Consider the following 52,932-nt stretch of genomic DNA (forward strand, 5'->3'; position numbering starts at 1 on the left):
AGCATTTTCGGTGGTTGGACTGATGGCGCGCTACCGGATCGATGAGCACCTGACTGCTTCTGTCAACGTCAAGAACCTGTTCGACGAGCATTACTACAACAACGTCGGCTTCTACAACGGCGTGTACCACGGTGAGCCACGTACGATGATGGTCAGCCTGGATTGGAGGCTCTGAGGCGATGACCAGGTTGCGCTGTACACTCGGCCAGTCGGCGGCCATGTGATAGCCCGCAGCGCCCATCACCCGCGCACTTGGCGAACGGGCGATGGGCGCTTGCTCAGACCAAGCCTTTACTCAGCGGCCTGTTCCACTGCCGGCTCGTCTGCAGCCTCGCCCTGTGCTGCAGGCGCAGCGGTCTGTGCCTTGGCTTGCGCCCGCTTGCGGCGTTCCTGATTACGCTGCTGGGCCGCCTGACGCTTGGCATGGATCGCCTGGGCGGCGGTCACCACGCCTGCCGGCTCACCGTTAAGGTCCAGGCGCGGGGCGTTTTCCACCATGCTGGTCCAGTAGCGGTTGCCCCGGCACCAGGTGGAAATGCCCAGCTTCAGTTGCTCACGGGTAATGCCCAGCAGCTCCAGGTGTTGCTCGGCATCCTTGAAGATGCCCTCCTTGAGCGGCACTTTCGGCGCAGGGTTGACAGGGAAGGCCAACGGGAAGTGCTTCTGCAGCGGCCAGATGGCGGCCACTGCCGGGTCCAGTTCACGCGGCTTGGTCTTCTGCGGGGGCTTGCGCTTGGCCGGCGCTGGGGCGCTTGCCTGTTGCTGCTCTTTTTCAGCCCGCAGGCGATCCCGTAGCGCTGCCAGTTGTTCAAAGCTCATCGTTCAATTCACTGCTTCAAGGTTGATTGCGTGGTGCAAGGATATGCGATGCAGCCCCGGTGAGCAGCCCAAAAGGCACAAATCGTCGCTTTTTTTACAGAAACCCACGACGGTCTTGCTCCAGGGCAGCGGTATTTGCGTCACACAATGGCGCGAATCCTTGCCCCAGGGGCACGGTGCAAGCTTTCCCGACAGGCCGCTGCCCCTCTGTCATCCAGCCCTAGACCTTGAACTTGGCGACCATCGCGTTCAGGTCCACAGCCAGGCGTGACAACTCCTGGGCGGCGGCGCTGGTCTGGTTCGCGCCGGCCGAGGTCTGCATCGCCAGGTCCCTGATGTTCACCAGGTTTCGATCCACTTCGCGGGCCACCTGGGCCTGCTCTTCGGAGGCGCTGGCGATCACCAGGTTGCGTTGGTTGATGGACGAAATGGCTTCGGCAATCGTGTTCAGTGCCTGGCCTGCGGATTGGGCGATTTCCAGGGTGCCTGACGCCCGCCCTTTGCTGGCGTGCATGGCCCCGACTGCAGACTCGGTGCCCGACTGAATGCCTGTGATCATGCCTTCGATCTCGGCTGTCGATTGCTGGGTTCGGTGCGCCAGCGCCCTGACTTCGTCGGCGACCACGGCAAAACCACGGCCGGCTTCACCGGCGCGCGCAGCCTCGATGGCAGCGTTGAGCGCAAGCAGGTTGGTCTGGCCTGCGATCGAGCCGATGACATCCAGTACCCGGCTGATCTCGTTGGCGCTGGTGGCCAGCTGTTCGATTTCCTGGGAAGTGGTCGTGACATCGCCGACGAGCTGACCAATGGATTGCAGCGCATCATTGACCCGCTGCTGGCCCTCACGGGTGGTCTGGTCTGCACCTTTGGAGGCATCGGCGGTGTTGACGGCATTGCTGGCCACTTCCTCAACCGCTGCGGTCATTTGGTTCACGGCCGTGGCGGCTTGGTCGATTTCGGCGCTTTGCTGATGCAGGCCGCGGCTGGTGTCTTCGGTGACCGTGAACAGCTCTTCGGATGCCGAGGCGAGCTGGTCGGAGGCGGCTGCGATGCCGGCAATCGTCTCGCGCAAGCTGTCTTTCATTCTGGACAAGGCGTGCAGCAACAGCGCGGGTTCGTCGCTACCCGTCACCGTGATGACCTGGTTGAGCTCACCTGAGGCCACCCGCTCGGCAACGGCCACCGCTTCGCTCAAAGGCCGCACGATACTGCGGGTCAGCATAATGGCCAGCGCAATCATCAGTACGATGATGCCCACGATAGTCGCCGTGATAATCGAGAAGGACTGATCATAGGCGTCCGTACTGATCTGGGAGGCGTTGGTTGCGCCGTTGGAATTGTACTGGGTCAGCTCGATCAGCGACTTCATCATTGCGTCGGCATAGTTGGCCAGTTCACCGTTGACCAGGCGGGTCGCTTCTGCAATGTCGTTCCTGCGTACAGCGTCAAGAATTGCGTCCTGCAACCTATGGTAGGTCTCGCTTCTGGCCAGAAATGCGTCGTACAGGGCCCGGTCTCGTTCTTCTGTCGCTGTTGCCTTGTACGTTTTGATTTGTTCCTGGTAGTGCTTGGAGATGTCCGCGATCTTGTCCAGTGTCGCGGCCCTGGCGCTGGGGCTTTCTTCCAGAACGCTGCGCAAGGTCAGTGCTCGGGCGCGGCCCAGGTTCATGCTGACCTCGTCCAGCAGCATGATTGACGGTAACCATTCGGTGCGCACTTCGTCAGTGGCCTTGTCCATCGTGTGCATGCGGTACAACGATGCCAGCCCCAGGATCAGTACGAGGAGGGCGACCAGCGTAAAGATGACAGCCGCGCGTGTGCCAATTTTCAAGTTCCGAAAATACATGTGTAGCTCCTTGGTGTAGCAATGCTTGCTAGGCTAAGCAAGTCCAGCAGGGTGACCGTGGTAATAAGGCTGCAGCCCTCTCGTTGAAACAGCTATCGGCACCTTGAGCAATAAACTTTAAGAATAAACATAAGCAGTTTACGAACGGCGTAGTTCGCCGTTGGATCGCTCAATTGCCATGGTTTTCAGCACACCGCGAGCCTGTTCTTATGGTCATTGTGCAGGGTTATTTAGGTAACAATTTATTTCGTATTGATCTGGATCAAGAAAATGCTGATTGGATCGGCCGCAGGTCTTTGAATCGTTCGTCAACATACGCCTGTTTGAAGGCGCGCGAGTATCGAATGTCAGCTGTGAGCCTTGGAAACAGGCAGCCCCGCCCCTCGTAAGGGCCGAGGCCGCTGGGGCTATTGCAGTGTGTCAGGCTTAAACGCCGCCGGCAGTTGTGCCAGCGTGGTTTCGATTCGCGCTATCGATACCGCCAATGCGCTGGCCTCATCGTACTTGCCTTCGCCTTTGAGCTTGTCTCGCTCGCGGCGCAGGTTCAACAGGGTTTTTTGAAGTCTCAACGCCGGCTCATTGTAGTCGTCCATAGAGTTCTCTTAACGATAGCGTCCTTGCTGTTGTAGGAAAGGCTGACCGTAACAGGTCAGTTCCACCTCATAAACTGATCTTTCATACAGCGAGAACGAAGTCTAAGGAAACCTCCTACATCGCGGGATACATATTCCTACAAAGAGGCTGCGAGGCAGCAACTTCTGCAGCTTCTGCTAGGCTCGAGGGTTTCCGGCCAAGGAGAGGCCTGTGCATTTCATCGTGATCGAGCGGCATCGCAGTGCCTACCGACGCCCTCTGCGTTTCGCTCAAGGCACGCTGCTGGAAGTGGGGCCGCGTTTTGAGAGTGAGCCGGGCATGCAGGACTGGTACCTGTGCAGTTGCACGGGCCAGGAGCCAGGCTGGGTGCCGGAGCAGCTTATCGAGCGCCTGGACTTCAATCAGGGTAGGGCGTTGGATCACTATTGCGCCCACGAGCTGGATGTGGAACCAGGCCAGTTGGTTGAGCGGTTGCGCCTGCTCAACGGCTGGCTATGGTGTCGTCGTCATGGTGATGGGGAGCTGGGGTGGTTACCTGTCGGCAAGCTCCAGCAACTGATGTGAAGGTAAACGACCCCGCGCTACGGTGGACGGCTACGTGGGGCGCCCATTCCTGATCTGATCTGCTTTTTTTCTACAAACCTGAATCTGTAACCATATCAGTGAAGAACGGAAAATAACGTCATTCCGTATCACACTGTCGAGGTTTCAATGAGCAAGCTGGCGCTGTTCCTGGGTGGTTTCCTGCTGTTGACCATCATGATCGGGCTGCTGGGGACCATTCCTCCCAGTTGATCGCATGACCATTTCCCTTTTCAGCCCGCCGGGTTTCCAGTGCCCAGGCGGGCTTGTCGTTTGCGCCGCATTCCAGCGCTATCCCCAGTCAGTCTTCAGGCTCGGCGTTAGCACAGCCGCCGATCTGTCCGGCGCATCTGTTCAATGGTCGAAGTGGGATAAGTCGTTCTCCAGGCTGGGAAATCTGTCCACAGAAAAAGTGGGTAGGTCTGTGGATAACGTGCTGTAACCCAAGCCCCCGGCGGGCTCCGTTAAATTGAGCAGAAATTGAGCAACATTTCGTCTGGCTTTTGGACTGCCTAATCGAGCGGAGCCGTCACACATTCTCTTTGCCCAAACCGCCTTATCAACTGGCTTGATGGACCGGCGATGATCTCGAGTTGCCGGGTGAAGCTGCTTGACTTCAGTGAGCGCGCAGCAGAAGCCTCAGATGGCTCGACGCTGCGGCTCAGCTTGCTCCACGCGATTGCGTCCCTTCGCCTTGGCCAGGTAAAGCGCCTTGTCGGCGCTGGCCAGTAGTGTGGTCAGGTCTGGCGTCGGCATGCCTTCGTCGCAGCCTGCCAGACCGATACTGACGGTGATCTGCAAGCGCTGGCCGGCTTGCTCCACCTGAAGGTCCTGAACGGCACGGCGCAGGCGCTCGGCCGTAAATTGCGCCCTGTCCGGTGCAAGCCCTGGCACGATGATCACGAACTCCTCGCCACCCATGCGCGCGAATACTTCGCCGCTGTGCAACTGTTCCTGCAACGCATCGGCGAACTGGCGCAGCACCTGGTCGCCAACGGCGTGCCCGTGGGCATCGTTGATGGACTTGAAGTGATCGATATCCAGCATCATCAGCGTCAGTGGCAGGAATTGCTGATGCTGACGACTCTCCAGCAGCGCGTTTGCACGTCGAGTAAAAGCGCTGCGGCTCAAAGTGCCCGTAAGGTGGTCGGTGGTGGCCTGGTGCGCCAAACGCGCAAGCAGGCTGCGATTGGCCTGGGTCACGCAGGCCACTACCAGCGGCCCCAGTACCAGCATGGCGATGCCCAGGCGCGCCGACATCAGCGCCGTTACACCCGACTCGCTCTGCGGCACGCTGAAGTGCATGAGGCTCTGGGCAACGGCAACGATCAACGTGCTACCGGCTGTCAGCGTCAACAACGAAACCAGGAAGGGCGAGTACGTCCAAGCACACCACAAAAGGGCTGCGATCGGAAACGCGATGGCGCCGGGGCCGCCGAACGCGATGCTGAACGCCAGCGACACCAGCATGACCATCAGGGGCGCAAGGCGAATCCTTTGGCTCCCACCACGCAGCAAGGTACGCGCGGCCGGTGCGGTGAGCATCACCGGCAGCACCAGTACTGCGGTGGAAAACTGCTCGCTGAACCACGCCAGCCACGTGCTGCGCAGGGACTGTTCGAACCAGGGGGCAGCCATCACCGAGGCCAGGCTCGCAGCCACCGAGGCCCCGGCTGCACATGCGCCAAACACACTCAGCACCCCGTGGGGCGTGCGCATGCGCCGATGCAGGCGCGGCAAGCGCGATAGCAATTGCCAAACGGTGACCACGACGCCCATGTTGCACAGGTTGAACCACAGCGCCGGCCCCAGGGCACTCGCACAGAGCAGGTCCGCGCCAACCATGGCCAACCACATCAACACGAAGCCAGCCACAGTTGCCTGGCGTGGATAGCGCAGCAACACGCCTGCCAGTACGGCATTGACTGGCCAGAACAAGGACAGGGATTCGATCGGGCGAGCCAGAATGCCGCCAAAGGTAAGCGCGAAGGTCAGGCTGAACAGTGCGGCGTAAGGCAACAAGCGCGATTGGGCTGGAAAAACCATGGGCTCGACCGGCAAGCGGAAACGATATCCAGGACGACCGCTGAACGCACCTGGGGCAATTGCGCATCAGTGTGTTGTTCCGGCTAGTTGATGTCAATCTGCCCAGCTCGAAGCTTTTGCGTATGCCGCCTACTTCACAGCCCGAAGAACCACGGCACCATGACCACCGTGACCCCCATTACCAATAGCGTGAACGGCACCCCTATCTTCACGAAGTCCGCAAATCGGTATTGTCCAGGGCCCAGCACCAGCGTGTTCACCGGCGAAGACACCGGCGTCATGAAGGCCGCCGAGGCTGCCAGCGCCACCGTCATCGCAAAGGGGTAGGGCGACATGCCCAGCTGCGTTGCGGTCGAGATGGCAACCGGTGCCATCAGCACTGCGGTTGCAGTGTTGGAGATAAACAGCCCGATCACTGCCGTGACCGCGAACAGGCAGGCCAGCATGGCGCTGGGCCCGGCGTCGCCCAGCACGTTCACCAGCGCCCCGACGGCCAAGTCTATGCCACCGGTTTTCTGCAAGGCTTGGGCAAATGGCAACATGCCTACGATCAGTATCAGGCTTTGCCAATGGATCGAACGGTAGGCGCTGTTCATGTCGATACAACGGCCTGCGCCCATCAACAGGCAACCAATGAACGCTGCCATGACATTGGGCACCGCGCCGCTGACCATCAGGCCAACCATCACCGCGAGGCTCAACAACGCCTGGGGCGCGCGCCGGCGAGCAGGTGCCACCAGGTCGATCTCGGCCGGCAAGCTCAACACCAGAAAATCGCGCGGTTTGCCTTGTAGCTGGCGTACCGCCTTCCACGGCCCGACCACCAGCAGGGTGTCGCCCAGGCGCAGCTTTTCTTCGACCAACTGGTCTTGCACGGCCGCCTGCTCCCGGCGCAAGCCCACCACGTTGAGGTCGTAGCGCGAGCGAAAGCCCTGCTCGAGGATGCTCTTGCCGATCAGTTGCGAGCCCGGTGGCAGGGACACCTCGGCCATGCCTACCTCCTGCGATTGGTCGATGAAGTAGGCGGCCTTGAAGTGCAAGGGTTCCAGTTGCATGGTCTGGCACAGGCTGCGCAAATCGTCGCGGCTGGCAAACAGATCCAGCAGCAGTACATCACCCTGGTGCAGCACGGTATTGGAATCAGGCGAAATGACGCGTGTGGTGAACTTGTGTTGACGTTCGATGCCGATGACATTGGCCCCGTGGCGGGTACGCAGCTCCAGCTCGCCCAGGGTATGGCCGATCAGCGGTGATTGGGGGCGAATGCGCAAGCGACGCTCACGACCATTGAGTTTGTAGTCCAGAACCAGGTCCAGCAGGGTCCGCCGGGTTTCGACACGTCCATCCTTGCGCACCTCGCCATTGAGCCAGTGTCGGGTCAGAAGCATGTAGCCCACACCCAGCACCAGTACCACCAAGCCAAAGGGCGTGAAGCTGAAGAACGAGAAGCCTTGTTCACCATGGCGTACCAGTTCGCTGTGCACCACCACGTTGGGCGGGGTCGCCACCAGGCTGAGCATGCCACTGATCAGGCCGGCAAAACTCAGCGGCATCATCAGGCGGCTGGGCGAGAGTTTCAAACGCGCGGCAATACTCAACACGACCGGTATGAAGATGGCCACTACTCCCGTGGAGCTCATGACCGAGCCCAGGCCGGCCACCGCGACCATCAGCAGTACCAACAGTCGGGCCTCGCTGTTGCCCGCCCGTTCGCTCATCCACTCACCGATGCGATAGGCGATACCGGTGCGCACCAGCCCTTCACCGATGACGAACAGCGCAGCGATCAGCACGACGTTCGGGTCGCTGAAACCTGCGAGCGCCTGTTCGATCGTCAGCACGCCCGACAACGGCAATGCCACGATCACCAGCAGCGCCACGACATCCATGCGTGGACGGTTGATGATGAACAGCACGACGACAATGGCAAGCAGGGCCAGCACCCATGTCAGCTCTAGATTCATCGGGAAAGGTGTTCCTTCACACAGGGCACATGAGCGATAGCCGGTAGTGTGCCACCTGAGCGTGAACGAGGTGTTGATGTATTGCAGTGTTTATCGGGGAGGGACGACGCGGGTGCTCGGGCGGGTGTCAGGTACCTGACACCCGCCCGAGCAATGGATCATTTGGTGCGGATGGCCAGGACCACGCCATTGGTCGTTTGTACGAGGACGTAACGATCGCCCATGCTTACCCAATGGCTTTCCTTCTCCGGTGCCGGCAGGCCTTTGGCTTTCCAGTCCTTGATGGCCTCATTGTCGCGCTTGTATTGATCCGGGGCTTTGTCGCCTTCTTTCAGTTCACGGTTGTGGGTGGCCGAATTCTGCACGCTATCGTCGGTAGACGTCGCTGCAGTGGCGACCATGGGCAGGCAGGGCAGGGCAGCGAGGAGCAGGTAGTGCAGTTTCATGGCGGTTTCCTTGTTGCGTGGTGTTTGTGCTAAGACAGCGAAAGTCGCGCCACAATTCACTCTCGTGCATGCCAGTGCTAGAGTCGCCTCCTTCTTAAATGATTTCGAGGATGGACCATGCGTGTGATTCTGCCCGTGGCCGCAGCCGTGCTGCTGGTCGGTTGTGCTTCTGCGACCATGGATGCGGCCCGTAGCGGCCAACCCACTACGCACATGAATTCGCGCAAGGCGCCTGAACGCGTTGCCCAGTGCATCCAGTACGGGTGGCAGGAAGAGCGTGTGTTCGGCCAGGACGCCAGCGGCTACCTGGAGCCGCGCAAGCAAGGTGGCTTTACCGTCTATACCCGCGAGGCCGAAACGTTCGTCGATGTCTACCCGCAGGACGGCGGTGCGCGTGTCGATTACTACACCCAGAACGACAACGGCGTCTCGTTGCAGCGCCGGGCGGCGGCTGCAACCTGTCTTTGACGGGCAAGGGGCGAGCCAGGGCTTTACACTTTTTAGCATCCGAACGCTGTCAGGTGTGTGGCATCGGCCGCTAGCATGCCCCATTACCCATCAAGGATGTCGCCGTGAACCCTTCATCACAGCTGAACCAAGCCAATTGGGACGAGCGCGCACCGCTGCACGCAGCCTCGCAGGACTACCAGTTCGATCAGTACGTCCAACGCCCTGCGCACCTTTCACAGACTGTTCAGTTCGACCTGCCGATGCTGGGCAATATCGAGGGGCAAAGGGCGGTGCACCTGCAATGTCACATCGGCACCGACACGCTTTCGCTTGCCCGGCTGGGCGCCGATGTGTGCGGCCTGGACTTCTCCCCGGCCTCCCTGGCGCAGGCCCGGCGCCTGGCAACCCTGTGCGCTACGCCCATCGACTACCATCAGGCCGATGTGTACGCCGCAGCCCAGGTGTTACCGGCAGGCACGTTCGATCTGGTCTATACCGGCATCGGCGCCCTGTGTTGGCTGCCGCGCATTGCGCCGTGGGCACACACCGTGGCAGCCCTGCTCAAACCCGGTGGCCGGCTTTTCTTGCGCGAGGGGCACCCCATGCTGTGGGCGGTCAATGAAGGCCATCAGGACCGCCTGCAGCTCGACTATCCGTATTTCGAATGCGAGCAGCCAACCGTATGGCAGAGCGACGAGACCTATGTGGCCACCTCGCAGCGATTGGCCAACACCCAGACCCACGAGTGGAACCACGGGTTGGGCGAGCTGATCACCGCGTTGATGGCCAACGGGTTGCAGCTGACAGCGCTGGTAGAACACCAAAGCGTGCCGTGGGAGGCACTGCCGGGGCAAATGGACAAGGGCCCGGACGGGGAGTGGCGGTTGCGCGAGCAACCCGCTCGCCTGCCGCTGAGTTATACCCTGACAGCCGTCAAAACCTGATCAGGACAGGTAGCCACCGTCGACGTTGAGCGCCGCCCCGGTTGTATAACTGGAGGCGTCGCTTGCCAGGTACAGCACAGCCCCGGCCATTTCCTTGGGGTCTGCCACGCGCTTGAGCGGGATCTGCTGTAGCGCGGTATTGAGGATAGCCTCGTTCTTGACCAATGCCGATGCAAACTTGGTGTCGGTCAGGCCCGGCAACAAGGCGTTGCAGCGAATCCCGAACTGCGCACACTCCTTGGCAAACACCTTGGTCATGTTGATCACTGCCGCCTTGGTCACCGAGTAGATGCCCTGGAACAGGCCAGGCGATACGCCATTGATCGACGCCACGTTGATGATGCTGCCGGCGCCATGTTCGCGCATCAGCTTGCCTGCTTCCACCGACATGAAGAAATAGCCGCGAATGTTCACATCCACGGTTTTCTGGAACGCCGCTGGATCTGTGTCCAGCACATTGCAAAACTGTGGGTTGGTCGCGGCATTGTTCACCAGGATGTCCAGGCGCCCGAACTGCTCGCGTATGCCGGCGAATACCTGCTGGATCTGCTCCAGCTCGCCGATGTGGCACGCCACTGCCGTGGCCTTGCCGCCGCCCGCGATGATGGCATCGGCCACGTGTTGGCAGCCCTCGAGTTTGCGACTGGAGACGATCACATGTGCGCCTTGCTGCGCCAGCACGTGTGCAATCGCCTCGCCAATGCCTCGGCTGGCCCCGGAAACAAAGGCGATCTTGCCCTGAAGGTCGAACAGGTGGGTATGCGGCATGCTGCTGGTCCCTTGTGGTCGTAAGGTGCGTTGGTTATCAGAGGCTCGACTTGGCAATGACCTGCAAGGTCATCTGCTCCAGCAGCCGGTTCATGTGAATGAACTGGGCGAAGCGCTTGTCCTGGGTCTGGCCGTGAAAATAACGGAAGTAGATCTGCTGGACGATGCCGGCCAGACGGAACAGGCCGTAACAGTAGTAGAAATCGAAGTTGTCCAGGTCGATGCCTGCACGCTCGGCGTAATAGTCCACGAACTGGCGCCGGGTAAGCATGCCCGCAGCGTTGCTCGGCTGGCGGCGCATCAGTTGTACTGGCGCCGGGTCGTCTGCCTGAATCCAGTACGCCAGGCTGTTGCCCAGGTCCATCAAAGGATCGCCCAGCGTGGCCATTTCCCAGTCCAGCACGCCAATGATGCACATCGGGTTGTCGGCATCCAGGATGACATTGTCGAACCGATAGTCGTTATGCACGATGGCAGGTGTGGCGTGATCGGCAGGCATCTTCTCACGCAACCAGGTCTTGACCTGCTCCCAGCGCGGGGCGTCGGGGGTCATGGCCTTGTCGTAACGGCTGGCCCATCCTTCTATCTGGCGCTGCACGTAACCGTCGGGCTTACCCAGGTCGCTCAAGCCGCAGGCGTTGTAGTCCACACGGTGCAAGTCCACCAAGCGGTCGATGAAGCTTTTGCACAAGGCCGTTGTGCGTGCAGCGTCAAGGTTCAGTGCCGCGGGAATGTCCGAGCGCAGGATGATCCCTTTGACGCGCTCCATGACGTAGAACTCACTGCCGATCAGGCGGGTATCGGTGCAGTACGCATAAGCCTTGGGACAGTAGGGGAACCCATTGTTGAGCTGGTTGAGAATGCGAAACTCACGGCCCATGTCGTGCGCCGACTTGGCTTTCTGCCCGAACGGCGGTCGGCGCAAGACCAATTCTCGATCGGCGTATTTGACCAGGTAAGTGAGGTTGGACGCGCCACCCGGGAACTGGCTGACGGCGGGCGCGCCGGCCAGGCCGTCAATGTGCGCCTTGAGATAGCCGTCGATGGCTGCCAGGTCAAGCTCTTCGCCGGAACGTACTTGCGTAGACTCGTCGGTGAGCGTCATGGGTTTTCCTTATTCTCGATCACGCGGACTATTTTGCAATCTAATGCTTGCGCTTGGTTGGGACAAGCGTCCCAGGTCGCCATTGGCCGGGGTGTTGCTGGTCGATCAATGCCCTTGATGCTTGCCGTGCCGACAAACGCCGGACCAAAAAAAACCGAAGCCTTGTGGGCTTCGGTTCAGGGTCATCCAGGGATGCTGCTCAGGACGGGAACAGTTCGCTGAGCTTCATCGACAGCATCATGTCGCCTTCCACGCGCAGCTTGCCACCCATGAAGGCCTGCATGCCGTCGGTTTCGCCGCTGACGATGCCCTTGAGTGTTTCGCTGTCCATCACCAACGTGCAGTTGGCGTCCGGGTTCTCGCCTTCCTGCAGTTGGCAGGTGCCGTCCTTGACGATCAGGGCGTAGTGCTTGTCTTCATCGGTAATGTTGAAGCCGAATACCAGGTCCAGGCCTTGGGCAGCGGATGGGTTGAATTTCTCTTGCATCTTTTTGACGGCATCAGCTACGGAGGTCATGGCGCATTCCTTATAGAGTGATTTTCACGTCCCCGCAGGGACACAACAGGCCGGGCTCACCGATAGGTGATGAGCGCCGGCGTCCTCAACAGTTGCACATGGGCTTGACTGTTGAAAGAAGCCAATGCCACGTCGCGGCCTTTGAACTTCAATTGGCTCAGCGACGTGTTGATTATTTGCCAGTTCAAGGCAAATGCCTGATCCGGGGTTATGCCTGAAACCAGGTGCAGCAAGGCGGCAATGGTGCCACCGGAGGTGAAAATGGCAATGTTGTCGCCATTGCCTGCGTTGTCCAGCACGCGGTTCAGCCCTTCGCGTACGCGGGCAGTGAACGCTTCCCAGGTTTCCAGTTCGTCGCTGCCATGGGTGCCTGCGTGCCAGCGCTGCACCATGAGTGCGAACAGGCGCTGAAATTCGCTGCGGTGATGCGTGACGTTGCTCAGGATTTCTGGCGCGTTGGGCTCGTCTATCGACAAGCCAGGCAACAGCGCGCGAATCACCCCATCGGCGTCGAACTCATTGAATGCAGCGTCGGTCTCAACAGCCGGCACGGCGTTGCCACTGGCCTGCATCGCTTGAAGGGCCAGGCGGGCAGTGTCTTGCTGGCGGCGCAGATCGCCCGCCACACACCGCTCCAGCCGTATCCCTAGCTGGGCAAGGTGCTCACCTAGCGCCTGGCTCTGGCGCACGCCAACGGGCGACAGCACGTCGTAGTCCTGTGCGCCGAAGGAGGCTTGGCCATGTCGAATCAGGTAGAGGTTGCCCACGAACGCTTCCGCTGTTGAAGGTTGCTGCCGAGGTTAGGGTGCGGTGCACAGCGCTGTCAACGAAAAAACATACAAGCGTTTGAAAAGGTCGTTTGAAAGGTGTTGCCAGCGTTTACATCCCCTGGCAGCGCCTGGGGTGCACCGGTATGCTTGTACCATTCACGCGCCTTCTGGCGCAGCTATCGAAGGAGTCACCGTGGAGTTTCTTGCCGAGTACGCAAGCTTTCTCGCCAAAACCGCCACCCTGGTCATCGCTGTTCTCATCGTGCTGTCGGCCATTGCCGGCTTGCGCGGTAAAGGGCGGCGCAAACCGGGTGGGCAATTGCAGGTTACCCGCTTGAACGCGTTCTACAAGGACCTGCGCGAGCGGCTGGAATCAGGCCTGTTCGACAAGGCTCAGCTCAAGGCGTTACGCAAGCAGCAGGCCAAGGCCGAGAAGAAAACCCGCAAGGTCAAGGCGGACGAAAAAGCCAGGGTCTTCGTGCTCGATTTCGATGGCGACATCAAGGCATCTGCAACCGAAAGCCTGCGCAACGAAATCACCGCACTGCTCACCCTCGCCACCCCTCAAGACGAGGTGGTACTGCGTCTGGAAAGCGGGGGCGGGCTGGTGCACAGCTATGGCCTGGCTGCCTCCCAGCTGGCCCGCATTCGCCAGGCCGGCATCCCCTTGACGGTATGCATCGACAAGGTGGCTGCAAGCGGCGGCTACATGATGGCCTGCATCGGCGAGAAGATCATCAGCGCACCCTTTGCGGTGCTCGGCTCCATCGGCGTCGTGGCACAGTTGCCCAACATCAATCGCCTGTTGAAGAAGCACGACATCGATGTCGAGATGCTGACTGCCGGTGAGTACAAGCGCACCCTTACCGTGCTGGGTGAAAACACCGAAAAGGGCAGGGAAAAGTTCCAGGAAGACCTGGATGTCACGCATCAACTGTTCAAGGACTTCGTCGCCCGCTACCGCCCCCAGCTGCACATCGATGAAGTGGCCACCGGTGAAGTGTGGCTGGGCATTGCAGCCCTGAACCGCAAGCTGGTGGACACGTTGCAGACCAGCGATGAATACCTCAGCGAACGCGCGCGCAGTGCCAACCTGTTCCACCTGCACTTCGCAGAGCGCAAGAGCCTGCAGGAGCGCATTGGCATGGCGGCCAGCGGCACCGTGGAGAATACGCTGGTAGGGTTGTGGAGCAAACTTGGCCGTCTGCGCTAACACCTTGAACCTGCTGAAATTTTTTTTCGTTCAGGGGGTTGCACGGTTACGTGAATGTAGACATAATGGCGCCCATCGAAACGCAGCACGCTTTAAAGGCGCAGTGTTTCGGGGAGATAGCGAGGTGTAAGCCGCTAGATCCTGACTTTGAGGCCGAGTAGCAAAGTGGTTATGCTCCGGATTGCAAATCCGTCTACGCCGGTTCGATTCCGACCTCGGCCTCCACCATTCGAAAGCCCCGCAGATTAACGTCTGCGGGGTTTTTATTTGCGCGCAGAAAACCCGGATCGTTTCCGCATCTTTAGGCATCGTTTCCGCATCAGCCCTTTATTTCGTCGGGCTGACCACCTCGCCGACACGGCGATATACCCGCTTGGTGATTTCCTCCTTGGAGTGTCCAAGTAGCCGGCTGGCGTGGCTGATGTCCTCAATTTCCGACGCCGCCTTCGGCCGGATATCACGGAACTGGAACTGCCGAACTTTGGTAGCCAAGTCAGAATTGCCATCAGCGGTCAGCTTCCTGGCGGCCTTGTCCCGCGCTTCGCTGAAGCGGTTCCTTAGCATCTCCCAGCTCATACGCAGGCCTGAGTCGTTGGTGATGAGGCGTGAGTTGCGTACACCCTGCAGCTTTCTCCGCTCCAGGAGCGTCTCGATGAACAGACCAAGGCCAGTGAGTTCGCCGTTGACATGCCGCCGGATGCGCAACTTCTTGTCGGTCTTATTCTGGTCGACCCACAGGTAGTCCTCGTCCAGGTCTACAGTGCTGAACTTCAGCGTGTCCGCAGGGCGCTGGCCGGCCAGGTAGGCTAGGTCCATGGCATCCTTCAGGCCCTGGTCGCCTTCGGCATACACCGCATCCCAGATTTCGTCGGCCGCGTAGAAGTCGCGTACCTTCTCCCTGTTGCGCCGAACCGCCAGGCACGGGTTGCGCTCGGCAAAGCCCCACTCCATGGCCATGGTGAAAACGTGCGACAGCAAGGCTATCTCCCGATTAGCCCGGGTCTTGGCGCTGCGGGCGTCCCGGTACTGGGCAATGACCGGCGGGCTGATGGCTTCGATAGGTGCATCAGCAAACGCCTTGCGCAGGCGCTCCAGTTCGTACTTGTTGTCCTTCTGCGTTCGTGGCGACTTGCCCGGGATGATGTCCCGCTCGTACCGGTCAAACAGTTCGCCCATCGTCGCCATCACTTTTGGCTTGGCCTTGTGCTCCAGGCGCGCCCATTCCAGCTTGGCCTCAGCGAGGTCAGTCCCCAGCGGCACTTCCTGCCGCTTCCCGTCACCATCCCTCCCGTCGTAGTAGTAGCCCACCCACAATTTCCCGCTTTTCAGCTTGCGGACCCGCCGCAGCATCCTTGGCGGCAGGTCCTTGTTCGATGCCTTCCTGTTGCGCATCCTTTACCCCACGCGCGATAAGTCCAATGTCCAGGTTTCGGTTGTTGCATTCGCCATGTTTGGCTTTACGCCGGCCATTTTCAGGCGGGCATATACCCGTCCCACAACCGGCCGCCGGGCACGGGTGAGCGTGTACTGCCAGCCGTTGTTGGCCAGCCAGGCGATTTGTTTGCTCGGGATCTGGTAACCGGTAATGCGGATTACCTCTTCCTCGTCGAGAAACTCGCTTGTATGTTCCATGGGATGGTCTCCACGCCGCCGGCGGCGGCAGGTTGGTGGTTAGTCGAGCTGGTAGTAGACGTGACAGTCGACGCCTTGATCTTTGAGCGACTGGTGCATGGCTCGCACGCCCGCACTGCGCTGGTTGCCTTGGCCGGGCCAAGGTGTGTCGAGGTGGATGCCCTGGCGGTGCCAGGTGGTGCGCTGCTGGATATAGCCGGGAAGGCTCGGTACCTGATTGGCGCGAAGACCGGGAATGGGAATGACGACGCGGTCGAGATTGGCGTTACCGCCGTCGTCAGCACAGGCGGCAGCTGCCTTTTTGCCGGCCTCGATGGCAATGCGCACCTTATCAGGCAGGCTGGCGAGTTCTTGTTTCGTCATGGCAATAGCTCTCCATGCCCGCGCATGTCGGCGGGCTTGAGTAGTTGGGGGAGGGGTTACGACTGGGCGTTGCGAGAGAGCGCGTGCGCCAGGTGCAGGGCGTAGGTCGAGACGGCGCGTCAGTAGGCGGCCATCGGCCCCTTGCGGCGAAGCCAAGAGTTATCTGCCTCGGCGTCAGCCTGGGCGCGCAGTTCGCGAAGCACTGCTTCGATCCGCGCCCTGTCCTCGGCCGGTAGCTTCAACAGGGCCCGGCCCGCTGGCAGTTTCAGGAGCGGATTGATGTAGCCCATGTGGCCTCCTTCTTAATGTCGATCAGCAGCTCCTTCGGTACCTGGACGGTGTCGCCAAGCCTTGCACTGACGATCGCGCGCATCGCCGCGACCAAGTGGGTCAAGCCATCCGCGTCACCCGCAAAGTCATCCAGTCCGATGACGGCGAAGAACGAGTCTGAGTAAAGGCCGAAACCGATGCGGTATTTCGCTACCAGCGGCCCTCCCAGTGTCCAGGCTTCCCATGGGTTGTAGCGCTCGCAGCGCTCAGTCGCCTCCCCCCGGTAGATGGCGAACACGCGCAAGCCGTTGCCGTACTGAGGCGGCTCGAGGTGTAGGGCCAGGCCCTCAGCAATACCTACCGCCCAGCCTAGGGCCTCGCCGGCGAGATCTGCCGTCTTCACGTAGATCAGGTCGGTCATGGCATCTGCTCTCCGCGCTGAGCGGCAACGCTGACGATGGCAGTCCGCGCCGCCTTCCGGCGATCGCCCTGGGCATACTCGCTGTTCACCCAGATCATGGTGTCATCAGCCCATACGGCCTCATCCTCACCAGATCCTTCGACGTTGATCTGCATGCCCAGGCCAATTGCCAGTTTGAATGCATTGCCGTCGTTGATGCTGGGGTTCCAATGAGCACGAGTGCCCGACTGCCCCTTGATTCGCAGCGGCCATATCGGATCGCGGCAGGTGCAGGGCTCAACTTCAAGCCCGGCGGCCTTGGCGGCCAGCAGCAGTTCTTCGATCTCGGTCACAGCTCATACCTCTCATCAATCCAGCGCCCAGGCACTGTAGTGGTTGTTCAATTAGTTACTGAGCTTTGATAATAATTAGCCATTCATGATGCTCTATAGTTACTTTCACTCTTTGGATAATTATTATCACGACGGGTTTTAATGTTTTTTTCTCAATTGATGCACGATATCTTGCTTGGTGCTTTCCAATTCGCTAGTTTGTTTGTTGCCGTTAACAATCACGTTTATCAGGAGTTGATATGGGAAGCTTCATGGTTGGCGAAGAACACTGTCCTTCGAGAGTCGCGCAGTGGCGTGGGCTAAGGCTTGCATGGTTTGCGGTTGGCACAATCGTTGTCTGCATTGCTGTCTGCGTTTTGTTTTTTCTTTCCGGGAAACTAGGAATTGAAATCTTGGTTTATGGATTGCCCGCGTGTTGTGCGGGGCTTGGATTCGTTAGCAGAATGTGCGCGAAGGCGAGAGGCAGGCTTTTTCAAGGTCATTATTTGGAGCTATCCAAACCTCTAGTAATGACTGAGTTCGTGAGCAAAAGTCTTGCCGGTGTATGCATGTTTATAGGCCTCATGGTTCCTTTATATTTATTATTCGTGCAGCTGTGAATAGAGGGGAGAGGGTTTACAGCGGGGTGGGATTACTGCTTTCTGGTGAGAGCGCCACGCGCACACCAGGCGCTATATGCGTGACGCATCCAGTCTTGGATGAACACCCCGGCATCGGTCTTGCGGTAGTCGGCTGCGGCGAAGTGTCGGTCGGCCCATTCGCGGAACTCGCCTTCCTCGCACTCCATGCACTGGTTGCCCAGGTCGCGGCAGATGGCGCAGTCGTGCGGCGCTTCGTCTTGCTCTGCGCTCGCTTCCAGGAACTCAATGATCTGCTTGCGCGGGTCATCATCTGGCTCCAGCCAGTTTGCGAGCCGAATGCTCGCGGTATGCAGTAGTCGGCGCGATTGGTCGAGTTGTCCGCGCAGTTCATCGCGCTCGTCGGCGGCTTTGCAGTAGTTGCGGTAATGGCTAGCCTGCCATTCCTTGAACTGGGCCGTGACGCGCGCTATCTCGCTCGGGCTGTCGCATGGGCCAAGTGGCACCATGGGTTCGCTCCGCTCCTCGGAATCCCGTTCCGCGCCATTCTTGTGCCACCAGATGGCAGTACCAACCATCCAGGCAATAGGGGCGGAGTGGTTCTGTGCGGCGGCGCGTTTGTTCCACTCTTTCACTGCCTGGTCATGGCCTGGTTGGTCTTCGCATTCGTGCTGCTGAACTCCGACCGGGCCGCGAGCAAGGCAGGCTGAGTACTCGTCAATTCGGCCCTGGCAGATGACGACTGAGGCATCGCTGTCGAGCTGCTCAACGAAGGCATCTTGCTGACCGCAGTGCGGACACGGGCTCAGTTGAGCGGCCATTTCTGTGTTGCTGGATCGGTTTTCTGTGAGCATGGGATCGTCTATCCATTCAAGATGGGGTAGCCGTACGGCTACCCCTGTGTTGGAGGGTTACGCGAAGTGCCAGAAGCCGTAGTAGTGGGCGATGGTTGCAAGGATGACGGCAAGGAGGAACCCTGCGCCAAGTGAGCTATTGATTTCCTGCTCGTGGTACTCCTTGCAGCGTTTACAGATTTTGCTAGGCATAGCTATTCCTCTATTGGGTCATGGAATCAGGTAATGACTCACATGCATTGATAGTGGGAAGCGGATGCCCCCTATTCTGGCTGTCTCAGACTGCCGTTCGTCGGGTCTATTTTTTAGGCGGCTATTGATGTGGCAGCGCACCATGGATCGTTTGCCCGGGCAAGGGCCGCCATAGGCGGCGGGCTGACGCTGTTGCCGCACATGTGCACCTGCTCGGTCTTGGTGAACGGCTTGCCGTCGGCACCCTTGTCGATGATGTAGCTGTCGGGGAATCCCTGGGCGCGGTACAGCTCGTGCGGCTGCAGCATGCGCAGGCAGATGTCGACTATGACGTAGGGCGTGCCCTTCACGAACACCGTGACAAGACCCAGCCGATCCTTGGTGGTAACTGTTGGCGCAGGCGCGTCTGCTGCGCTGGTGTTCTCGGTGCCGTAGTAGCTGATCAGGAACGCCGCTACGCGCAGGGCACCTTCTTCATGCTCGGACGATAGCTTGTACTCGACCAGTGCATGATGCTCAGCGCCTGCAGTCAAGGTCGGCACTGGCTCATCAACGGCCCGGCCCACGCAGTTGCGGCGGAGGGTGGCCAGGTTGGCCGTCACCAGGCGCTGCTGGCTACCAGTATTGGTGACTGTGGTCAGTGGCTCATCCGCGCCCTTTGCTGGCGTGGTGTTGAAGCCGCCGTTGGCTTGCTCGATAAATGCTGTCACCAACGCCCGATGGCTGCGGGTCATCAGCGCGCCCATTGGCTGGTCAGCTGATACCGGGTGACCGGCATACACTGGGCCGCCGGCCCCGACCATCACTGGGCTGGCCATCATCAACTCACCGCGGTTGGCAGCTGTGACCGTGGGCAGCGGCTCGCTAGGGTCATTCACCCTGTCGGCGCCCTGATGGGTGGCAGGCAAGATTACGGCGCTGGACAGCGCGTGCTTCACGCCGCCGGCTACAACAGTGCCCAGCGGCTGGTCCAGGCCAGGAACTCGCGGCTGCTGCCCAACACGCTCTCCGTATCCGGTCTGCACCAGGGTTGGGCTGGCCATTGCGAACGAACCGCTCCGCGGCCATGAGGTAACGGTACGCAGCGGCTCGTCGGCAGGCTGGGCCAGTTCGCCCGACCAGTTCGCGATCGGCACGATGAAGGGCTGGGGGTTGTCCAGCACGAACTTCTTCATGCCCTTGGCCACCCGCCGCAGTGTGGCGTCGGCCAGTGCTTTCTTGCGGCTGAAAATGCTCTTGCTCGGGACGGTCCAATCGATACAGTCGGCGGCAGTGCGCCACTTCTGCTGCCCCTTGGCTGGGTTCTTGGCGTGGGTCGGCTCTGGCCACACGATTGGCTGACCGTCGCACCTGGCGATCATGAACAGGCGCTCCCGGCTGGTTGGCGCGCCGAAGTCGCAGGCCTTGATTACTCGCCATTCCACCTGGTAGCCCATGCCTTCCAGTAGATGCACGAAGCGGCGCCACGTAGTACCGCGGCGCTTGGGATCAGGCACGAGGAACTGCCGCTGCACAGGTACGCGCTCGCCAATGGTGGCCACGGTGCCGTCCAGCTTCATCACCCGGCCGGCGGCCTTGTCGCGCTTGGCGACCAATGGACCCCACTGCAGGATCTGCTTCACGTTCTCCAGGCTGATGACCCGAGGCCTTTTCTTGCCGGCCCACTTCAGGCCGATCCACGACAGGTTGCGGATCTCGCGCTTGCGCGGCTGTCCGCCGGCGGCCTGGCTGTGGTGGGTGCAGTCGGGTGACATGTGGAACCAGCCAACCGGGAGCCCCTGACACTCCACGTCTGGATCACCATCGAACACATCCGTGGTGAAGTGTCTGGCGTGCGGGTGGTTGACGGTGTGCATGCTGATCGCGGCTGGGCTGTGGTTCTTGGCCACATTCACTGCGCGGCCCAGGCCCATTTCCAAGCCAGTTCCGGCACCGCCGCCACCGCAGAAAAAGTCAACAATTATCTCGTCATCCTGAGGGAAAAATCCGAGTCCGTACTGAGTTTTGAAGTCGAGGGGGTTTTTTTTGTGAAATCTAGACATGTTCTGTCCTCGCCAGGATGGCGCGATTCGATGGGTTGAGTTAATACTCGCGAACGGCATACGGCCGGACTAAAAGGAATTGGAAATGAGCCAGCTACAAGCGCAATTGGATGCAATAGAACACTTGCTGATGGCAGTACTCAGAACTAGCGGATCAAGCATCCCGAGCACAGTAGTGTTCAGAAATGCTGAATCATCGCTAGCAGGTGCAGATGGGCCGCCAGGTACTGATGAAAAGACAGCTGCTAGAAATTATCTGGATCACCTCAAGAAGCAGCTCTAAAACTTATCGCAGGAAAGCCTGAGCGCTTCGCGCGCCCTGAAATTCTCAAGCTTCCGCGCCACAGCCGGTGATACCGTTATTTCGTGGCGCAGCTGCTCGCGCGGCACGCTGCCGATCCCTGTATTGCTGGATCGGTTTTCTGTGGGCATGGGGATACCTCAAGGCTATGCTGACGTCTTCGGTGGAGGGAAACCATGGCGATTTCAGTTGATTCAAAGGGGCGGCCAATTGACCAAGTTTGCAGGTACTGCAAAGGAGAGTTCAGTTCGAAGTCGCTGAAGAAGCACCTCGAGAAGTGCATGGGGTCGGAAGGAAAGCGTGTTTGCGATCTGACTGGGGCGGCCCGCGCAAGACGGCTCAAGGTCCTCTTTGAAGGACCGCAGAAAAAGAAAAAGCGTCGCAGTGTTTACACCGTTGGCGGCGGGGCGTTTGGACTAGGAAAGAGCCGGAAGCACTAGGCTCGTTTTAGGATTTTGCGATGATGTCGGCCTCTGCCATTTCGCAGAAGAACGAGCAGGATGGGATTTTCTCGTTGCGACGCACTGGGCCGTCGCCGAGGTCGCGCAGGGATAAGCGCACGTTGGTGTCGCGGTTGCGGAACAGGTAGGAGCCTGGGCCCAGTTCGTCCTGAATCACGCACAGCGCCTCGAACTGCTCCGGGAAATCCTCGCGTATGGCCCGGAAGTAACCCTCACCACCTTTCACACAAGCGATGCAGTTGGCGTTGTGGTAGCCCATCCGGTACATCAGAGGCAGCTCAATGCCGGATCGCTGGATCATGGCCTTACAGTCTTCTTTGCCCAGCCCGCGCTCGATCAGCGGAGCGATGACAGGACGGTCCGGATTGCGCTCGCGGAAGTCCTCGAGCCGATCGGCCTCCTCGGCCGTATAGCCGAAGACCATAACGTCTCCGGGTTGCTTCCATTTGTCGAGCAAGCGCCGCTTCAAGATCTTGGTGCAGGGAGCACCGGTGCGGCCCTTCATGTACCGCTCACGGCGAAAGACCTCCAACACGTTGGCGCCGTACTTCTCGTCACGCAGGACGGTTATTGGCTGGCCGAACCAGATCTCGCAGTCCTGGGCGAACCGCCGGTTGTCTTCGTGCTCATTGGCGAGGAAAGCGTTCACGATCTGGACGTCATGGGTGGCGCTGTATTGGGCCAGGGCCAGCTTAGTGGCCACCGCCGAAGCGGCGCCGCAGCTGAACTGGCACACGATGCGGTTGGGCATAGGACACACTCTCGTAATGGAACTATAGTTAATGTCCTTGCTAGGAATGCAAGATTATGGAGGTGTTATGAATGTGCAAGTGGTAGGTGATTTGTCGGATGATGTGGTTATATGGAGATACATGGGGCTCGATAAATTCGTTAACCTTCTGGAAGACTCGGCTTTATTTTTTTCGCCTCTTTCGTTTTACGAGAAAACCGATCCATTCGAAGGCTATCCTCCTGCCAAAATTGTTCAGTTAATGTATTCGATAAGCGACCCCTTTTACGAGACAATAAAGGGCAATATCGAAATATTTGACTCATACGCTTCAAGTCAGGCTGGTAATGCTAAGTTTATTCAAAGTCTAGAATATTTGAGAAAGAAAATTTCGGAGAGGCCGGCGGATTTTCGTAATTCATATTCAGCAATTGCCAAAAGCACATTGGTTAACTGCTGGCATGCGAGCCCTCATGAATCTGAGGCCATGTGGAAACTTTACGGAGAATCGCACAAAGGTGTAGCAATCAGAAGTACAGTGGGAGACCTCCGTAAAGCTTTGGAAGGGGCTCAGCAGATAGACTGGGTTCAGAAAATGTTTTTGGGTCAAGTTAGATACTTAGACTATGCGGACCCTGGGATAACCCCGAAAGATTGTCTTGTGGGTGGAATTATGACGCCACTTTTGAAAAGAATTTCTTTTGCCCATGAAAAGGAAATTCGAGCGTTTTTTGTCGCCGATGTTAACTATAAAAATTTTAGTACCTTCACTCCAAAGCCATATGAGATGAAGGTTGATGTGTCCCAAATTCTGGGTGGCGTATACATTTCGCCGTACGTTGATATTTCCTACGGCAAGGCAATAAGGGCAGTATGTCGTGTATATGGTTTGAAATGTAATGTAATCGAGTCAAATCTTTTGAAGGGCGAGGATTCGATATATGAATTTCTAAGTGGAGAAGTATGAATTATTCGAGGTTCTACGCCACATGTACAGCCACATGTGGCGTAGGTCAGTCTATTTGCTATCAAAACTACCTAGCACCAGCTTGGCCGCATCGCCTACCTTGCCCTCGAGCACTTGCTTGAATTCCTGAGCAATCGCCTCGCGCTGCGCTTCCTCGCCCAGCCAACGAAGTTTCAGCTGCGGTTGCGAACCGCTGGTTATAACCGACACGCGCAGGCGGATGGTCTGCTCGCCCAGGCCTTCGAACGGAATGACCTTGAAGTCGAGCCAGGCCGGCAGGGTTTCCTTGCTGCTGGCCTCAATCGAATCCATGGCGCTGCGGCTGGCGCGGGTCTCGCTGACGGCGTGGTCGCTTTCGGACGAAGCCTTGACGGTGATTGTGCGCACAGCTGCGATGGCCTTGGCGATGCTCATCACGGCGCCGTACTCGTCGGTCGCGACCAAGTGCTGGTGCCAGTCCTCGATCCAGTCGCTCATGGCCCTCTGCACCAGAGCCTGGCCACAGATGGCCTGTACGGCGGCGAACGCGGCCGAAGGCTTGAGTCGCAGCACCGCACGGTCGTCAGCGTGGCCTGGTAGGTCCGGCGTACCCAGGTTGAACAGCACCACGCAGGTCATGGCGTCCTGATCGATGAAGCCGCGGGCGTCAGGGGCTGCGCGTTCGACCACATATGCGCCGAAGTCGACCAGAGAGTGAGTGGAGTAGGTGCCACGGAAGCGGTTGCGGCCTTCTTGGTATCGTTCCAGGTCAACCACGTTGAAATGCTGCGGCACCACAACAACCGGGCCTAATGCGGGAAGGTCTCGGCCGGCGGCGGCAATGGTGGTTTCTTGGATGAGTTCTAGCGCTTCTTTGGTGAGGGACATGCGGGTTTTCCTTGGTGGGGTAGGGATCAAGTACGCGGATGGACCGGAGCTTCATCACGGTTGAAGAGCTGGTCGTGCTTCTCAGGGAATAGCGAAATGTTGCCGCCGGTACCGACGTACATCGGCGTGTCCAAACTGGTGTTTTCGCTGCGATCACCGCGTTTGGTGGGCACCTTGTAGGCCAGCTTGTGCTTGATCTTCACCTGGTGGGAGTCACCGATCTGGCTGAAGTCCAGAGTGATGGTGATCTTGCCGGCCTTGCCGTGATCGACCACGCCGGCGGCTACTTCTGAGAGAGCGTGGCCGATCTGGCTGGCGAATGCGCCGCCGTTGAGCTCCTGGAGGAACTCGGTAGTATCTGTAGGTGTTGGCATTGCTGATGCTCCGAGAGGACAAGGCCGCTGGGCGGCAGATTGATGTATTGCTGGCGCCGGCCGTGCCGAACGCGTGCGGTGATGCGCTTCATGCTGCTTTCTGCTGACTCCATGCGCCGACGGCGGCAAAAATCTTTGCGGCCTCTGCCTCGTCGAGCGTCGTATCGGTAGGGATGGCGATCCAGCCGGTGGCTACCAGGTGATTAGGGTTGGCTGTTGCCCGCAGGTCTGTGTAGGTCGCTTGGATCACATTAGTGAGGTGCTCGGCCCGATAGTTACCTTGGGGCGCGACTTCGATCGATTTGTGGTACCGCTCGCCGAACTCAGTGCGACACAGCACGCTGAGGTAGATGGTCCAGCGGTGAGGGATATCGCAGACGGCGTCTACGATCTGTCGGACGCGGATCTGCTTGAGGTTCTTCCAGTTGATCAGCACCTGCTGGCCGCTTGGATCGATATTCACTACGGCGGCATGGTTTGCTGACACCAGGGCGCGGCAGGTTCGATCCAACCGGGCACGCATGTTGTGAGGCTTGCGCTTGCTCATTGACGCAGGCCTTTGCTGGCGGCGCCGGCTTCCATCGCTGAGGCAAATCGCAACGCGGCTTGGTAGGAAAACGCAAAGCCCTGGACAGCGCCGGTAGTGGCGTCAACTACGTCCCACTCCTGGCCCTGACTGGCTACTTGAAAGCGCGGCGCGCCGATCCTCTCGCGAGTCTCAGTCCGCACAATTTTGCTGCGCTCGAGCAGGGCGGCGAGCACGGCCAACTTTTCCTGAAACGCAGGATGCATAGCAGTTCGCATGAGTTGATCCTCGGTGAAGGTCAGGCGTGAAGTTCCAGGCTTTCAGCCCGGCGAAGGATTCGAACTTGAGCGGTTCGGCGTTCCGGTGCACGGCGGTCGCGGCGCATCGGATCGTTGTCGTTGATGACTGAGTGCATGGCGATGAGCCCGGCCAGCACGATGCAAAGCGGACTGATGATCTGCTGGCGCATGGCCTTGGTGACCGCTTCAATGCGGCGCCCGGCCTCCAGCTTGAACAGCGCAGCCTCGATACGGTTGGCCACGGTGCCGGGGGTGACCGCCATCTGCCGCGCGATCTCTTTGGTGGTCAGGCCCTGGGCAACCCAGAGCAGTGCTTCCAGCTCGCGTGGTGCCAGCGTCTTGCCGAGCTGGCCAGTCCATGAGCCGCAGGTGATCGTCTCCATGATTATCCTCAGCAACCGCATTGGTCAGGCGTCAGGGCGGGTGACCAACCCCCGCGCAGCCGAGGAGCGCGAGCCTGGCGCCTGCCAATGCGGTCGTATGTGAAGGGAAGGGGATGCGGGATGCATCGGAGATTGATCGGAACACCAGGGCGCTACTCCTGCTTGGTTCCCGCCGCGTTTCTGGTATTGGCCGTCTCGCATATACCGGCTCAGGAGGTTCACGGGTCTTTGCGATCCTAGCGCTGCAGCTCGCTTGAGCACGCTCCGATCAATCTCCAATGCAGCCTGCGATGGGGAGCAGGGCATCGGGCCGTCTTTCCGGCTGTCTTGGCATCAGATGATCGCGGCCAGCGTGCGTGTGCCATCGGCATGCTGCGTGGTTACGTGAAGTGCAGGAGATGCATAGCGTCCCCGCTTGATTAGGCCGAATGCCTGCTGGAACGCTGGGTTAGGATTTCCATCACCATCCGGGGTGAGACTGGAACAGAGCAGCCCAGTGCAGTCCTCACCGTTTGGCCCCTCGCCATCATGGCCGATGTCGAAACTGGCTATCATCGCAATGCCTTTTGACTTGCAGATCTCGATGATCTGTAGCATCAGAGGGCTGATTTGCGCGTCATAGATTTCTTCTTTGTTCACGATGTGGGCCTCGGTTTAATTTCCCGTCTGGCCCTGTCGCCAAGGCCAGCCAGTGAAATCGGTTCAGGCAGCAACCTCGGCTTTTGAGTCGATGCGCTCCTGCATTTCCTGCCTATGCACTGACACGTCCTTTGGTGCTTCGATGCCCAGGCGTACCTGGCCACCCTTCACCTGCAGCACCGTCACGAGGATGGTGTCGTTGATCACAATGGTTTCGCCCACTTTGCGGGTCAGTATCAGCATGGTCCTACTCCTTGGGTGTTGTTTTGGTCAGTCGTCGAAGCCGTAACTGAAATCGTCTGGATCGCAGTCGATCAGGAGCACGGCGTTTCCGAAGTAGAGCGATGCCAACATGCGTTCCCACTTGGAGCGAATGCGCATGTTCACGGCTATACGTTTGTCGTCCAACTTCGCACTTAGGACTTCGGCAACCTGCACGGTCGGGAGGTGCGGCTCTTCAGGCGTGCGCGAGCCTACGATGTGAACGTGCAGCGAGTTCCTCAAGCTGTAGATTCCCCGCGGGTCAGTTTGCCAGGAGGACATGGCGCGACTGTCCTCTGGCTCTGGATCAAAGCCTATGTAGATGAACTCTGACCGTCCGCTCATGGTTTCTTCGAAGCGGATCTCTGGGTTCATCCAATGCTCCTCGGCGGCTTTCTCGCGATGCTCGCTAACGAACTCGTCCAGCAACCCTTTAAGGGAAACTTCACCGCTCAGCAGGCCTTCTCCGTCCATCACCTCTGCGATGGCTTTCTCTGCCTGGTCCAGCACGGTGGACTGCAGCGCCGCTGCCTCCCACCGCTCGCGAAGTGCGTTTGCCACAAGTGCGTTGTAACGCTGCAGCTCAAACATGTCGGTGACGTTGGCTGGCAGAGCGGCTTTGACGGCTTCTTGCACGGCTTTGCCGAAATCGCCATAGGAGCGGAAAGTGTCCTTCACCACGTCCTTGAACATGCTTTCAACGCCTTGATCGATCAGTTCGCGCGCACGGTCTGACTGGGCATAGACGCTGACGCGCTCGACCAATAGTTCCTGAAGAGTTTGTTGAGTCATTAGGTGATCCATCCATGTGTGGTTGATTTCCCGTCTGGCCCTCGTGAGAAGGCCAGCCAGTGAAACCTTGGTCGAGCTCCACCACCGATGGCTTCACCCGATCTTCTGTCTGGCCTTGAGCTTCCCTGGTCACCTCGCTTTGATCGGCCTTGGCGGGGTGGTCATGGGGTTAGGTATTCGCTACACGACTGCCAGCTGCAGCTCGGCGGCCTACTGGGTAGGGCAGCTCGTCGTGGGTGGCCGGTCCGTTTTCCGGCTGGGCTTGCTACTTCAATGGCAGATTCCTCCTATGGTTTTTGATCCGCTCCATGCTCGGCGCCGGGTTTCCCCACCACTGCCTGCTGCAGCTACTGGCTACGCATCAGGTGGCTTGCATGGTTTGGCGTCCTCTCATGGGAGAGGCCGGCAGCTATCCAGAGGCTGCATGGTCGACGACTTAGCTTGTCCCGACCCAGGTGATGGCCTGGGTGCGTCGAGGTGGTCACGTCTGGTTGTGTAAAGAGCGGTGAGACTCGATTGCCTCGGCAGTCAGCGTTAGTGGCTGCGTGCTGATGCAAATATCACGCAACGTGTTTTCAATGTCAACACGATACGTGATTTATTTACCTGATGGTGTGTTGAGGATTTTCCCTGCGGTGCGGGTTCACGTTTCACAAGGCGTGATGTATCCTCACCGAAAAGACTGGATGGATATACAGTAAAGGAGATGGTTTATGTCCAAGCAGAAGAAGACGGCACCACAAGCACGCCAAGAAATGACCGGGGTAGAGCGTCTCGGCCTTCGTGTCTCATCGATGATCAATCATCCGATTGCGCAGTCGCAGCGCTGGGTGACGATCCATCGCCTGGACACGGATGGAGACATGGAGTGGGAGGAGGTGATGGGGCTGCTGGTCGAAACGCCTGAGCTGGATCTGACGTTCAACGACGACGATAGCGTTACCGTGAGGTGGGAGGTCCAGAGTCCTGGGGATCGCGATGACCTAGTCGTGCCAAAGGATTGGGACGAGGAGAAGCTGGAGGAAGAGGCGCCGTTTTAAAGGAAGAGTTCGGGTCTATGGCCACCGGTTAGCATGCGCAGCTAACCGGTGGGAGGTTTCAATCAGTCATTCTTCATCTACGGTAGGCCTGATTGCCTTCCGCCATGCTGATGCAGACCCGCGTCGCTCTGGGATCGGTTCCAGCAAATTGCTCTGCTTAAGACGAAGGAAAACGTTCTTCATCGAGTTTTCACTTTTGATCCCCGTAAGTTCCCGAGCTATAGAGTTTGTTATTTCATCGTTACGAGTCATGTATTCCATCACAATTTCCTCCGGTGAACCAAGCGATTCGTGTCGGATTACTACCAGTACCGAAGTCTCAAGCTCCGAAATAACGGGCTTTTTTAAACGAAGTATTTCCATTGCTCGGAAGGCAGTGTCCAGTCCTTCGCCAACATCCTTGTTAGGTGGGTCGGGGAATTTGTTGATTAAGCGAACTAGTGATGGATTTCGAGCGCTTTGAGTGTGAAGAATGTTTCTGACGGTTACATGACCAGGTAGCTTGCCAGGGCTTTCGACCTCAACACGGTTGTCGAAGATACGTATCTGGACATCAGCTACGATGCTGTAGTCTCGGTGTAGCACAGCATTTGTGATAATTTCATGCAGAGTTTCATCAGGGTATTTGATTGTTTCTAGTCCGCCATCGCCAAGCTTTTGGATGCCTTCAAGTATTTCCTTTGTTTTCTTAACGGCGCCAAAAATAAGATTATAAGCGTCACCCTCTATAGTCAGAGGATTGCCGTCCAAGAACTCACGTCCAATATCATCTTCTTTAGTTTTGTAGCGCATGATTTTGATGCTGCTGCGCTTAGGGAGGTAAATTGCTGGTTCGTCACAGAACAATAAGACCCCGCATACCTTTGCGTGGCCAGGCTTGATCAGTTCTTGGTTTTCAAGGTAGATTTTTGGCTCTCCGCTGGGAATAATATTCAGTAGAAAGCTTAAGATAGATAGGCTGTTTTCGATCCTTTGGGGCGAGACTTCCACCCATTCATTTTCGAAAGTTATGATGCCCTTATCCATTTCAAGCCTCCTCAAAGAATCTGGGCTGTCTATTTTCTGCTTGCCCGCATTTACTCTTATGTAAATGTCGCCTGAGGATGATTTTACAAGTTCTTTGACTTTTTTGATAGTTATATGGAGTATTAAACCATCATAGCCATCGCATTCTAGGTATTCGAAAATCAAATGATTTCCAAAAGGATGAGCTTGTAGAAGAACCTGCGGAATGTCGTTGGCTTCTTCAGGCTCTGAAAAGCCATTCCACTCTTTAGTGCGATTTGCCTTGTTTTCGGCAATGCCGATGTAGATATCGCCACCGGAAGCGTTAGCAAATGCTGAAACTGTTTCCGAGAGCTTCGAAGGCTTAATTTCTTTTGCCTTTACATCATTCAGGAAATCTTCAGGGGTGCAAAGGATCTTCAGTGCTTGCTCTTCAGTTATTTTGTACACTGGATACATGACACATTCCTTTGAATCGGTTAAAAGCCATCCGCCAAATTTGGCGGCTTTTTCAAACTAGGTGAGCATTCCAAACCAGCAGAACCCGGGCCTGGATGTAGGTCTCATCAACCCGAATGTCTTCAGGGGGATGGTTCGTGTTGTCCGAGATCATCTTGAAATGGTCGCGGCCCTTCTTCTGCAGGCGCTTGATGTACTGATGGCCTTGGTGGGAGAAGTAGTAAACCCCGTCGCCCACGAACTCACGGATGCTGATGTCAACGACCAGCGGATCGCGGCTCTTGATGGTAGGGGCCATCGACTGACCGACACCCGTGATGAGCTTCAGATGGAAGTGCTCTTTGAACTCCACTCCCATCTCACGTAGGTGAGTAGGGCTGACGCGGATGTCCTGCAGCATCTCAGGGAAGTCGTGAGCTACCTCACCATCACCCATTGCTCCGCGCACGTCGTAGTGAGCAATCCACACCTCATCGCCCACTAGGCCTGGGCGAACAAAGTCAGCCGCGACGACACTGCTAGCGCTCGGCTCCTCAGCCGCAGCAAGGAGGCGCTGACGGGCTTCTTCCGGAATGCCTTTGCCGCTCTTTGCGAGCATCTGCCTGACAAGATCAGCCGTACTCCGTGCTGGCGCCGAAACCTCGGGCACTGTCGGGGAGTTCAGGAGTAGCTCGGATTGGTCGACTCCAAGGGCAGCTGCCATAGCTGCAATATCCGCCAGCGTCGGCTCTCGCGTACCGGCTTCATAGTTCCCTACGCGTGACTGCGATTTCCAGCCGCAAGCATCTGCCAGCTGGGCCTGGGACATTCCCGTCGCTTTTCTCAAGCGCTTAATGCGCTGGCTCAGTGATTCAGTCATGCGCGAGATTTCATCACGAAACGAAATACGCGGCTTTCACTTATTGTGATTGATATTAACACGATGCGTGTTTATCCTGAGTGCTAGTCATTGAGGAGCCCCGAATGAACAACGTTCGCAAGATCCGGGTAGAGGCGGGGATTAGCCAGGCGCGCCTTTGCCGGGAGCTCAGCTGGAATCAGTCGCGTCTGGCCAATTACGAGGCCGGCCGACGGAGTGTCGGCTTGGATGCAGCCCGGAAGATAGTCGATGCGCTGAACGGTCTCGGCGCCGATTGCAGCCTTGATGGAGTCTTTCCGCCAACGGCTCGCGGCCCAGAAGCCGCCTGACATTTAAATGATTACTGATCTGGCGCTTCGCCAGTAGATGACCGAAACACCTGCTGATCCATCCAGTACCTGAATCGCAGGCACAAAAAAACCGGGTGGCAGCCCGGCTTCTTTCACAAAACAGCGAGGTCGATTATGCACAGAGCGATCGATGCAAGCAACACTCACGCTCCCACGGCATTTCCACGCACTGAGCAACTGCGCCGGTTGATGTCGACTCGCGAAGTAGCTGAGTTGACCGGCAAGAGTCACGACAACGTACTGCGTGACGCACGGGCCCTGGCAAAAAGGGGTGTCCTCAAATCTGAGGAGACCCCCTACGTGCATCCTCAAAACGGCCAGGCTTATCCTGAATTCCTTCTTGATCAGCGGGATGCCCTGGTGCTGGTTTCGGGGTACGACGCGTCACTCCGGGCCAGGATCATTGATCGCTGGCAGGAGCTGGAGACCCGAATGCTGGCGCACCTGCAGGTCCCGACAAACTTCGCAGAGGCGCTGCGTCTTGCTGCCGACAAGGCTGAGGAGAACCAGCGCCTCCAGGATGCGCTCGCCAGGCAGGCCCCGAAGGTAGCAGCGATTGTGCGTCTGGCGGGTGCAGGCGGCGCCATATGCGTCACCGATGCTGCGAAGCAGCTTCAGTTGGCGCCATTCAGGCTGTTTGGCTGGCTGGAAGAAAACCGCTGGATCTACCGTCGTCGCGGCTCCAAGCGATGGATTGCCTATCAGCCCCGGATCAGTGCGGGGTTACTCAAGCACAAAGTGACCGGCCTCAAGCCTGATCCCGAAACAGGCAGTGACCGCGCGGCGTTCGATGTTCTGGTCACGCCCAAGGGGTTGGCACGCCTGGCAGAGCTCCTCGCAATGCCCGTGGCTGGCCTAAGCATAGGGCGGAGCTGACATGCAATTCACTGTAACCATCAACCAGGTCAAGGCCTTGGAGTGGGGACTCAACTCCCAGCAGGCGTTGCTGTTCGCATTCGTTTATGGCTGCCCGAGTTGGGCAAAGGCGATGACGACTGAGCAGGGCGTCTTCTTCGTGCTGAGCAAGGCCAAGATCATCGAAGAGCTGCCGCTGCTGACGGATAAGCCCGACACGGCGTATCGCATGCTGAAGGTGCTGCAGGACGTTGGCCTGATCGAGCTTTCGAGCACTTCGAGTGTCACGCTTTTCCGGCTGACCGACAAGGCAGCGCAGTGGAACAAAAAAGAGGATGGGTCGGAAAAATATCCGACCTTGAAGGCGGGTACAGAGGGTCGGAAAAAAATCCGATCTACCTCGGAAAAAAATCCGAGCAAGGTCGGAAATAAATCCGAGCCAGGGTCGGAAAAATCTCCGACAAATCAAGATACCAGTAATCAAGATACCAATCAGGGTACCAGTCACAGTTCGCAGGATGCCCCGGCTCCGCCGTCGCAACCCACGGGGCTGACGCTGGTTCCGGCTGGTGCACCTCGGTGTGAAATCCCCGAGGACATGCCAGGGCCGAAGGACCAGACCTGCAAGACCTACAAGGCCTGGGCCAACTACGCCATGGCCTATCGCAAGCGCTACGGCGCCTGGCCGGTGTGGAACGCCAAGGTCGGCGGGCAACTGGGACAACTGATCGACCGCCTGGGTATCGACGTCGCCCACCAAGTGGCCGCGTACTTCGTGTCGATCAACGACTCCAGACTGATCAACGGCTGCCACAACCTGGGCGACCTGCTCACCAAGTGTGAGGCCTACCACACCCAGTGGGTCACAAACCGGCAGATGAACGCCACCACGGCGCGCCAGCAGGAGCAGACCCAGGCGAACATCAACGCCGCCCAGGATGCCGCCGAGTCTATCCGCAATCGCCAGGGGGGTAAGCGCAATGCTTTCCTGTGATGACATCGCCGAGCTGGCTATGGCTATTTGCGCAACGGCTGAAGCCATGGGCCAGACCATCAGTGCCGCTGGCGCCAAACTGATCGCAGAAGACTTGTCAGCGCACGACCCCAAGGTGATTGTCGCCGCGCTGCGAGCGTGCCGTCGCGAGCCGGCAGGGCGCCTGTCATTGGGCATGGTCCTGAAGCATATCCACGCTGCCGATGGCCGGCCCGGTAAGGATGAAGCGTGGTCCATCGCCCTGGCGGCCAATGACGAATACGAGACGGTAGTGCTCACCCACGAGGTTCGTCAGGCCATGGTGGCGTCCCAGCCGATTCTCGAAGCAGGCGACAAGATTGGCGCCCGAATGGCTTTCATGAGCGCTTATGAGCGCTTGGTCAGCTTCGCTCGCGCTGAAGACAAGTCTGTCACCTGGGAGGTTTCTCTGGGCTTCGATTCCGCGCGGCGCGTGACGGCCGTTGAAACCGCTGTGCGGACTCAATTGATCAGCCGTGATACGGGGGACAAGTACCTTGCCGACCTTCTCATAGCTCCGGTGACTGCTGACGGCCAGGCCATCGCAGGCCTGCTTACAGGGGCGGTGCGCGCTAAGGCCAGCGCCGCGGTGCGGGAGAAGCTTGCAGAAGTCCGCTCGATATTGACGGCTTCCAAGGCAAAGAAAGATAGCGCCCGTGCGAAAGAGGCGCAGCGGCGCCGTGTAAGCACCTACCTCCGCAAGCGCCAGGCTCGCGCCGCGTTGGCTGGGTTGGGCGTGCAGCAGTGAAACGAATCTGGACCGTGCACGTACCAGGCTATCGGCCGTTTTCCATGGTGCTGATGGACGGAGCCTTAGACCAGCCCGGCGCGCTTCGCCAGGCAAGACTGATATGGCTGCATTGCGAGGTTGAATGATGAGGCAAACCAAGCTGACCAAGGCCGCGCGTGGCCGCGAGTGCCAAGTGCGTATTCCAGGCGTGTGCAACGGCAACCCCGAGACTACTGTCTTGGCGCACTACCGCCTGGCGGGTACCTGTGGCGTCGGTAAAAAGCCGCACGACATGCAGGGCGCATGGTGCTGCAGCGCTTGCCATGACGCATGCGACGGTCGAAGCCACGTGATTGACCGTATTACCGCTCGCCAATACCACGCCGAGGGCGTGATGCGAACCCAGGCGCAGCTCATCAGCGAGGGGGTATTGGTCGCATGACTGCGTTTGCCATGCGCACGTTCAAGCCGCGCAAGCCACGCGCCAAGCCCGTCGACAGGGAAGGGCAGGAGCAGGCAGCGCTGATGCAGGAGCTGCAGCTGCGTTACCCGCAGGTGTTCAAACTGATCTATCACGTTCCGAACGGGGGGCACCGAGTGAAGGCGGTGGCCGGCAAGCTCAAAGCCCAAGGAGTCAAAGCGGGAGTGCCTGATCTTGTGCTCCCGATGGCCCGCGGTGGCTGGTTCGGACTGTATATCGAATTCAAAGCTTTGCCGCCGTTCGATGCTGACATCTCGCCCAGTCAGCACGCTTATATCGAGGCTCTGACCGAGCAGGGCTACTTGGCGATTGTGTGCCGGGGCCGCATTGATGCCGTAGAAGCGATACGTGCCTACCTCCTGCAGCCTGCGACGGTGGCAGCATGAGCGCAACGCGGTCCATCAAATTCACGGAAACTGAGGTGCGCCGACAGGCCGCCGACCTGGCCGTGCGCGACCTGCGCGATCTGCGTTACCCGGGCCTGTACCTGCGCTTCTGGTCAGATCGATCTAGGGGCACCTGGCACCTGGTCCGCGGCAAGCAGTGGGTGCCGGTAGCACGCTGGCCTGATCTGGGCGCTGCGGCCGTAATCGCTGAGCTGCCCGCACTGCGCCAGCGTATGCTTCGCGACCCGGCCACCGCTCCAGTCGCGTCGGGCATGGCTACAGTGGGGCAGCTGCTCGATTGGTATGGTGACCGCATGGGCCGAGACCGGGCGCTGTCCGCTAAGCGTAAGGCGGGTGCACGATCGGCGATTGCGCAGCACCTGAAGCCGCGCTTGGACGGTTTGGCCATAGCTGATGTGACCGCCGACAGCCTAGACAAGCAGCTGATGTGGCCGTCTCAGGCCGAGGTGTCGCTGTCGTACCTGCGCCAGATGTTCGCGTTGCTGCTGACCGCCTTCAAGCAGGCAAAGCGCCTGGGGCTGGTCGTGGCCGATCCCATGGCCGGCATGCGCTTTAGCGACTTCACCAAGGCCAAGATCATGCCCAAGGCCTCCCGACTGCGAGCCGTGCAGTTGCCTGAGGTCATGCAGCAGCTGGTACATGCCTTTGATGACGCGCCCGAGAAAGTGATGCTGGCCCTGATGATGCTGGCGCATGGCACCCGGATCGGCGAGACCCGTATGGCACGGTGGAGCGAGGTTTCGGTAACGGCCGGTGAATGGTTCATCCCTGCGGCGAACGCCAAGACCCGGACCGAACACCGTCTCCCGCTGACCGCCCAGCTATGCGCTCTGCTGACGCGCTACCGGGATATCCAGCAGGCCAATGGGTACGAAGGCGTTTACCTGTTCCCGAACCGGCGCGGCGTGTGCTTGAGCGAAGGCCAGGCCACTGCGGTGTTCACCGAGCTTGGCCGGGGCGAGTGGACCAGCCACGACTTGCGCAAGGTATCGCGCAGCACCTGGACCGACCTCGGCATTGATGGACATATCGGCGAGATGCTGCTCAACCATTCACTGGGCAAGATCGCCAGCACCTACATCCACACTCAGGCCATGGCACAGCGCAGGGCAGCCCTTGAGAAGTGGCATGTCTGGTTAGACGGCATCGGCTTTCGGCGCATACACGGCCTTACAGAGGCCTTATCCGAAATCCCACAGATCCAGGCGCAGGCGGCAGCGGGCAAGGCCTGTAGCCGCCATCCCGAATTTGTTACTAGCGAGGATTCGAAATGACGAATATCGACGCAATCCGTGCCGAGTTCGAGCGCACAAACGCCCGCGATCATCGCCGCGAGCCCCCCAAGGGCAATAACTACATCGACCCGCTGGCCCAGGCTGATTGGGAGTCATTCCATAAGGGGTGGGAAGCCTCTCGGAGTTCGATGTGTGTCAAGAATCCTTTCGCGCTGATCATCGGTGACCCCGATGGGCAGTGGGCCCATGAGGTAGCCGAAAAGTCATTGCGTACTCAAGGCTTCAAGGTGGTCGGCTGATGAAGAGTCACGGCCCAGCGCTGCGCAAGGAGCGGGTCATCCTGACCAGGTGCCCAGACTGCAACGGAAGGGCAGTGATTAAGGGCGTCTTCTATGAGTTGCCATGTGGCCGCTGCAACGCCTCGGGCTGGCTGTCGGCTGTCACTGGCGAGCCGCTGCCGCTGGAAGAGCTTGTCACGCAGCTGGGCCTGCGAGTGCATGAGCTGGAGCAACAGGTTGATCGCCAGCGACCACCGCGCACTCAAGGGCCGTCTGCGCAATACGAAACGAATAACCGCCGCGGCGCCGGCGGCACCAACTACACCGGGGATTGAGGGGAAGGACATGATCTACAACAGCGTATCGGGTGCAGTAGTTGCCGCTCTGGCGGCAGGGGAGAAAGGCGCTGCGAAAGGCCAGGCATGGCAGAAGCTCTACAAGTCGGCAGAAGAAGAGGGTGGCTGCCTGGCTTCGTTGGGAGGGAGTTCAGGTGGCTTCGATCGGGCCCAGGTGGATTATTGGCTGGCTGCGCGCCTGCATCACCTGCTCGTTCCTCGTCACTGGAGCGCACTGAATGCGAAGTACGCCACCAACAAGGCGAAGCGGCTACAGGGTATCACGGCCATTGCGCCTCTGATTGCCAGCCCTGCGCCTCAGCTGTTCATCTACAAGGCCGTGACCACCTGGGCCATCCCAAAGCTCAAAGGTGCGCGTCGCAAGGGGCCTCGCTCGGTTGCGGTTGATATTCCGCTGGATGCGCCTGAATGGCGCCGCGAGAACTTGGTCAACGCTGCATTGGCCGCTGGCCAGGCGGAACGCAAAAAGGCAGAGGCTCTGGCCGAGGATCTGGTAATTCTGCCTGACAGCTTCTACGACATGAACACCTGGGACCTCGATGCTACGTCGGAGCCAACGCGCTACCGCTGGCGTGCCGGAATCAAGGAAAAGCTGGATGGCATGATCAACGACTCTTTGCGCGAGGTCCGAGCGATTCTTGAAGCAGAAGGGCTGCTGATCAAAGACGCCGCATAATTGCCTGTTGACATCAGTGAGAGAGTGAGAGAAATTATCCCCATCCTGTCATTCCTGCGCGTTGCTGAGGAATGGCGCTGCAAAGCCCGGCCATCGCGCCGGGTTTTTTATTGCCTTCAGAGGGCCTCACGAGTCCCGAAAACACAAACTTTGGTAGATGCCTCATTTTTCAGAGTGCACGGAACGAATTGATAGCACTATGATTCTGATAGCTTGCTAAGAAAACCATCAGGATTCCGTGATCATGAAAAAAATCATCGCTGCTGCGGTGTTCTCCCTATTGGCCACCGGTACACAGGCTGCTGATCTATCTGGCGCAATCGGTGCAACTAGTCAGGGCGGCTTGACCGCTCGCGCAGCTGTGGGCTTCAACTGGGACAAGAGCTGGTTTGAGAGCAGTACGGGCCGCTTGACCGGCTACTGGGATGCTGGCTACACCTATTGGGAAGCTGGAGACGCTTCTGGTGGAGCTCACTCGCTGTCCTTCGCCCCTGTGTTCGTTTATGAATTTGGCAGCGGTAATATCAAGCCTTTCATCGAAGCGGGGATTGGGCTCGCAGTGTTTTCGGGCACCTCTGCAGGGGATCAGGAGTTCGGCTCGGCTTTCAACTTCGAGGACCGCATTGGTGCAGGCCTGAAGATTGGCGAAACGCAAAAGGTCGGTATCCGAGCGATCCACTATTCCAACGCTGGCATCAAGCAACCGAACGACGGCATCGAGTCATACTCGCTGTTCTACAGCCACCAGATCTAATTTACAGACCCTCCCTTGCCCGCCTAGCGCGGGCTTTTTTTGCCTTTCATTAGGGTTCGGCGCCTGTCCTGCGAGCTCATCTCACTTCAGCTGTCGAATTGAGCTTCAGGCGGGAGTCTGTAGCCGGTTAGCTCGGCACTCAATGCAAATCGCTTCTCTTCAGAGCTCATTTGCAAGCTGCGATTTGGTCCAGTTGTGCTTCTGCATTAGGTAGTAATTCACTGCCGGCATGCCGTATAGGTCTGGCGGCAATAGGTGCGTCTTTGCTAGATGATCTCCAAACACATCAAGGATGTATGCCATCTCTGCTTCCGCCTGATAGAGGCGCAGCGTTGTTTCATAGTGGCTTCGAGACCTGGGCACTGTGGCACTCCTGGTAGGACAGAGACATCGATCTTGTAGTGTGACATCAAGTCGCGCTTGTACGACACAATAGAATTATCGGCCTCGACGTTCGTCGCAGCTCGTTCCCTTCAGGAGAAATTGATGGACCCGACCGACCTCGGCCCAGGCACAGCCACCTGGCTGGGTGGTACGGGAACCGTCCTGCTGGGCGGCTTCCTTTGGCTGCGCAAATTCCTATCTAAAGATGCGGCAGATCGAGCGATGGATAACGCCGATATCGGCACGGTGCGCCGCCTGAACGAACTGCTCGACTCGGAGCGCGAGGCCCGCAAGCTCGCCGAGGCCCGGGCTGACCAGTTCGCCAAGGAGCGCAACGACCTTGCCGCCACCGTTGGGCGCATGGAAGGGAAGATCGAGGCTCTGACCAGCCAGGTCGGCCAGCTCACTGAGCGCGTCTCGCTGCAAAGCGAAGAGATTGCCCGCTTGCGCACCAAGCTCGGAGGTATGTCGTGATGGACAGATGCGCAATTGAATTCATTGCCCGCCGCTGGTGGCGTCGCATCGAGGTTTGGGTAATCGCCCTGTTGCTCGTGGTGGGTGGCGGGTTCGGCGGCTACCAGCTCGCTCAATGGGCTCTTGCCCGCAGTTACCTGGAGCAGGTCGCCGAGATCCGCGCAGCCTATGACGAAGCCAGTCTGCAGCGAGACCAGCGCCTGGATGAACTAGCCAGGCAGACTGGAAGCGCCGCCGCAAAGGCGTCGAAGGCAGCGACTACCGCTACCCAGGCCGCCGACAAGGCTGACGAAGCCCTCAATCGAGTGCAGAGCGAGGAACGACCGTGATCAAGCTGACCAGCACCAACGGCAACAATCACTACCTGGCGCCTGCTGCTATCGCTCGTGTAAGCGAGGCCAGCGCCAGCTCTCAATGGAACGGCATCTGCGCCATCGTCCATACGTTCGATGGCCAAACGCTTGAGGTTCGCGAGCGCGCCACCGATATCGCCAGCCAAATTGGTATGCGCCGAGAGGGGTGAGAGGTGGCTAGGACACGAGCGCCGTATACACCCTGCAAGCTTTACGTGGACGGCGCCGACGGCATCGCGGTTGGTGACTACATAACCACTGCTGCTGGTTCTGCCTACCTGGTGCAGACGCTGAGGGTGAGTCGCACCAGGCCAGAGCGCAAGCACATGGACTGCCTGCGCTGGCCCATTGCTGAGTTACCGCCTGATGCACGGTGCTACCAGCTGACTTGGTACAAGAGATAAGGAACATCGGCCATGGCCAAGGTTTACGCAACGATCGTCTGCCGCCACCGCTGGTGGTTGAAGTACTACTTGGCTGGCGTGATGCTCGCATGTCACCTCACCGGGCGTGATCCTCACCTTGGTCGCGTCACGCGCTGGATAGAGCGCGGCATCGTGGTCGAGGTGCGTTGATGGCCAGGCTCAAGACGATCAGCCCCCGCCTACAGGAAGCCGAAAACACTAGGGTCAAGCTAGTAGATCCCAGCAGTTGGCGTAGTGGAATGACCAGCTCGCAGCGCGGGTACAACTACAAGTGGCAGAAGGCGAGGGAGCGATATCTCGAAGAACACCCGCTCTGCGCCTACTGCGCGAAGATCGGGCGAACGACCGCCGCCGGCGTTGTTGACCATGTCGTGCCGCACCGGGGTGATCGCGATCTGTTCTGGAACCAGGACAACTGGCAACCGCTCTGCAAGTCCTGCCACGACACGGTCAAACAAGCCGAAGAGGCCGCAGGCGTAGTGGGTTGACCGCGCGGCGCACCAAATAGGTGCGGGATCTTTCCCTAGGCACGCCAGTGACGTGCCACAAAGGGGTAGGGGGGTCAAAAGCTAGGGGTTCTCATCTAGCTAGACCGCTCCCGACCCCATGTACAGATTTTTTTCCCCCACAGGATTTTTGTTAAATGGCTTTAACATCCCGCAAGCGCGCTTTCATCGCCGCGCTGAGGGAAGGTGCGTCCAATCGGGACGCTGCTGTGGCCGCTGGCTACTCCGAGCGCACAGCGTCTGCGGCGGGCTCTCGGCTGGTCAAGGACAAGGATGTCGCCGCTGAGCTGATGAAGCTTCGCGCCCTGGGGCTGATGCCCCCAGATGTTAAAGGCGATGTTAAACCGGATGTTAAAGCCAGGCCCGCCGCCAGGGCCGTCAAAGAGCCAGAACCGGGCCATGAATCGCCCTCGGTACCAGAGGATAACTCCGAGCCGGAACCCGCCGGCTTCGACCTGGCCCAGGCACTCCTGCACCGCGATCCCAAGGACTTTCTCCTGTCGGTGATGAACGACATGGGCACCGAGCCGAAACTGCGCGTTGACGCGGCAAAGGCGCTGATGCCATTCGTCCATCCACGAAAAGGTGAGAGCGGTAAGAAAGACCAGGCCCAGGCGAACGCCGATAAGGCAGCTACCGGCAAGTTCGGTACCCGCCGCGGTCCGCTGCAGTCGGTGAAATAATGGAATGGTCAACCGCCTGCCCAGATTGGGAACAGCGCATCGTTGCGCGCCAGAGCCTGATTCCGTTCGAGCCGCTGTTCCCGACAGAGGCTGAAGAAGCCTTGGATGTGTTCGGGGCGTTGCGCATGGTGGACGCAACTGGCAGTCCATTGATGTGCGAGACCGTGCGTGACTGGGTCAACCAGTTCGTGGCCGCGATCTTCGGGGCCTACGACCCAGATTCAGGCCGGCGCCTTGTCAGCGAGTTCATGCTGCTGATCAGTAAAAAGAACGGCAAGTCGACCATTGCCGCCGGCATCATGCTGACAGCGCTGATCATCAACTGGCGCGCTTCGGGTGAATTCATCATCCTCGCACCGACCAAAGAGATCGCGGACAACTCCTACCTGCCGATCAGGGACATGGTGGCGGCCGACGACGAGCTAAAAGCCTTGCTCAAGGTGCAGGATCACCTGCGCACGGTGACGCACCGGCAGACAAATGCCACGCTCAAGGTAGTAGCAGCAGACAGCGAGACAGTGTCGGGCAAAAAGGCCATCGGCGTCTTCATCGACGAGCTGTGGGTGTTCGGCAAACGCGCCAATGCTGAGGCGATGCTGCGCGAGGCCACCGGTGGCCTGGCATCCCGACCGGAGGGTTTCATCATCTGGGCCACCACCCAATCCGACGCCCCGCCTGCTGGCGTGTTCCGGCAGAAGCTGATGTACGCCCGCAAGGTGCGCGACGGCGAGATCGTCGACAAGTCGTTCCTGCCGGTGCTGTATGAGTTTCCCAAGGCGATGCTGGACGCCGGCGAACATCGGGATTTCTCCAACGCCTACATCACCAACCCAAATCTCGGGCTGTCGGTCGACGAACCTTTCATCGAGCGTGGTTACGCACAGGCCCAGCTGGACGGCGAGGAGTCGTTTCGCGGCTTCCTGGCCAAGCACCTGAACGTCGAGATCGGCTTGGCGCTGCTTTCGGATCGCTGGGCGGGTGCTGATTTTTGGGAGACACAGACCTCCGAGCTATGCCGGACGTTGGAAGACCTGATTGAGCGCTGCGAAGTGATCGATGTCGGTGTCGATGGCGGGGGGCTGGATGACTTGCTTGGCTTTGCAGCACTCGGTCGAGAGCAGGGCACACGGCGTTGGCTGACCTGGACCCATGCCTGGGCCCACCCATCAGTACTGGAGCGGCGTAAAGCAGAAGCGCCGCGCATCCGCGACTTCGCGAAGGATGGGCACCTGACCCTGGTTGAACGCATCGGCGACGACATCGAGGCGGTGGCACAACTGGTGGCGCAGGTTGAGCAGGCCGGCCTGCTGGACAAGGTCGGGCTGGACCCGGCCGGCGTCGGGGCGATCCTCGACGCGCTGGAGGCTGTTGGGATTCCGCGCGAAAAGATCGATGGCATTTCCCAAGGCTGGCGTCTGGGCGGAGCCATCAAGACTGCCGAGCGCAAACTGGCCGAGGGCACGCTGCTACACGGGGGCCAGCCGATGATGGCCTGGTGCTGCGGTAACGCCAAAGTCGAGCCCCGTGGCAACTCGATCCTCATTACTAAGCAGGCCAGCGGCTCGGCCAAGATCGACCCGCTAATGGCGCTATTCAACGCTGTGACGCTGATGGCTCTCAATCCGGAGGGCCAGGGCGGCATGGAAAACTTCATGGCCGGCATTCGGGATCCACTGATCGCATGAACGCATTTCACTACTTCATCATCTGCGCGCTGTGCGGATTCGGCTTGGCCTGCGCGGGCGTCTGGATTCTGGCGGGTACGGGCTGGTCTCTGATCGCGGGCTCGGTCAGCCTGTTCAGCATTGCAGCGTTCATTCGACGAGGGCTGAGCAGTGATTAAAACCCTCTCTCAAGCGCTCGGCACTGCAGCCGCCAAACCCTCGGCAAGCATGAGTAATTGGCTGGGCAAGAGCATTCGATTGTCGGACGGTGGGTTCTGGAGCGCCTTCTTGGGCGCCCAGTCCAGTAGCGGCAAGGCGGTCACGGTCGACAAGGCCATGCGGCTGTCGGCGGTCTGGGCCTGCGTGCGCATCATCTCCACTTCGGTGGCTGGCCTACCGCTCAGCATCTACCGGCGCCTGCCGGACGGTGGACGCGAGACGGCGCGGGACTTCCCGCTTTACGACGTCGTGCATAACAGCCCGAACGAGGACATGGCCGCGTTCCATTTCTGGCAGTCGGTCGTCGCTTCGATGCTGCTGTGGGGCAATGCCTACTGCGAGATTCACCGGGCCGCCGGGCGGGTCATCGCACTGGACTTCCTGATGCCGTCACGGGTCACCCCGGAGCCGGATGACGATGGTCGGCTGCGCTATTTCTTTCAGCCGCGCAAGGGCGCGCGTCGGGAGATCGCCCGGGAAGATATGCTTCACATTCCGGCCTTCACCCTGGATGGCCGGATGGGTCTGTCGGCGATTCGCTACGGCGCGGATGTGTTCGGCTCGGCCATGTCGGCCGACGATGCAGCCAATACCACCTTCAAGAACGGGATGATGCCCACCGTAGCCTTCTCGGTGGATAAGACGCTCAACCCTACGCAGCGTGCCGAGTTTCGAGACTACGTCAAGACGATCTCTGGCGCGCTTAATGCGGGTAAGAGCCCGGTGCTTGAGCAGGGCGTGAAGCCCGAGATGATCGGGATCAACCCGGCTGACGCCCAACTGCTCGAATCACGTGGGCACAGCATTGAGGAGATCTGCCGTTGGTTCGGCGTGCCGCCCTGGATGGTGATGAAGACCGACAAGGGCAGCAACTGGGGCACAGGCCTTGAGCAGCAGCAGATCGCGTTTCTGACCTACTGCATCATGACGTATACGGCACCGATCGAGCAGTGCGTTAACAAGCGATGCCTGACAGCGGTGGATCGGATCAAGCACTACGCGGAGTTTTCGCTAGAAGCCTTCCTGCGTGCTGACAGTGCCGGCCGGGCTGCCTACCTCAGCACCATGGGCCAAAACGGCTACATGACCCGAAACGAGGGTCGGCACAAAGAGAATCTGCCCAGCATGCCCGGCGGCGACATCCTCACCGTGCAATCGAACCTGGTGCCGCTTGACCAGCTGGGCAAACAAAACGACAGCCAAGCCGCGCGCGCGGCGCTGATGAACTGGCTCCAAAGCAACTCCGGGGAGTAACCCATGAAACACAAGATCCAGTCTCGCGGCCTGCGCAGCGAGATGAGCCCGCGTGCGCTCGATAAGTGGAACCCAGCCATCCAGGCGGCCGTGGAAAACACCTCGGAAACCATCACCATCTACGGCGTGATCGGTGAGGACTGGTACGGGGAGGGCGTGACCGTCAAGCGCATCGACGCAGCGCTGCGCGCGATCGGCGACCGCGAGGTGACGGTGTACATCAACTCGCCCGGCGGCGACATGTTCGAAGGCATCGCCATCTACAACCGCCTGCGCGAACACAGCCAGAAGGTCACCACCAAGGTACTGGGCATGGCCGCCAGCGCGGCCTCGATCATCTACTTGGCCGGTACCGAGCGCCAGGTGGCCAGCAGCGCGTTCCTGATGATCCACAACTGCTGGACCTTCCTCTCCGGCAACCGCCACTACCTGCGCGACGTATCGGACGACATGGAAGAGTTCGACGCCGCCATGGCCGACCTCTACGCCGAGACCAGCGGCCAGACTGTTGAGGACATGGCCGAGCTGATGGATGACGAGACGTTCATCCGCGGCAAGCGCGCGCTGGAGCTAGGGCTGGCCACCGGCCTGCTGGCGGCGACCGAGGTGACCGAGCGCGAGACCGAGGAAACCGGCCAGGCCAATGCCCTCAAGGCCATGGACGCAGCCCTGGCCAAGGCCGGCATGCCGCGCTCCGAGCGCCGCGAACTTTTCGCCACTTTCAAGTCTGGCATGCCTCGCGCTGCCAGCGGGAACACGCCGCGCGCTGTTCCGACCGGCACGCCAAGCGCTGCCGCGCCAGACCTCTCCGCCTCACTGAGCGCGGCAAACAATCTTCTCAATTCTCTGAAAGGAAAGTGACCATGGACTATGAAGCCCAAGTCAAGGAATTCAACGCCACCCTCAAGGGCATTGGCGATCAGATCAAGGCCCAGGCCGAGGCGGTCGACAAGCAAATCAAAGCCTCCGGTGCAATGAGCGAAGAAACTCGCGCCAAGGTCGACGAGCTGCTGACCAAGCAGGGCGAGATGTCGGCGCGCCTGCAGGAGGCCGAGCAGAAGCTGGTCAACGCCAGCCGCGCACCCGCTGACCGCCAAGAACCGCAGAAATCGGTCGGTGCTCTGGTCGTTGGCAGCGAAGAAATGCAGGACATGAATTCCTCCTTCCGTGGCTCGCGCCGCGTATCGGTGCCGCGCGCTGCTATCACCACGGCCACCGGTGGCGCTCTGACCACTGCGGATCGCCAGCCAGGCATCATCGCTCCGCCTCAGCGTCGCCTCACTATCCGCGACCTGGTGGCGCCGGGTACCACCGAGGCCAACTCCATCGAGTACGTGCGTGAAAGCGGTTTCACGAACAATGCTCAAACTGTCGCTGAGAACACGGCCAAGCCCTATTCGGACATCAAGTTCGAACTGGCCACGGCCAACGTGCGCACCATTGCGCACCTGTTCAAGGCCAGCCGCCAGATGCTCGACGACGCCCAGGCGCTGCAGAGCTACATCGATGCGCGTGCCCGTTACGGCCTGCTCATGGCCGAGGAGGCTCAGCTGCTGTACGGCAACGGTACCGGCGCCAACCTGCAGGGCCTCATGACGGTTGCCCAGCTGTACGCTGCCCCCGCTGGTGTGACCGTGACTGGCGAGCAGCGTATTGACCGCCTGCGCCTGGCACTGCTGCAGGCCGAGCTGGCCGAGTTCCCATCGGACGGCATCGTGCTCAACCCCATCGACTGGGCCGCGATCGAGCTGACCAAGGATGGCGAAGGCCGCTACATCATCGGCGAGCCGCAAGACGGCACCACCGCGCGCCTGTGGAACCGCCCGGTCGTCTCGACACAGGCCATGACGCAGGATGACTTCCTGGTCGGCGCGTTCAAGCTGGGCGCCCAGATCTTCGACCGCATGGAAATCGAAGTGCTGATCTCCACCGAGAACGACAAGGACTTCGAGAACAACATGGCTACCATCCGCGCCGAGGAACGCCTGGCCTTCGCCATCTACCGTGGCGAGGCCTTCGTTACCGGCCCGCTGACCGGCAGCGGTTCGTAAGCCTTCCACTTTAAAGGCGCCAGCGATGGCGCCGCATAGGAGCGACCCCATGGCTAACACCAAGAAGCAGGGCAAACCCAGCACGGTACCTGAGCAGGCTGTACCAGCTCCCGATGAGCAGGGGTTGGCCTTGCCGCCCAGCGGCAGCGACGCCAGCATTGTCAATGCGGCCGAGACCACCATGGCAACTGCCGGACCCGTTGCTGACCCTGGCGCCAATGCCGCACAGGAAGCGGGCAGCCCAACGAACGAGGTGCCGGTAGAGCTGGCGCCGGTTGCCACCTCAGCCGATGATAATGCAGGTGCTGGCGCCTCGCTGAGCCAGCCGGGCCAGGCTGACGACGCGCTGCATGGCGCTACCGATGCGGCAGGGCTGGAAGAATCCACCTCGAGCGCCTCGGTCGGGTTGAACCCGGCCACGGTCGAGGTTTACCCGCTGCGCTCGTTCATGGACGAGGGCGAGCTGCGTCGGCGCGGCGGTCCGAGCTATCTGGTACCGCGGCTTCACGCCGAGGACCTCGAACGGCGAGGTCTGGTATCGCGCACACCGCTGGAGGAGTGAGCCATGTCATTGATCAGCATGGCGCAGGCCCGGGCCCACCTTCGTGATCCAGACGATGACGACGATTATCTGCAGCTGCTGATCGACTCGGCCGAGCTCTCGGCAATGAACTACCTCAACTGCCAGGTTTACGTCGATGCGCAATCGATGGCAGAGGCGGTACTGGCAGGCTCGGCTGGGGAAAACCCTATGCTCAGCAACGCATCGTTCAAGTCGGCGTGCCTTCTGATCCTGGGTCACCTCTACGCCAACCGGGAAGACGTAGTGACGGGGACAATCGCGACTGACCTGCCTCGAGGCTCGCAGGCCTTGCTGACTCCATACCGGGTGGGGTGGGGTGTATGAGGGCCGGACCGCTTCGTCACTTGTTTGAAGTCACTGTCCGTCACGAGGAGCGCACCAAGTCCGGCGGGGCTGTCGTCACCTGGCTCCCTGCAGCTCGTCCAAAGATGTGGGGTGAAGTGCGTACACCCTCTGGCCGGATCATCGCTGTAGCTGAAAAGCTCAAAGCGATAGTTACAGCCGAGATCATCAGCAGGCCTCGAGCTGACATGGTGGCAGGCGTAAGGCTCAGCCGCCGGGGCGTCACGTATCAGGTCGAGGCTGTATTGCCAGACAACGAAAACACGCTGATGAGACTTCTTTGCTCATCGGTACCGAATCCATGAGGTGAACCATGAAAATTCAAGCATTGGGCCCGCTGACCGGTGCATCCGGCGAGCGCGAAAAGGGCGATATCTTCGAAGTGAAGAAGGAACACGGCGAAGGCCTGATCGCCCGCGGCTACGCGATCGAGATCAAGGAAGACGCGGCGCAGGAAAAAACAGCCAAGGCCCAGGCCAAGGAGTAGGCCATGGCCCGCCGCTCAAAGATGCGCGGCGATATCCGCCTACGGCGAACGTTGCGCAACATCCACAAGACCATGGACAACGAATTGGCCCCGGCCATGCGCCATGTTGCCGAGCGGGTGCTGGCCACGCAGCAACAGCTGATGCCCAAGGATACGGGCGCTGCCGCCGCCGCGCTGAAGATCTACGTCGCGCCCAGCGGCCTTGATGCGCAGATCGGGATCAGGGGCAAGCGCGACAATCGCAAGTTCTTTTACCTGCGCTTCATTGAGTACGGCACCAAGGGCTACATCGGCGGCAAGCGAGCCGGGAACCGAAACCGGCGTGCGACCAACAAGAGCGACGGTACGCATTTCTTCGGAAAGTACCCGGACATTCCGGCCAGGCCGGCGCATCCGTGGCTTCGCCCCTCCATCGACGTGAACCGTGAGTACGTAATGGCTGACATCGAGACGGCCGTCCGCCGCACGCTGCGCAAGGCAAGCCAGGGGGTGGGCAATGGCTGATCCCTCGGTATCGCTCCAAGAGGCCATTTTTGCCAGGCTGCAGGCCGAAGTGAGCTGCCCGGTCTACGACGGTGCCCCCATGGACGCCGACATGCCCTATGTGTCGATCGACCGCGAGGTCTCAGTCAACGTCAGCCCGATATCAGGCCGTAAGCGCGAGCAGCGCCTGCTGTACCTGTCGGTCTGGTCAGACACGGTTGGCCAGGCAGAGGTGAAACGCATCAACGGGGAGGTCATTGCCGCCCTGGACGAGCGCCCGCTGCCGCTGAGCGTCGGCAGGGCTGTCTCTGTGCGCGTTATCCAGTCGGACGCCCAGCGTGACGCTGACGGGGTTACCTACCAGGGTTCGATCACCGTCCGCGTCATCACCACCCACTGATCCACCTACCGGCCGCACCGCGGCTTTATCCAATGTGCCTTTGGAGGACCCCCCATGGCCGAAGACAACCTGAACACCGCTGCTGGCTGCCGTTTCTGGCTTGGCGGCAAAACCGGCGCTGACACCCAGACCCAATACGAAGCCGACACCTATGTCGAGGTAGGCGAAATTGAAGACCTGGGCGAGTTCGGCGACACATTCAGCAGCGTGACTTTCACGTCGCTGAAGAACGGCCGCGTGCGTAAGTACAAGGGCACCGCTGATGCTGGTGACCTGACGCTGACCGTGGGGCTGGACAACGGCGATGCCGGCCAGAAGGCGGTGAAGGTCGCTCACAAGGACCGTAGCAAGGGCGATTACAACATCAAGATCACTCTCAACGATGGTGATCCTACCGCCACTCCAGCGCTCAAGCCGACCACGTTCTACATGCGAGGGAAGGTGATGAACAACACCGTCGCGCCTGGTGCCGCCGACAACGTCGTGCGCCGCAACATCACCATCGGCATCAACTCCGATATCTTGGAGCTGCTACCTGCAGCCGCCTGAATAACCGGGGCTCAGCCCCGGCAACCAAGGACAGTGCTTTATGAACAAGACCCTCCACGGGACTTTGACCGTGAAACTGGGTGATGAGGAGTTCGTCCTCCAGCCAACGTTGAAAGCGGTGCGGGCTATTGAAAGCCGTTTTGGTGGCCTCCGCGGTGCCTCGCAAACCATCTCTGCCTTGAGCATTGATGGCTGCGCGATAATCCTGGCTGCTGGAGCCGGCCTGGAAGGCAAGGCTGCAGACGCTATGCCAGAGAAAATTTGGCAAGCCGGCGTGCTGGGCGTTGCCAGCCAACTCAATGCTTACCTGGTCGCGCTTTACAATCCACGCGGCGGTGATGAGGGAAAGGAGGTAGCCGGGGAGGCGTGAGCGTTGTCGAGGATGGCAGCTACGTAGACCGGCTTTATGCAATCGCCACAGGGTGGCTTGGCTGGTCGCCAGATGCAGCATGGCGCACGCCTCTTCCGGAGTTGTTCCTGGCCATGGATGCGCGCATCGAGTGGTCACAGATGACGAACCCATTCGGGAAGGGTAAGCCTCAGCCAGGGAAGGACAAGCCAAGTGCATCCAGTGTGGCAGACAAGCTGCGGATGGCGCTGACTGGGAAAACAAGACATTGATCATTCGTCCACGGCAAAAGATGGTGCTAAAGTTTCAAGCTTTTGGGTGAGGTGTTGACGTGAGATTGATGACCGCGGCCCTAATCGCCGTATTTCTGAGCGGGTGCTCAACCTCTCCCATGCCATCGTCTGAAGCCTCCAAAGTTCCCGATTCGAGGATCTTTGCATTCTCTGCCAAAGACCAAGCAAGACTGGTGGTGACCAGGGATTCAGGTTTCCTTGCCGGGGGATGCAATTACGAGCTCTACATCGATGGAAAATTGGCTGCTGAATTTGCCGCTGGAGAAACAGCTGAGTTTGGGCTGAAGCCGGGGCAACATGCCATTGGCATAGCGGGCGCTAGGCATTGCGCTGGTGCTGGCATCCTTGAGTCTGAGGTGACACTTAAGCCAGGCGAGACCGTGAAGCGAAGGATGTTTACCAACTCGGCCGGCTTTCATTTAACACCAACAGGCTTCTAATCTCACGAACCCGCTCTGGCGGGTTTTTTTTCGGCCGGAGACAGTGATGACGGATACAGACATCCAGGGGATGCTGGTTCGAATTGAGGCGACTACAGCTCAACTTCGCTCAGAAATCGCGAGGGCTGATTCGACGGTTGCCAGGGGCGCTACTGCAATTGACCGAAGCCTTGCTCGAATCGACGAGAGCTTCGACAGGGCAGGTGAAAGAGCCCAACGTGCCGGGGCTCTGATTAAAAATGCTTTGGCTGTGGCGGTGGGCGCTGCCTCGGTACGCTCAATAATCGATGTTGCCGACTCCTACTCACAAATGTCGGATCGAATGGGGCTGGCGACCTCAAGCGTCAACGAATACAACCTAGTGCAAGACAGGTTGCTAGACACAGCTAAGCGGACCTATCGGCCCTTGAGTGAAGCTCAAGAGCTTTACATCCGGACGGCAGACAGTCTCAAGTCCATGGGCTACAACACCAGCCAAGCGTTGGATGTAATGGACAGCTTCAGCTTCCTGCTTGTGACCAACTCAGCAAGCACTGACAAGGCGGCATCCGCCATTGATGCTTACTCCAAGGCGCTCCAGACCGGAAAGGTTGAAGCTGACGGTTGGCAATCGATCCTCGCGGCAATGCCAACGGTAGTAGACACGTTAGCTAAAGCGACTGGTAAAAGCGCAGAGGAAATTCGCTCTCTTGGAGCGGCTGGTAAGCTCAATCTGGACCTCCTCACTGACGGTCTTCGGAAGTCGGCACAGGCAAACGGTGAGCTAGCTGACAGCATGGGCGTAGCGGTGCGTGATGCGCTACAAAATCTCAACAATGCTTTCACGGTCTACATCGGCCGCTTAAACGAGACCACTGATGGGACTGGTGTCCTTGCCAAGGGTATCAGCGTAATCGGGGATAACTTCGATACCCTGGCGAACATTGCTGGGGTCGTGGCGGTTGGAGCTTTGGCAGGGTACGCAAGGGGGTTAGCTGGAAGCGCTGCAGCGTCAATCGCTGCTACCAGAGCTGCCGTAGCCGATGCCATCGCGCGAAAGTCGCAGGCGACTGCCGTACTACTCGCAGCTCAGGCCGAACAGCAAAAAGCACAGACCGCTGTATTCCTGGCAGAGAAAGAAGCCATCGCAGCGCGCGGGACCGCTGTGCAAACTCAGCTGTCGCTCCAGCTTGCTGAAGCGCGGATGGTTGAGACGCGTGCTACCAACGCAGTCGCTGCTGCGCAGGCAGGCGTTAGCAGAGCGTCAGTAGGCGTGTTAGGTGTGCTGGGTGGGCCCGCCGGCGTTGCTGCCCTGGCTATCGGGGCAGCGACAGCCTTCCTCGCCCTTCGCGACAATACGAGTGTGCTTGAAGAGAAACTCGGCAACCTCAGCGACCCCATCGACAAGCTCATCGAACGCTTCAACAAGCTCAACCGTGCGACCCAGTCAGTGACCCTGCGCGAGCTCAAGGCTTCCATCGAAGATGCCGAGGGCGAGCTCAAGACCGCCTCGGGTTCCATTGCCTTCGAGTTTCAAAGCAGCCTGACGAACGCAGGCTTGGCGGGTGCCTCTGGATTCATGGCAGGCATAGCGCCGCTGTCAGCCGAGTTCCAGGCGGCCATGGATGTGGTCAAGAAGGCTTCCGCCGACCAAGCCGCGGGCATGAAGGTCGACTGGAAAGCGGTGGCCGATATCATCCGCGAAGTGCCAGGCGTAACGGCGGAAATGGCAGATGCTCTAGAGGAGAGCGGCGGCGCTGCCACTGATAAGGCCGACGCAATCCAGCGGCTGAAGCAGGCCATGGCCGAGCTCACGGGGGAGACGGACGAGAATACCCGCGCTGAGCGAGAGAATGCCGCTGCCCGCGCAGCTGCAACTCAGGCGTTCGACAAATATATCGAGCAGCAGGGCAAGCTGCTGGCTGCGGCCCAGGACAAGACCTTCACAGCAGCCGCAAAGCGGCACATCAGCGAGCAAACTGACCTCACCGACGCGCAGAAAACGGCCATTCTGTCGATGGCTGCTGCACGTGATGCGCAAAAGAAAGCCGATGACGCTGCTGCCAAGGCAGGCCGTAAACAAGCGTCCGAGTCGGAAAAGGCCGCCAAGCAGCAGCTAAAAGACTTCGAGTCATCGGAGGAGGGCTACAAGCGGCAGATCAAGCTGATCAACACCACTGGCGACAAACAACAGGACGCCACTGAGGTCGCTAAGCTGTCGTTTGAGCTTCAAGAGGGCAAGCTTGGCAACCTGTCGAAGGCTCAGCAAAAGCGGCTCCTGGAACTGGCTGCAGAGCTGGACGGGCTCAACAAGATTAAGAAGGCCAATGAGGATGCGCTGAAGCTAAGCGCTTTCAAGACTGCGCAAGCCTCTGGCACACAAACAGCCATCAACGGCTATGCACAGGAGCTGGCGGGAATTGGGATGGGCGACAAAGCCCGTGACCGGATGCGTGCCGATCTGGCCGTACGGCAGAAGTATGTCGAGGATGTAAAGGCCCTCAACGAACAGCGAAATACTGGTCAGATTACCCCTGAGCTCTATGCCAGCCAGACAGAAGTTTTACAGGAAGAGCTGAACAAGCAGCTGTTTGCCCAGCAGCTCTACTACGAGCAGGTTGATGAGCTGCAGACCAACTGGGTGCTGGGTGCTCAGGAAGCCTGGCAGAACTATGCTGACGCGGCCACCAACTACTCCGCAACTGCAGCCGATGCTACCGCGTCTACTCTCGGCAGCGCCCGCAGTGAACTTGGAGCATTCTTCGCCGATATGGCCACCGGGTCAAAGGACGCCGGCGACGCATTGGCGGACATGGTGACTGGTTTCGGAAAGTCAGTGATATCGACCTTGGCCGATATGGCAGCTCAGTGGCTGATCTACCAGGCGGTGCAGCTTGTGGTCGGTAAAACCACTCAGTCATCTGCAAGCCTTGGCATGGTAGCTAATGCCCAGGCAACGGCCTTCCAAGCGCAACTGGCCGCATATGCATCTACCGCAGCCATCCCTATTTACGGGCCCGCTCTGGCGCCTGCTGCAGCGCTTACGGCGGCAGCTGCTACGGCCCCCATGGTTGCCGGGGTAGCCTCAACCTCAGCGATGGCAGGTGCAGGCTTCATGGATGGCGGCTACACAGGCCACGGTCGCAGAGATGAAGTTGCCGGCCCTGTC

Annotated in this window: 71 protein-coding genes and 1 tRNA gene (2 of these 72 cut by a window edge); 42 read left to right on the forward strand and 30 right to left on the reverse strand. The window is 59.3% G+C overall.

Annotated features, from left to right (window positions below):
- Nucleotides 1-175, forward strand: partial view of a TonB-dependent siderophore receptor gene (locus PFU01S_RS03255; protein WP_028686513.1) — the final stretch only. Its footprint begins 2,042 nt before the window's first position; the window shows 175 of its 2,217 coding nt (coding positions 2,043-2,217); its start codon lies off the left edge, out of view; it ends in the stop codon at nt 173-175.
- A 116-nt stretch (nt 176-291) separates the two neighbouring features.
- On the opposite strand, the gene PFU01S_RS03260 is transcribed toward PFU01S_RS03255, so the two are convergent.
- The 3 genes from PFU01S_RS03260 to PFU01S_RS03270 all read right to left on the reverse strand — a co-directional run bounded on the left by PFU01S_RS03260 (nt 292) and on the right by PFU01S_RS03270 (nt 3,258).
- Entirely contained in the window at nt 292-819 is a 528-nt protein-coding gene (locus PFU01S_RS03260) for a ProQ/FinO family protein (protein ID WP_027916150.1), read from the reverse strand.
- A gap of 220 nt (nt 820-1,039) precedes the next feature.
- Nucleotides 1,040-2,665 (reverse strand): methyl-accepting chemotaxis protein, encoded by a 1,626-nt coding sequence (locus PFU01S_RS03265; protein ID WP_028686512.1) that lies wholly within the window; start codon nt 2,663-2,665, stop codon nt 1,040-1,042.
- Between the two features lie 407 nt (nt 2,666-3,072).
- The gene (locus PFU01S_RS03270) at nt 3,073-3,258 is read right to left on the reverse strand and encodes a hypothetical protein (protein ID WP_027916148.1); all 186 of its coding nucleotides are present in this window, start codon (nt 3,256-3,258) and stop codon (nt 3,073-3,075) included.
- A 211-nt stretch (nt 3,259-3,469) separates the two neighbouring features.
- Between PFU01S_RS03270 and PFU01S_RS03275 the strand changes: the two genes are divergently transcribed.
- Nucleotides 3,470-3,823: an SH3 domain-containing protein gene (locus PFU01S_RS03275; RefSeq protein ID WP_027916147.1), complete on the forward strand. Its 354-nt coding sequence runs from the start codon at nt 3,470-3,472 to the stop codon at nt 3,821-3,823.
- A gap of 657 nt (nt 3,824-4,480) precedes the next feature.
- Here the strand turns inward: PFU01S_RS03275 and PFU01S_RS03280 are convergent.
- From PFU01S_RS03280 to PFU01S_RS03290, 3 genes are all read right to left on the reverse strand, one after another.
- On the reverse strand, nt 4,481-5,902 hold the full coding sequence (locus PFU01S_RS03280) for a GGDEF domain-containing protein (protein WP_028686511.1): 1,422 nt from the start codon (nt 5,900-5,902) through the stop codon (nt 4,481-4,483).
- A 119-nt stretch (nt 5,903-6,021) separates the two neighbouring features.
- On the reverse strand, nt 6,022-7,851 hold the full coding sequence (locus PFU01S_RS03285; RefSeq protein ID WP_028686510.1) for an SLC13 family permease: 1,830 nt from the start codon (nt 7,849-7,851) through the stop codon (nt 6,022-6,024).
- Between the two features lie 158 nt (nt 7,852-8,009).
- Nucleotides 8,010-8,297, reverse strand: a complete 288-nt coding sequence (locus tag PFU01S_RS03290; protein ID WP_027916144.1) for an RcnB family protein — start codon at nt 8,295-8,297, stop codon at nt 8,010-8,012.
- A 117-nt stretch (nt 8,298-8,414) separates the two neighbouring features.
- On the opposite strand from PFU01S_RS03290, the gene PFU01S_RS03295 reads away from it, so the two are divergent.
- Both PFU01S_RS03295 and PFU01S_RS03300 read left to right on the forward strand, forming a co-directional pair.
- Nucleotides 8,415-8,765: a hypothetical protein gene (locus PFU01S_RS03295; protein ID WP_023535507.1), complete on the forward strand. Its 351-nt coding sequence runs from the start codon at nt 8,415-8,417 to the stop codon at nt 8,763-8,765.
- Between the two features lie 104 nt (nt 8,766-8,869).
- Nucleotides 8,870-9,691 carry a class I SAM-dependent methyltransferase gene (locus tag PFU01S_RS03300; protein WP_027916143.1) on the forward strand — a complete coding sequence of 274 codons (822 nt, stop codon included), beginning with the start codon at nt 8,870-8,872 and terminating at the stop codon, nt 9,689-9,691.
- On the opposite strand, the gene PFU01S_RS03305 is transcribed toward PFU01S_RS03300, so the two are convergent.
- The 4 genes from PFU01S_RS03305 to PFU01S_RS03320 all read right to left on the reverse strand — a co-directional run bounded on the left by PFU01S_RS03305 (nt 9,692) and on the right by PFU01S_RS03320 (nt 12,848).
- A complete protein-coding gene (locus PFU01S_RS03305; protein ID WP_027916142.1) occupies nt 9,692-10,459 on the reverse strand; it encodes an SDR family oxidoreductase in 768 nt (255 codons plus the stop codon).
- Between the two features lie 37 nt (nt 10,460-10,496).
- Complete coding sequence (locus PFU01S_RS03310) at nt 10,497-11,564, reverse strand: phosphotransferase family protein (RefSeq protein WP_028686509.1); 1,068 nt, start codon at nt 11,562-11,564, stop codon at nt 10,497-10,499.
- A gap of 199 nt (nt 11,565-11,763) precedes the next feature.
- Entirely contained in the window at nt 11,764-12,081 is a 318-nt protein-coding gene (locus tag PFU01S_RS03315) for an SCP2 sterol-binding domain-containing protein (protein WP_027916140.1), read from the reverse strand.
- A gap of 56 nt (nt 12,082-12,137) precedes the next feature.
- Nucleotides 12,138-12,848, reverse strand: a complete 711-nt coding sequence (locus tag PFU01S_RS03320; RefSeq protein ID WP_027916139.1) for a histidine phosphatase family protein — start codon at nt 12,846-12,848, stop codon at nt 12,138-12,140.
- 196 nt (nt 12,849-13,044) lie between these two features.
- Between PFU01S_RS03320 and sohB the strand changes: the two genes are divergently transcribed.
- Both sohB and PFU01S_RS03330 read left to right on the forward strand, forming a co-directional pair.
- On the forward strand, nt 13,045-14,064 hold the full coding sequence (gene sohB / locus PFU01S_RS03325; RefSeq protein ID WP_027916138.1) for a protease SohB: 1,020 nt from the start codon (nt 13,045-13,047) through the stop codon (nt 14,062-14,064).
- A gap of 151 nt (nt 14,065-14,215) precedes the next feature.
- Nucleotides 14,216-14,289: transfer RNA gene (locus tag PFU01S_RS03330), tRNA-Cys, on the forward strand.
- Between the two features lie 102 nt (nt 14,290-14,391).
- Here PFU01S_RS03330 and PFU01S_RS03335 read toward each other — a convergent pair.
- The 9 genes from PFU01S_RS03335 to PFU01S_RS03370 form a co-directional block, all read right to left on the reverse strand.
- Entirely contained in the window at nt 14,392-15,456 is a 1,065-nt protein-coding gene (locus tag PFU01S_RS03335; RefSeq protein WP_033736544.1) for a site-specific integrase, read from the reverse strand.
- Nucleotides 15,457-15,459: 3 nt separating this feature from the next.
- Nucleotides 15,460-15,696: a DUF4224 domain-containing protein gene (locus PFU01S_RS03340; protein WP_028686507.1), complete on the reverse strand. Its 237-nt coding sequence runs from the start codon at nt 15,694-15,696 to the stop codon at nt 15,460-15,462.
- 39 nt (nt 15,697-15,735) lie between these two features.
- Nucleotides 15,736-16,059 (reverse strand): hypothetical protein, encoded by a 324-nt coding sequence (locus tag PFU01S_RS03345; RefSeq protein WP_028686506.1) that lies wholly within the window; start codon nt 16,057-16,059, stop codon nt 15,736-15,738.
- 119 nt (nt 16,060-16,178) lie between these two features.
- On the reverse strand, nt 16,179-16,349 hold the full coding sequence (locus PFU01S_RS22315) for a hypothetical protein (protein WP_169738682.1): 171 nt from the start codon (nt 16,347-16,349) through the stop codon (nt 16,179-16,181).
- Entirely contained in the window at nt 16,325-16,750 is a 426-nt protein-coding gene (locus PFU01S_RS03350) for a phage protein NinX family protein (RefSeq protein ID WP_042139082.1), read from the reverse strand. The genes PFU01S_RS22315 and PFU01S_RS03350 overlap by 25 nt, the downstream gene beginning before the upstream one ends.
- Nucleotides 16,747-17,082 (reverse strand): hypothetical protein, encoded by a 336-nt coding sequence (locus PFU01S_RS03355; RefSeq protein WP_028686505.1) that lies wholly within the window; start codon nt 17,080-17,082, stop codon nt 16,747-16,749. The genes PFU01S_RS03350 and PFU01S_RS03355 overlap by 4 nt, the downstream gene beginning before the upstream one ends.
- 631 nt (nt 17,083-17,713) lie before the next feature.
- Nucleotides 17,714-18,514 carry a Lar family restriction alleviation protein gene (locus tag PFU01S_RS21385; protein WP_050437969.1) on the reverse strand — a complete coding sequence of 267 codons (801 nt, stop codon included), beginning with the start codon at nt 18,512-18,514 and terminating at the stop codon, nt 17,714-17,716.
- A 57-nt stretch (nt 18,515-18,571) separates the two neighbouring features.
- The gene (locus PFU01S_RS22530) at nt 18,572-18,706 is read right to left on the reverse strand and encodes a hypothetical protein (RefSeq protein ID WP_255212315.1); all 135 of its coding nucleotides are present in this window, start codon (nt 18,704-18,706) and stop codon (nt 18,572-18,574) included.
- A 113-nt stretch (nt 18,707-18,819) separates the two neighbouring features.
- Complete coding sequence (locus PFU01S_RS03370; RefSeq protein ID WP_028686504.1) at nt 18,820-20,748, reverse strand: DNA cytosine methyltransferase; 1,929 nt, start codon at nt 20,746-20,748, stop codon at nt 18,820-18,822.
- Between the two features lie 85 nt (nt 20,749-20,833).
- Here PFU01S_RS03370 and PFU01S_RS21580 point away from each other — a divergent pair, with 85 nt between their 5' ends.
- Nucleotides 20,834-21,031, forward strand: a complete 198-nt coding sequence (locus PFU01S_RS21580; RefSeq protein ID WP_081783922.1) for a hypothetical protein — start codon at nt 20,834-20,836, stop codon at nt 21,029-21,031.
- A 465-nt stretch (nt 21,032-21,496) separates the two neighbouring features.
- Here the strand turns inward: PFU01S_RS21580 and PFU01S_RS03380 are convergent, their stop codons facing one another.
- Nucleotides 21,497-22,261, reverse strand: coding sequence for a hypothetical protein (locus PFU01S_RS03380; protein WP_028686502.1), 765 nt, complete (start codon nt 22,259-22,261; stop codon nt 21,497-21,499).
- A gap of 67 nt (nt 22,262-22,328) precedes the next feature.
- Between PFU01S_RS03380 and PFU01S_RS03385 the strand changes: the two genes are divergently transcribed.
- Nucleotides 22,329-23,207, forward strand: a complete 879-nt coding sequence (locus PFU01S_RS03385) for a DUF2971 domain-containing protein (RefSeq protein ID WP_028686501.1) — start codon at nt 22,329-22,331, stop codon at nt 23,205-23,207.
- Nucleotides 23,208-23,258: 51 nt separating this feature from the next.
- Here the strand turns inward: PFU01S_RS03385 and PFU01S_RS03390 are convergent, their stop codons facing one another.
- From PFU01S_RS03390 to PFU01S_RS03425, 8 genes are all read right to left on the reverse strand, one after another.
- Complete coding sequence (locus PFU01S_RS03390) at nt 23,259-24,074, reverse strand: DUF2303 family protein (protein WP_028686500.1); 816 nt, start codon at nt 24,072-24,074, stop codon at nt 23,259-23,261.
- 26 nt (nt 24,075-24,100) lie between these two features.
- Nucleotides 24,101-24,448 (reverse strand): YfdP family phage-associated protein, encoded by a 348-nt coding sequence (locus PFU01S_RS03395; RefSeq protein WP_028686499.1) that lies wholly within the window; start codon nt 24,446-24,448, stop codon nt 24,101-24,103.
- Between the two features lie 88 nt (nt 24,449-24,536).
- The gene (locus PFU01S_RS03400; protein ID WP_028686498.1) at nt 24,537-24,995 is read right to left on the reverse strand and encodes a hypothetical protein; all 459 of its coding nucleotides are present in this window, start codon (nt 24,993-24,995) and stop codon (nt 24,537-24,539) included.
- A complete protein-coding gene (locus PFU01S_RS03405) occupies nt 24,992-25,252 on the reverse strand; it encodes a hypothetical protein (protein ID WP_028686497.1) in 261 nt (86 codons plus the stop codon). The genes PFU01S_RS03400 and PFU01S_RS03405 overlap by 4 nt, the downstream gene beginning before the upstream one ends.
- Before the next feature lie 20 nt (nt 25,253-25,272).
- Nucleotides 25,273-25,656 carry a response regulator transcription factor gene (locus PFU01S_RS03410; RefSeq protein WP_023535468.1) on the reverse strand — a complete coding sequence of 128 codons (384 nt, stop codon included), beginning with the start codon at nt 25,654-25,656 and terminating at the stop codon, nt 25,273-25,275.
- 333 nt (nt 25,657-25,989) lie between these two features.
- Entirely contained in the window at nt 25,990-26,295 is a 306-nt protein-coding gene (locus PFU01S_RS03415; RefSeq protein WP_028686496.1) for a hypothetical protein, read from the reverse strand.
- 63 nt (nt 26,296-26,358) lie between these two features.
- Nucleotides 26,359-26,538 (reverse strand): carbon storage regulator CsrA, encoded by a 180-nt coding sequence (gene csrA, locus PFU01S_RS03420; RefSeq protein WP_028686495.1) that lies wholly within the window; start codon nt 26,536-26,538, stop codon nt 26,359-26,361.
- A 27-nt stretch (nt 26,539-26,565) separates the two neighbouring features.
- Nucleotides 26,566-27,348, reverse strand: coding sequence for a hypothetical protein (locus PFU01S_RS03425; protein WP_028686494.1), 783 nt, complete (start codon nt 27,346-27,348; stop codon nt 26,566-26,568).
- A gap of 713 nt (nt 27,349-28,061) precedes the next feature.
- Here PFU01S_RS03425 and PFU01S_RS03430 point away from each other — a divergent pair.
- Nucleotides 28,062-28,388: a DUF1654 domain-containing protein gene (locus tag PFU01S_RS03430; RefSeq protein WP_028686493.1), complete on the forward strand. Its 327-nt coding sequence runs from the start codon at nt 28,062-28,064 to the stop codon at nt 28,386-28,388.
- A gap of 66 nt (nt 28,389-28,454) precedes the next feature.
- Here the strand turns inward: PFU01S_RS03430 and PFU01S_RS03435 are convergent, their stop codons facing one another.
- Nucleotides 28,455-29,852 (reverse strand): ATP-binding protein, encoded by a 1,398-nt coding sequence (locus tag PFU01S_RS03435; protein WP_033736536.1) that lies wholly within the window; start codon nt 29,850-29,852, stop codon nt 28,455-28,457.
- A gap of 52 nt (nt 29,853-29,904) precedes the next feature.
- On the reverse strand, nt 29,905-30,711 hold the full coding sequence (locus PFU01S_RS03440; protein ID WP_028686492.1) for an XRE family transcriptional regulator: 807 nt from the start codon (nt 30,709-30,711) through the stop codon (nt 29,905-29,907).
- Between the two features lie 104 nt (nt 30,712-30,815).
- Between PFU01S_RS03440 and PFU01S_RS03445 the strand changes: the two genes are divergently transcribed.
- The 33 genes from PFU01S_RS03445 to PFU01S_RS03585 all read left to right on the forward strand — a co-directional run.
- On the forward strand, nt 30,816-31,040 hold the full coding sequence (locus tag PFU01S_RS03445; protein WP_028686491.1) for a helix-turn-helix transcriptional regulator: 225 nt from the start codon (nt 30,816-30,818) through the stop codon (nt 31,038-31,040).
- Between the two features lie 210 nt (nt 31,041-31,250).
- Nucleotides 31,251-31,937: a Rha family transcriptional regulator gene (locus PFU01S_RS03450; protein ID WP_033736608.1), complete on the forward strand. Its 687-nt coding sequence runs from the start codon at nt 31,251-31,253 to the stop codon at nt 31,935-31,937.
- Between the two features lies 1 nt (nt 31,938).
- A complete protein-coding gene (locus PFU01S_RS03455) occupies nt 31,939-32,910 on the forward strand; it encodes a hypothetical protein (RefSeq protein WP_028686490.1) in 972 nt (323 codons plus the stop codon).
- Nucleotides 32,897-33,676, forward strand: coding sequence for a hypothetical protein (locus tag PFU01S_RS03460; RefSeq protein WP_028686489.1), 780 nt, complete (start codon nt 32,897-32,899; stop codon nt 33,674-33,676). The genes PFU01S_RS03455 and PFU01S_RS03460 overlap by 14 nt, the downstream gene beginning before the upstream one ends.
- Nucleotides 33,677-33,803: 127 nt before the next feature.
- Nucleotides 33,804-34,100: a DUF1364 domain-containing protein gene (locus PFU01S_RS03465; RefSeq protein ID WP_028686488.1), complete on the forward strand. Its 297-nt coding sequence runs from the start codon at nt 33,804-33,806 to the stop codon at nt 34,098-34,100.
- Entirely contained in the window at nt 34,097-34,525 is a 429-nt protein-coding gene (locus PFU01S_RS03470) for a VRR-NUC domain-containing protein (RefSeq protein ID WP_028686487.1), read from the forward strand. The genes PFU01S_RS03465 and PFU01S_RS03470 overlap by 4 nt, the downstream gene beginning before the upstream one ends.
- Nucleotides 34,522-35,820, forward strand: a complete 1,299-nt coding sequence (locus PFU01S_RS03475; RefSeq protein ID WP_028686486.1) for a tyrosine-type recombinase/integrase — start codon at nt 34,522-34,524, stop codon at nt 35,818-35,820. The genes PFU01S_RS03470 and PFU01S_RS03475 overlap by 4 nt, the downstream gene beginning before the upstream one ends.
- Entirely contained in the window at nt 35,817-36,080 is a 264-nt protein-coding gene (locus PFU01S_RS03480; protein ID WP_033736533.1) for a phiTE_015 family protein, read from the forward strand. The genes PFU01S_RS03475 and PFU01S_RS03480 overlap by 4 nt, the downstream gene beginning before the upstream one ends.
- Nucleotides 36,077-36,394, forward strand: a complete 318-nt coding sequence (locus PFU01S_RS22535) for a hypothetical protein (RefSeq protein WP_028686485.1) — start codon at nt 36,077-36,079, stop codon at nt 36,392-36,394. Before PFU01S_RS03480 ends, PFU01S_RS22535 begins: the two co-directional genes overlap by 4 nt.
- 10 nt (nt 36,395-36,404) lie before the next feature.
- Entirely contained in the window at nt 36,405-37,091 is a 687-nt protein-coding gene (locus tag PFU01S_RS03490) for a hypothetical protein (protein WP_028686484.1), read from the forward strand.
- A 244-nt stretch (nt 37,092-37,335) separates the two neighbouring features.
- Nucleotides 37,336-37,845, forward strand: coding sequence for an acyloxyacyl hydrolase (locus PFU01S_RS03495; protein ID WP_028686483.1), 510 nt, complete (start codon nt 37,336-37,338; stop codon nt 37,843-37,845).
- Nucleotides 37,846-38,331: 486 nt separating this feature from the next.
- Nucleotides 38,332-38,703 (forward strand): hypothetical protein, encoded by a 372-nt coding sequence (locus PFU01S_RS03505; protein WP_028634947.1) that lies wholly within the window; start codon nt 38,332-38,334, stop codon nt 38,701-38,703.
- Nucleotides 38,703-39,032 (forward strand): hypothetical protein, encoded by a 330-nt coding sequence (locus tag PFU01S_RS03510; RefSeq protein ID WP_028686482.1) that lies wholly within the window; start codon nt 38,703-38,705, stop codon nt 39,030-39,032. The genes PFU01S_RS03505 and PFU01S_RS03510 overlap by 1 nt, the downstream gene beginning before the upstream one ends.
- Nucleotides 39,029-39,226 carry a hypothetical protein gene (locus tag PFU01S_RS03515; protein WP_028686481.1) on the forward strand — a complete coding sequence of 66 codons (198 nt, stop codon included), beginning with the start codon at nt 39,029-39,031 and terminating at the stop codon, nt 39,224-39,226. The genes PFU01S_RS03510 and PFU01S_RS03515 overlap by 4 nt, the downstream gene beginning before the upstream one ends.
- Before the next feature lie 3 nt (nt 39,227-39,229).
- Nucleotides 39,230-39,460: a hypothetical protein gene (locus tag PFU01S_RS22540; protein WP_080992863.1), complete on the forward strand. Its 231-nt coding sequence runs from the start codon at nt 39,230-39,232 to the stop codon at nt 39,458-39,460.
- Nucleotides 39,461-39,472: 12 nt separating this feature from the next.
- Nucleotides 39,473-39,631 (forward strand): hypothetical protein, encoded by a 159-nt coding sequence (locus PFU01S_RS22320; protein WP_169738681.1) that lies wholly within the window; start codon nt 39,473-39,475, stop codon nt 39,629-39,631.
- Nucleotides 39,631-39,969, forward strand: coding sequence for an HNH endonuclease (locus PFU01S_RS03520; RefSeq protein ID WP_028686480.1), 339 nt, complete (start codon nt 39,631-39,633; stop codon nt 39,967-39,969). Before PFU01S_RS22320 ends, PFU01S_RS03520 begins: the two co-directional genes overlap by 1 nt.
- Nucleotides 39,970-40,124: 155 nt before the next feature.
- Nucleotides 40,125-40,670, forward strand: a complete 546-nt coding sequence (locus PFU01S_RS03525) for a terminase small subunit (protein WP_028686479.1) — start codon at nt 40,125-40,127, stop codon at nt 40,668-40,670.
- Nucleotides 40,670-42,355 carry a terminase large subunit gene (locus tag PFU01S_RS03530; RefSeq protein WP_028686478.1) on the forward strand — a complete coding sequence of 562 codons (1,686 nt, stop codon included), beginning with the start codon at nt 40,670-40,672 and terminating at the stop codon, nt 42,353-42,355. The genes PFU01S_RS03525 and PFU01S_RS03530 overlap by 1 nt, the downstream gene beginning before the upstream one ends.
- Nucleotides 42,352-42,513: a hypothetical protein gene (locus PFU01S_RS22325; RefSeq protein ID WP_169738680.1), complete on the forward strand. Its 162-nt coding sequence runs from the start codon at nt 42,352-42,354 to the stop codon at nt 42,511-42,513. Before PFU01S_RS03530 ends, PFU01S_RS22325 begins: the two co-directional genes overlap by 4 nt.
- Nucleotides 42,506-43,807 carry a phage portal protein gene (locus PFU01S_RS03535; protein WP_028686477.1) on the forward strand — a complete coding sequence of 434 codons (1,302 nt, stop codon included), beginning with the start codon at nt 42,506-42,508 and terminating at the stop codon, nt 43,805-43,807. Before PFU01S_RS22325 ends, PFU01S_RS03535 begins: the two co-directional genes overlap by 8 nt.
- Nucleotides 43,808-43,810: 3 nt before the next feature.
- On the forward strand, nt 43,811-44,668 hold the full coding sequence (locus PFU01S_RS03540) for a head maturation protease, ClpP-related (protein WP_028686476.1): 858 nt from the start codon (nt 43,811-43,813) through the stop codon (nt 44,666-44,668).
- Between the two features lie 2 nt (nt 44,669-44,670).
- The gene (locus PFU01S_RS03545; protein WP_028686475.1) at nt 44,671-45,858 is read left to right on the forward strand and encodes a phage major capsid protein; all 1,188 of its coding nucleotides are present in this window, start codon (nt 44,671-44,673) and stop codon (nt 45,856-45,858) included.
- A 49-nt stretch (nt 45,859-45,907) separates the two neighbouring features.
- Nucleotides 45,908-46,420: a hypothetical protein gene (locus tag PFU01S_RS03550; RefSeq protein ID WP_028686474.1), complete on the forward strand. Its 513-nt coding sequence runs from the start codon at nt 45,908-45,910 to the stop codon at nt 46,418-46,420.
- Between the two features lie 3 nt (nt 46,421-46,423).
- On the forward strand, nt 46,424-46,765 hold the full coding sequence (locus PFU01S_RS03555; protein WP_028686473.1) for a head-tail connector protein: 342 nt from the start codon (nt 46,424-46,426) through the stop codon (nt 46,763-46,765).
- Nucleotides 46,762-47,088 (forward strand): head-tail adaptor protein, encoded by a 327-nt coding sequence (locus PFU01S_RS21590; protein ID WP_081783921.1) that lies wholly within the window; start codon nt 46,762-46,764, stop codon nt 47,086-47,088. Before PFU01S_RS03555 ends, PFU01S_RS21590 begins: the two co-directional genes overlap by 4 nt.
- An 8-nt stretch (nt 47,089-47,096) precedes the next feature.
- Nucleotides 47,097-47,270: a hypothetical protein gene (locus tag PFU01S_RS22330; RefSeq protein WP_169738679.1), complete on the forward strand. Its 174-nt coding sequence runs from the start codon at nt 47,097-47,099 to the stop codon at nt 47,268-47,270.
- A gap of 3 nt (nt 47,271-47,273) precedes the next feature.
- Nucleotides 47,274-47,774 (forward strand): hypothetical protein, encoded by a 501-nt coding sequence (locus PFU01S_RS03560; protein ID WP_028686472.1) that lies wholly within the window; start codon nt 47,274-47,276, stop codon nt 47,772-47,774.
- Nucleotides 47,767-48,153, forward strand: coding sequence for a DUF3168 domain-containing protein (locus PFU01S_RS03565; protein WP_028686471.1), 387 nt, complete (start codon nt 47,767-47,769; stop codon nt 48,151-48,153). Before PFU01S_RS03560 ends, PFU01S_RS03565 begins: the two co-directional genes overlap by 8 nt.
- A 54-nt stretch (nt 48,154-48,207) precedes the next feature.
- Entirely contained in the window at nt 48,208-48,702 is a 495-nt protein-coding gene (locus tag PFU01S_RS03570; protein WP_028686470.1) for a hypothetical protein, read from the forward strand.
- Nucleotides 48,703-48,742: 40 nt separating this feature from the next.
- Nucleotides 48,743-49,072 carry a hypothetical protein gene (locus PFU01S_RS03575; RefSeq protein ID WP_028686469.1) on the forward strand — a complete coding sequence of 110 codons (330 nt, stop codon included), beginning with the start codon at nt 48,743-48,745 and terminating at the stop codon, nt 49,070-49,072.
- Nucleotides 49,073-49,382: 310 nt separating this feature from the next.
- A complete protein-coding gene (locus tag PFU01S_RS22065) occupies nt 49,383-49,784 on the forward strand; it encodes a hypothetical protein (RefSeq protein ID WP_153008549.1) in 402 nt (133 codons plus the stop codon).
- A gap of 46 nt (nt 49,785-49,830) precedes the next feature.
- Nucleotides 49,831-52,932, forward strand: the 5' portion of a protein-coding gene (locus PFU01S_RS03585) for a phage tail tape measure protein (RefSeq protein WP_028686467.1). Its footprint extends 309 nt past the window's final position; the window shows 3,102 of its 3,411 coding nt (coding positions 1-3,102); it begins with the start codon at nt 49,831-49,833; its stop codon lies beyond the right edge, outside the window.

It is taken from the genome of Pseudomonas fulva NBRC 16637 = DSM 17717 (genome assembly GCF_000730565.1).
GTDB lineage: Bacteria > Pseudomonadota > Gammaproteobacteria > Pseudomonadales > Pseudomonadaceae > Aquipseudomonas > Aquipseudomonas fulva.

Excerpts from the sequence above, each read along its gene's own strand:
- PFU01S_RS03260 (WP_027916150.1), bottom strand. The coding sequence starts at position 819 with ATGAGCTTTGAACAACTGGCAGCGCTACGGGATCGCCTGCGGGCTGAA.
- PFU01S_RS03265 (WP_028686512.1), bottom strand. The coding sequence starts at position 2,665 with ATGTATTTTCGGAACTTGAAAATTGGCACACGCGCGGCTGTCATCTTT.
- PFU01S_RS03270 (WP_027916148.1), bottom strand. The coding sequence starts at position 3,258 with ATGGACGACTACAATGAGCCGGCGTTGAGACTTCAAAAAACCCTGTTG.
- PFU01S_RS03285 (WP_028686510.1), bottom strand. The coding sequence starts at position 7,851 with ATGAATCTAGAGCTGACATGGGTGCTGGCCCTGCTTGCCATTGTCGTC.
- PFU01S_RS03290 (WP_027916144.1), bottom strand. The coding sequence starts at position 8,297 with ATGAAACTGCACTACCTGCTCCTCGCTGCCCTGCCCTGCCTGCCCATG.
- PFU01S_RS03295 (WP_023535507.1), top strand. The coding sequence starts at position 8,415 with ATGCGTGTGATTCTGCCCGTGGCCGCAGCCGTGCTGCTGGTCGGTTGT.
- PFU01S_RS03305 (WP_027916142.1), bottom strand. The coding sequence starts at position 10,459 with ATGCCGCATACCCACCTGTTCGACCTTCAGGGCAAGATCGCCTTTGTT.
- PFU01S_RS03310 (WP_028686509.1), bottom strand. The coding sequence starts at position 11,564 with ATGACGCTCACCGACGAGTCTACGCAAGTACGTTCCGGCGAAGAGCTT.
- PFU01S_RS03315 (WP_027916140.1), bottom strand. The coding sequence starts at position 12,081 with ATGACCTCCGTAGCTGATGCCGTCAAAAAGATGCAAGAGAAATTCAAC.
- PFU01S_RS03335 (WP_033736544.1), bottom strand. The coding sequence starts at position 15,456 with ATGCGCAACAGGAAGGCATCGAACAAGGACCTGCCGCCAAGGATGCTG.
- PFU01S_RS03340 (WP_028686507.1), bottom strand. The coding sequence starts at position 15,696 with ATGGAACATACAAGCGAGTTTCTCGACGAGGAAGAGGTAATCCGCATT.
- PFU01S_RS03345 (WP_028686506.1), bottom strand. The coding sequence starts at position 16,059 with ATGACGAAACAAGAACTCGCCAGCCTGCCTGATAAGGTGCGCATTGCC.
- PFU01S_RS22315 (WP_169738682.1), bottom strand. The coding sequence starts at position 16,349 with ATGGGCTACATCAATCCGCTCCTGAAACTGCCAGCGGGCCGGGCCCTG.
- PFU01S_RS03350 (WP_042139082.1), bottom strand. The coding sequence starts at position 16,750 with ATGACCGACCTGATCTACGTGAAGACGGCAGATCTCGCCGGCGAGGCC.
- PFU01S_RS21385 (WP_050437969.1), bottom strand. The coding sequence starts at position 18,514 with ATGCTCACAGAAAACCGATCCAGCAACACAGAAATGGCCGCTCAACTG.
- PFU01S_RS22530 (WP_255212315.1), bottom strand. The coding sequence starts at position 18,706 with ATGCCTAGCAAAATCTGTAAACGCTGCAAGGAGTACCACGAGCAGGAA.
- PFU01S_RS03370 (WP_028686504.1), bottom strand. The coding sequence starts at position 20,748 with ATGTCTAGATTTCACAAAAAAAACCCCCTCGACTTCAAAACTCAGTAC.
- PFU01S_RS21580 (WP_081783922.1), top strand. The coding sequence starts at position 20,834 with ATGAGCCAGCTACAAGCGCAATTGGATGCAATAGAACACTTGCTGATG.
- PFU01S_RS03380 (WP_028686502.1), bottom strand. The coding sequence starts at position 22,261 with ATGCCCAACCGCATCGTGTGCCAGTTCAGCTGCGGCGCCGCTTCGGCG.
- PFU01S_RS03385 (WP_028686501.1), top strand. The coding sequence starts at position 22,329 with ATGAATGTGCAAGTGGTAGGTGATTTGTCGGATGATGTGGTTATATGG.
- PFU01S_RS03390 (WP_028686500.1), bottom strand. The coding sequence starts at position 24,074 with ATGTCCCTCACCAAAGAAGCGCTAGAACTCATCCAAGAAACCACCATT.
- PFU01S_RS03395 (WP_028686499.1), bottom strand. The coding sequence starts at position 24,448 with ATGCCAACACCTACAGATACTACCGAGTTCCTCCAGGAGCTCAACGGC.
- PFU01S_RS03400 (WP_028686498.1), bottom strand. The coding sequence starts at position 24,995 with ATGAGCAAGCGCAAGCCTCACAACATGCGTGCCCGGTTGGATCGAACC.
- PFU01S_RS03405 (WP_028686497.1), bottom strand. The coding sequence starts at position 25,252 with ATGCGAACTGCTATGCATCCTGCGTTTCAGGAAAAGTTGGCCGTGCTC.
- PFU01S_RS03410 (WP_023535468.1), bottom strand. The coding sequence starts at position 25,656 with ATGGAGACGATCACCTGCGGCTCATGGACTGGCCAGCTCGGCAAGACG.
- csrA (WP_028686495.1), bottom strand. The coding sequence starts at position 26,538 with ATGCTGATACTGACCCGCAAAGTGGGCGAAACCATTGTGATCAACGAC.
- PFU01S_RS03425 (WP_028686494.1), bottom strand. The coding sequence starts at position 27,348 with ATGACTCAACAAACTCTTCAGGAACTATTGGTCGAGCGCGTCAGCGTC.
- PFU01S_RS03430 (WP_028686493.1), top strand. The coding sequence starts at position 28,062 with ATGTCCAAGCAGAAGAAGACGGCACCACAAGCACGCCAAGAAATGACC.
- PFU01S_RS03435 (WP_033736536.1), bottom strand. The coding sequence starts at position 29,852 with ATGTATCCAGTGTACAAAATAACTGAAGAGCAAGCACTGAAGATCCTT.
- PFU01S_RS03440 (WP_028686492.1), bottom strand. The coding sequence starts at position 30,711 with ATGACTGAATCACTGAGCCAGCGCATTAAGCGCTTGAGAAAAGCGACG.
- PFU01S_RS03445 (WP_028686491.1), top strand. The coding sequence starts at position 30,816 with ATGAACAACGTTCGCAAGATCCGGGTAGAGGCGGGGATTAGCCAGGCG.
- PFU01S_RS03450 (WP_033736608.1), top strand. The coding sequence starts at position 31,251 with ATGTCGACTCGCGAAGTAGCTGAGTTGACCGGCAAGAGTCACGACAAC.
- PFU01S_RS03455 (WP_028686490.1), top strand. The coding sequence starts at position 31,939 with ATGCAATTCACTGTAACCATCAACCAGGTCAAGGCCTTGGAGTGGGGA.
- PFU01S_RS03460 (WP_028686489.1), top strand. The coding sequence starts at position 32,897 with ATGCTTTCCTGTGATGACATCGCCGAGCTGGCTATGGCTATTTGCGCA.
- PFU01S_RS03465 (WP_028686488.1), top strand. The coding sequence starts at position 33,804 with ATGAGGCAAACCAAGCTGACCAAGGCCGCGCGTGGCCGCGAGTGCCAA.
- PFU01S_RS03470 (WP_028686487.1), top strand. The coding sequence starts at position 34,097 with ATGACTGCGTTTGCCATGCGCACGTTCAAGCCGCGCAAGCCACGCGCC.
- PFU01S_RS03475 (WP_028686486.1), top strand. The coding sequence starts at position 34,522 with ATGAGCGCAACGCGGTCCATCAAATTCACGGAAACTGAGGTGCGCCGA.
- PFU01S_RS03480 (WP_033736533.1), top strand. The coding sequence starts at position 35,817 with ATGACGAATATCGACGCAATCCGTGCCGAGTTCGAGCGCACAAACGCC.
- PFU01S_RS03490 (WP_028686484.1), top strand. The coding sequence starts at position 36,405 with ATGATCTACAACAGCGTATCGGGTGCAGTAGTTGCCGCTCTGGCGGCA.
- PFU01S_RS03495 (WP_028686483.1), top strand. The coding sequence starts at position 37,336 with ATGAAAAAAATCATCGCTGCTGCGGTGTTCTCCCTATTGGCCACCGGT.
- PFU01S_RS03505 (WP_028634947.1), top strand. The coding sequence starts at position 38,332 with ATGGACCCGACCGACCTCGGCCCAGGCACAGCCACCTGGCTGGGTGGT.
- PFU01S_RS03510 (WP_028686482.1), top strand. The coding sequence starts at position 38,703 with ATGGACAGATGCGCAATTGAATTCATTGCCCGCCGCTGGTGGCGTCGC.
- PFU01S_RS22320 (WP_169738681.1), top strand. The coding sequence starts at position 39,473 with ATGGCCAAGGTTTACGCAACGATCGTCTGCCGCCACCGCTGGTGGTTG.
- PFU01S_RS03520 (WP_028686480.1), top strand. The coding sequence starts at position 39,631 with ATGGCCAGGCTCAAGACGATCAGCCCCCGCCTACAGGAAGCCGAAAAC.
- PFU01S_RS03525 (WP_028686479.1), top strand. The coding sequence starts at position 40,125 with ATGGCTTTAACATCCCGCAAGCGCGCTTTCATCGCCGCGCTGAGGGAA.
- PFU01S_RS03530 (WP_028686478.1), top strand. The coding sequence starts at position 40,670 with ATGGAATGGTCAACCGCCTGCCCAGATTGGGAACAGCGCATCGTTGCG.
- PFU01S_RS22325 (WP_169738680.1), top strand. The coding sequence starts at position 42,352 with ATGAACGCATTTCACTACTTCATCATCTGCGCGCTGTGCGGATTCGGC.
- PFU01S_RS03540 (WP_028686476.1), top strand. The coding sequence starts at position 43,811 with ATGAAACACAAGATCCAGTCTCGCGGCCTGCGCAGCGAGATGAGCCCG.
- PFU01S_RS03545 (WP_028686475.1), top strand. The coding sequence starts at position 44,671 with ATGGACTATGAAGCCCAAGTCAAGGAATTCAACGCCACCCTCAAGGGC.
- PFU01S_RS03550 (WP_028686474.1), top strand. The coding sequence starts at position 45,908 with ATGGCTAACACCAAGAAGCAGGGCAAACCCAGCACGGTACCTGAGCAG.
- PFU01S_RS03555 (WP_028686473.1), top strand. The coding sequence starts at position 46,424 with ATGTCATTGATCAGCATGGCGCAGGCCCGGGCCCACCTTCGTGATCCA.
- PFU01S_RS21590 (WP_081783921.1), top strand. The coding sequence starts at position 46,762 with ATGAGGGCCGGACCGCTTCGTCACTTGTTTGAAGTCACTGTCCGTCAC.
- PFU01S_RS22330 (WP_169738679.1), top strand. The coding sequence starts at position 47,097 with ATGAAAATTCAAGCATTGGGCCCGCTGACCGGTGCATCCGGCGAGCGC.
- PFU01S_RS03560 (WP_028686472.1), top strand. The coding sequence starts at position 47,274 with ATGGCCCGCCGCTCAAAGATGCGCGGCGATATCCGCCTACGGCGAACG.
- PFU01S_RS03565 (WP_028686471.1), top strand. The coding sequence starts at position 47,767 with ATGGCTGATCCCTCGGTATCGCTCCAAGAGGCCATTTTTGCCAGGCTG.
- PFU01S_RS03570 (WP_028686470.1), top strand. The coding sequence starts at position 48,208 with ATGGCCGAAGACAACCTGAACACCGCTGCTGGCTGCCGTTTCTGGCTT.
- PFU01S_RS03575 (WP_028686469.1), top strand. The coding sequence starts at position 48,743 with ATGAACAAGACCCTCCACGGGACTTTGACCGTGAAACTGGGTGATGAG.